Source organism: Paenibacillus sp. SYP-B3998, assembly GCF_010820665.1.
Classification (GTDB): domain Bacteria; phylum Bacillota; class Bacilli; order Paenibacillales; family NBRC-103111; genus Paenibacillus_E.
Window position 1 is genome coordinate 1 of the sequence record NZ_JAAIKC010000024.1, and the last position, 41,733, is coordinate 41,733.

General features: G+C 42.4%; 44 protein-coding genes and 2 pseudogenes. 7 read left to right on the top strand and 39 right to left on the bottom strand.

The genetic code is table 11. From position 1 onward, the window contains the following. The 36 genes and pseudogenes from GK047_RS28020 to GK047_RS28200 form a co-directional block, all read right to left on the bottom strand. A pseudogene (locus GK047_RS28020) lies at window positions 1–427 on the bottom strand (HNH endonuclease); the annotation flags it as partial. A 106-nt stretch (window positions 428–533) separates the two neighbouring features. Further along, entirely contained in the window at window positions 534–776 is a 243-nt protein-coding gene (locus GK047_RS30790; RefSeq protein WP_481856066.1) for an SMI1/KNR4 family protein, read from the bottom strand. A gap of 25 nt (window positions 777–801) precedes the next feature. Continuing rightward, window positions 802–1,269 carry a DUF600 domain-containing protein gene (locus GK047_RS28030; protein ID WP_163953926.1) on the bottom strand — a complete coding sequence of 156 codons (468 nt, stop codon included), beginning with the start codon at window positions 1,267–1,269 and terminating at the stop codon, window positions 802–804. A gap of 66 nt (window positions 1,270–1,335) precedes the next feature. After that, on the bottom strand, window positions 1,336–2,868 hold the full coding sequence (locus tag GK047_RS29355; protein WP_205517019.1) for a DNA/RNA non-specific endonuclease: 1,533 nt from the start codon (window positions 2,866–2,868) through the stop codon (window positions 1,336–1,338). A gap of 172 nt (window positions 2,869–3,040) precedes the next feature. Next, the gene (locus tag GK047_RS28045; RefSeq protein ID WP_163953928.1) at window positions 3,041–3,427 is read right to left on the bottom strand and encodes an immunity 22 family protein; all 387 of its coding nucleotides are present in this window, start codon (window positions 3,425–3,427) and stop codon (window positions 3,041–3,043) included. A 12-nt stretch (window positions 3,428–3,439) separates the two neighbouring features. Further along, window positions 3,440–3,802: a hypothetical protein gene (locus GK047_RS28050; RefSeq protein WP_163953930.1), complete on the bottom strand. Its 363-nt coding sequence runs from the start codon at window positions 3,800–3,802 to the stop codon at window positions 3,440–3,442. Between the two features lie 278 nt (window positions 3,803–4,080). Then, on the bottom strand, window positions 4,081–4,782 hold the full coding sequence (locus GK047_RS28055; protein ID WP_481856065.1) for an endonuclease V: 702 nt from the start codon (window positions 4,780–4,782) through the stop codon (window positions 4,081–4,083). Then, entirely contained in the window at window positions 4,763–5,221 is a 459-nt protein-coding gene (locus tag GK047_RS28060; RefSeq protein WP_163953933.1) for a toxin-antitoxin system YwqK family antitoxin, read from the bottom strand. Before GK047_RS28060 ends, GK047_RS28055 begins: the two co-directional genes overlap by 20 nt. 30 nt (window positions 5,222–5,251) lie before the next feature. Next, on the bottom strand, window positions 5,252–5,710 hold the full coding sequence (locus tag GK047_RS28065) for a YwqJ-related putative deaminase (protein WP_163953935.1): 459 nt from the start codon (window positions 5,708–5,710) through the stop codon (window positions 5,252–5,254). 309 nt (window positions 5,711–6,019) lie between these two features. Beyond that, window positions 6,020–6,442: a hypothetical protein gene (locus GK047_RS28070; protein WP_163953936.1), complete on the bottom strand. Its 423-nt coding sequence runs from the start codon at window positions 6,440–6,442 to the stop codon at window positions 6,020–6,022. Between the two features lie 11 nt (window positions 6,443–6,453). Beyond that, entirely contained in the window at window positions 6,454–6,870 is a 417-nt protein-coding gene (locus tag GK047_RS28075; RefSeq protein WP_163953938.1) for a hypothetical protein, read from the bottom strand. A 20-nt stretch (window positions 6,871–6,890) separates the two neighbouring features. After that, complete coding sequence (locus GK047_RS28080; RefSeq protein WP_205517020.1) at window positions 6,891–7,166, bottom strand: GH-E family nuclease; 276 nt, start codon at window positions 7,164–7,166, stop codon at window positions 6,891–6,893. 429 nt (window positions 7,167–7,595) lie between these two features. Then, window positions 7,596–8,018, bottom strand: coding sequence for an SMI1/KNR4 family protein (locus GK047_RS28085; RefSeq protein WP_163953941.1), 423 nt, complete (start codon window positions 8,016–8,018; stop codon window positions 7,596–7,598). 18 nt (window positions 8,019–8,036) lie between these two features. Further along, window positions 8,037–8,579, bottom strand: coding sequence for an HNH/ENDO VII family nuclease (locus GK047_RS28090; protein ID WP_163953943.1), 543 nt, complete (start codon window positions 8,577–8,579; stop codon window positions 8,037–8,039). Between the two features lie 81 nt (window positions 8,580–8,660). Then, complete coding sequence (locus GK047_RS28095) at window positions 8,661–9,626, bottom strand: suppressor of fused domain protein (protein WP_163953945.1); 966 nt, start codon at window positions 9,624–9,626, stop codon at window positions 8,661–8,663. 18 nt (window positions 9,627–9,644) lie between these two features. After that, window positions 9,645–10,565, bottom strand: coding sequence for a WG repeat-containing protein (locus GK047_RS28100; RefSeq protein WP_163953947.1), 921 nt, complete (start codon window positions 10,563–10,565; stop codon window positions 9,645–9,647). Window positions 10,566–10,589: 24 nt separating this feature from the next. Beyond that, entirely contained in the window at window positions 10,590–13,475 is a 2,886-nt protein-coding gene (locus tag GK047_RS28105) for a hypothetical protein (protein WP_163953949.1), read from the bottom strand. Between the two features lie 23 nt (window positions 13,476–13,498). Further along, complete coding sequence (locus GK047_RS28110) at window positions 13,499–13,894, bottom strand: DUF4280 domain-containing protein (protein WP_163953950.1); 396 nt, start codon at window positions 13,892–13,894, stop codon at window positions 13,499–13,501. Between the two features lie 16 nt (window positions 13,895–13,910). Continuing rightward, complete coding sequence (locus GK047_RS28115) at window positions 13,911–14,435, bottom strand: hypothetical protein (protein ID WP_163953953.1); 525 nt, start codon at window positions 14,433–14,435, stop codon at window positions 13,911–13,913. Window position 14,436: 1 nt separating this feature from the next. Beyond that, window positions 14,437–15,045, bottom strand: coding sequence for a hypothetical protein (locus tag GK047_RS28120; RefSeq protein ID WP_240344340.1), 609 nt, complete (start codon window positions 15,043–15,045; stop codon window positions 14,437–14,439). Continuing rightward, window positions 15,042–16,454 (bottom strand): contractile injection system protein, VgrG/Pvc8 family, encoded by a 1,413-nt coding sequence (locus GK047_RS28125; protein WP_163953954.1) that lies wholly within the window; start codon window positions 16,452–16,454, stop codon window positions 15,042–15,044. Before GK047_RS28125 ends, GK047_RS28120 begins: the two co-directional genes overlap by 4 nt. Next, a complete protein-coding gene (locus tag GK047_RS28130; protein WP_163953956.1) occupies window positions 16,451–17,041 on the bottom strand; it encodes a hypothetical protein in 591 nt (196 codons plus the stop codon). Before GK047_RS28130 ends, GK047_RS28125 begins: the two co-directional genes overlap by 4 nt. 15 nt (window positions 17,042–17,056) lie before the next feature. Continuing rightward, window positions 17,057–17,608: a hypothetical protein gene (locus tag GK047_RS28135; protein WP_163953958.1), complete on the bottom strand. Its 552-nt coding sequence runs from the start codon at window positions 17,606–17,608 to the stop codon at window positions 17,057–17,059. Window positions 17,609–17,648: 40 nt separating this feature from the next. Beyond that, window positions 17,649–18,527: a DUF2167 domain-containing protein gene (locus GK047_RS28140; RefSeq protein ID WP_205517021.1), complete on the bottom strand. Its 879-nt coding sequence runs from the start codon at window positions 18,525–18,527 to the stop codon at window positions 17,649–17,651. An 83-nt stretch (window positions 18,528–18,610) separates the two neighbouring features. Beyond that, complete coding sequence (locus GK047_RS28145) at window positions 18,611–19,087, bottom strand: hypothetical protein (protein WP_163953961.1); 477 nt, start codon at window positions 19,085–19,087, stop codon at window positions 18,611–18,613. A 29-nt stretch (window positions 19,088–19,116) separates the two neighbouring features. Further along, window positions 19,117–19,902: a DNA and RNA helicase gene (locus GK047_RS28150; protein ID WP_346010402.1), complete on the bottom strand. Its 786-nt coding sequence runs from the start codon at window positions 19,900–19,902 to the stop codon at window positions 19,117–19,119. 36 nt (window positions 19,903–19,938) lie between these two features. After that, window positions 19,939–22,593, bottom strand: coding sequence for an acetate and sugar kinases/Hsc70/actin family protein (locus GK047_RS28155; protein ID WP_163953963.1), 2,655 nt, complete (start codon window positions 22,591–22,593; stop codon window positions 19,939–19,941). A 28-nt stretch (window positions 22,594–22,621) separates the two neighbouring features. Further along, entirely contained in the window at window positions 22,622–23,317 is a 696-nt protein-coding gene (locus GK047_RS28160) for an iron-dependent peroxidase (RefSeq protein WP_163953965.1), read from the bottom strand. Beyond that, window positions 23,308–24,585: a normocyte-binding protein gene (locus GK047_RS28165; RefSeq protein WP_163953967.1), complete on the bottom strand. Its 1,278-nt coding sequence runs from the start codon at window positions 24,583–24,585 to the stop codon at window positions 23,308–23,310. The genes GK047_RS28160 and GK047_RS28165 overlap by 10 nt, the downstream gene beginning before the upstream one ends. 5 nt (window positions 24,586–24,590) lie before the next feature. Continuing rightward, window positions 24,591–26,270 carry a PP2C family protein-serine/threonine phosphatase gene (locus GK047_RS28170; protein WP_163953969.1) on the bottom strand — a complete coding sequence of 560 codons (1,680 nt, stop codon included), beginning with the start codon at window positions 26,268–26,270 and terminating at the stop codon, window positions 24,591–24,593. 18 nt (window positions 26,271–26,288) lie between these two features. After that, window positions 26,289–27,137, bottom strand: coding sequence for a PP2C family protein-serine/threonine phosphatase (locus tag GK047_RS28175; protein WP_163953971.1), 849 nt, complete (start codon window positions 27,135–27,137; stop codon window positions 26,289–26,291). Next, a complete protein-coding gene (locus GK047_RS28180; RefSeq protein WP_163954001.1) occupies window positions 27,134–27,664 on the bottom strand; it encodes an FHA domain-containing protein in 531 nt (176 codons plus the stop codon). Before GK047_RS28180 ends, GK047_RS28175 begins: the two co-directional genes overlap by 4 nt. 42 nt (window positions 27,665–27,706) lie before the next feature. Then, window positions 27,707–28,219 carry an FHA domain-containing protein gene (locus GK047_RS28185; protein ID WP_346010403.1) on the bottom strand — a complete coding sequence of 171 codons (513 nt, stop codon included), beginning with the start codon at window positions 28,217–28,219 and terminating at the stop codon, window positions 27,707–27,709. Window positions 28,220–28,326: 107 nt separating this feature from the next. Continuing rightward, the gene (locus GK047_RS28190; protein WP_163953974.1) at window positions 28,327–28,767 is read right to left on the bottom strand and encodes a J domain-containing protein; all 441 of its coding nucleotides are present in this window, start codon (window positions 28,765–28,767) and stop codon (window positions 28,327–28,329) included. A 100-nt stretch (window positions 28,768–28,867) separates the two neighbouring features. After that, on the bottom strand, window positions 28,868–29,293 hold the full coding sequence (locus GK047_RS28195; RefSeq protein WP_163953976.1) for a membrane-associated protease 1: 426 nt from the start codon (window positions 29,291–29,293) through the stop codon (window positions 28,868–28,870). Window positions 29,294–29,395: 102 nt separating this feature from the next. Further along, window positions 29,396–31,564 (bottom strand): transcriptional regulator, encoded by a 2,169-nt coding sequence (locus tag GK047_RS28200; protein WP_163953978.1) that lies wholly within the window; start codon window positions 31,562–31,564, stop codon window positions 29,396–29,398. A 390-nt stretch (window positions 31,565–31,954) separates the two neighbouring features. On the opposite strand from GK047_RS28200, the gene GK047_RS28205 reads away from it, so the two are divergent. Further along, window positions 31,955–33,985, top strand: a complete 2,031-nt coding sequence (locus GK047_RS28205) for a vWA domain-containing protein (protein ID WP_240344341.1) — start codon at window positions 31,955–31,957, stop codon at window positions 33,983–33,985. On the opposite strand, the gene GK047_RS28210 is transcribed toward GK047_RS28205, so the two are convergent. Together GK047_RS28210 and ndk are read right to left on the bottom strand one after the other, a co-directional pair. Further along, window positions 33,980–34,930: a serine/threonine protein kinase gene (locus tag GK047_RS28210; RefSeq protein ID WP_163953980.1), complete on the bottom strand. Its 951-nt coding sequence runs from the start codon at window positions 34,928–34,930 to the stop codon at window positions 33,980–33,982. The two genes, GK047_RS28205 and GK047_RS28210, sit on opposite strands and share 6 nt — an antisense overlap. A 558-nt stretch (window positions 34,931–35,488) precedes the next feature. Beyond that, window positions 35,489–35,896: a nucleoside-diphosphate kinase gene (gene ndk / locus GK047_RS28215; RefSeq protein WP_163953982.1), complete on the bottom strand. Its 408-nt coding sequence runs from the start codon at window positions 35,894–35,896 to the stop codon at window positions 35,489–35,491. Between the two features lie 525 nt (window positions 35,897–36,421). Between ndk and GK047_RS28220 the strand changes: the two genes are divergently transcribed. Then, window positions 36,422–36,871, top strand: coding sequence for a hypothetical protein (locus GK047_RS28220; protein WP_163953984.1), 450 nt, complete (start codon window positions 36,422–36,424; stop codon window positions 36,869–36,871). A 288-nt stretch (window positions 36,872–37,159) separates the two neighbouring features. Here GK047_RS28220 and GK047_RS29360 read toward each other — a convergent pair whose 3' ends face one another. Beyond that, entirely contained in the window at window positions 37,160–37,330 is a 171-nt protein-coding gene (locus GK047_RS29360) for a hypothetical protein (protein ID WP_205517022.1), read from the bottom strand. 347 nt (window positions 37,331–37,677) lie between these two features. Here GK047_RS29360 and yhbH point away from each other — a divergent pair, with 347 nt between their 5' ends. From yhbH to GK047_RS28245, 5 genes and pseudogenes are all read left to right on the top strand, one after another. Continuing rightward, a complete protein-coding gene (gene yhbH, locus GK047_RS28225; protein WP_163953986.1) occupies window positions 37,678–38,835 on the top strand; it encodes a sporulation protein YhbH in 1,158 nt (385 codons plus the stop codon). After that, window positions 38,832–40,262 (top strand): SpoVR family protein, encoded by a 1,431-nt coding sequence (locus GK047_RS28230; RefSeq protein ID WP_163953987.1) that lies wholly within the window; start codon window positions 38,832–38,834, stop codon window positions 40,260–40,262. Before yhbH ends, GK047_RS28230 begins: the two co-directional genes overlap by 4 nt. Before the next feature lie 87 nt (window positions 40,263–40,349). Further along, window positions 40,350–40,556: a hypothetical protein gene (locus GK047_RS28235; RefSeq protein ID WP_205517023.1), complete on the top strand. Its 207-nt coding sequence runs from the start codon at window positions 40,350–40,352 to the stop codon at window positions 40,554–40,556. A 187-nt stretch (window positions 40,557–40,743) separates the two neighbouring features. Next, a pseudogene (locus GK047_RS28240) lies at window positions 40,744–40,854 on the top strand (DNA-binding transcriptional regulator); the annotation flags it as partial. A gap of 75 nt (window positions 40,855–40,929) precedes the next feature. Beyond that, window positions 40,930–41,562, top strand: a complete 633-nt coding sequence (locus GK047_RS28245) for a type 1 glutamine amidotransferase family protein (RefSeq protein WP_163953992.1) — start codon at window positions 40,930–40,932, stop codon at window positions 41,560–41,562. The last annotated feature ends 171 nt before the right edge of the window (window positions 41,563–41,733 follow it).

Genomic DNA, 41,733 nt, shown 5'->3' on the forward strand with positions numbered 1-41,733 from the left:
CATCGGCCGCGTAGTCCCCGAAGTCACTTACCTCTCCTCGATTAATATCCGAGATCGCTTTGCTTCCAACGGCTATCGTTCCTGCTGCTAACGCGCCGGCTACTACAGCTCCAATCACGACCGCTCCTGCTCCTAAAGTAGCCACGGTAACTGCTGCAACTACCGCTACCACGACAACAATCGCCAGAGCACCCAAGACATTGCCTGCTAATTTACCCCAACTGAACTTCTTCTTCTCTGGCGGAGGCGGTGGAGGAGGCGGCGGTGTGCCTTGCTTCGGCTCATCATCATAGGGCGCATAGGTCGTGCGATCCGTACCTGCTGTCTTCACGTTCGCTCCTAGAAAATGATATTCACCTTCTATCGCAAATCCGCTTTGTGCTGCTAATTTCTTCACCATTAGTTGGCTTTGGGCACGAATCACCATGATTGAACGAATGGGTAAAAAAATACCCCCTACGAATTTGAAACTCGTTTGAGGTAATTTCTTTTTTTTATTAAAAGGTTAATTTTCCTAATGATACCTGTTATTATTAGTCTTCCGGTATAAGCAAGTTATTAATAAGATCAGTAAAGTTTTTAGCTACTAAACTCATATGTTTATACGAGGGTAAATACTCGTCTTCATCAATATCTTCCATGTCTAGGCTCCAGTAGTAAACTCTCCCCTTGTCGTTTCCTGAGAGAGAGATAAATATTTTATTTTCTACTGGATCATGTCCTATTGCCAATAAGCTAGATGGAATTCTTTTATTTTCATTAAATTCATTAAAAATACGATCTTATTGTTGGGGTTGTAAACTATAACTTTCCGCCCACTTCTTCGAACCAATCATCAAATATATGACTAGATAATTTTTCAGGATCATTTGTATATTTTATCTCGTAACTGTATTGAGCATCTAATTTGTTCTTAGATACATCATAAGTCAATTTCATCTCTGTAGGCATTTCCCTGTTATTTTTTTTGCACAAATCACTAATTTCACGGAGATTTTTATTTAAAATGTTAAGTAAAGTAACTTGTCTCTCTTTCGAAATATCATAAACAGGTCTTGAATTACTATCAGTGTCTGATACTGCATCATTAACCTTGTGTTTTTTAACAATAATATTGTTAATTTGATAAAATACATCTGTACTAAATTGTCCAAATTCATTAGAACCGTATATATATATCATATCTGCCTTATTATTCACATACTCAAGGCAAATTGACACCATATCTGCTTGTAGTTCTGAAAAATAATCTTCAAATACCTTTGTCATAATCCAATCTCCTTTTAATTTATTAAATCGAAAACTTTTAGCTCACCATCTATTGTGTAGGTTACATTAAAAGCTAGACGGTCGAAGCGAATCCCCATCATATTTTATTTTTACGTCAACAGTAACATGTTTCGGCGGTTTGGCCTGTAAAACTCTTGCCCATTCATTTTCTATTTTCTTATATGTACTTAGATTCACCTTACTTGACTGAGATACAAGGTTATCAATCTCTGGCGAACCGCCAAATCTATCTCCTGCCAAATGACCTGCATGGTCACCTGACTCCTTCCCTGGCGTATTTGCATCATGTGGTAAACGTTCATCTCTTGTCGTTAATTTTAAATCATCCGTACTAAAGTTTTCAATTCTACCCAGATGATCTGTTTCATAATCGTATTGGTGCTCACCAGCTTTATACTTCACATTCGGTTTAAGTTTCCCTGCCTCATCAAATGGATTATCGACAAAAGTCTTATTAGGAGCTTCTGGCGTCCCCTTAGTTTCTGGCGGTTTACTCGGTTTCGGAGCTTTTGTAGTCCCCTTACCAACCTCATCGTCATTTTTTAAAAACTTCAACACACCATCCTTAGCATCCTGCAATGCCTCAGAAAGCGTCTTATTCGGCGTTAACATGCCGCCAACCAATTCTTGTTGCGGTAATAACCTTGGAATCTCAGTATTTCCAATGGTCTTTTTCAGAGCTTCTAACGAATCTCCTATTTCTTTTATTTCCTGTTTCAAGCCCTTTTGAATGTCGGCCGCAGTCCCACGAATCGCTGTAATTGCTGCTGTACCTTTTTCTTTCAAGTAGCTTTTACCTATATTACCCAATTCACTAATTTTACCTACAAATTTACTGAATTTATCTGTTACCGCTCCCATGCCTTTGACTAACCACGGCGCTACTTTATTAGCTCCCTGACCGATATACTCGCCGATCGTTTTTTTGGCGATCTTCGCATCCAGCAGACCTACCGTTCCAAATCCGATTGCTCCACTGAACAGAACCTCTCCCCAACTGAAACCAGGGTCTTTATCCGTCAATTGGCTCGCTATACTCTCGGCTATACCCGATACGCCGCCAACGACCATCTTACCCAATACAGGTGCGCCAACACCTAAGGGGCCGAATATCGCACCGGATACCGCTCCGATCATCGATTCTCGAAAGGCATCGGCCGCGTAGTCCCCGAAGTCACTTACCTCTCCTCGATTAATATCCGAGATCGCTTTGCTTCCAACGGCTATCGTTCCTGCTGCTAACGCGCCGGCTACTACAGCTCCAATCACGACCGCTCCAGCTCCTAAAGTGGCCACGGTAACTGCTGCAACTACCGCTACCACGACAACAATCGCCAGAGCACCCACGACATTGCCTGCTAATTTACCCCAACTGAACTTCTTTTTCTCTGGCGGAGGCGGTGGGGGAGGCGGCGGTGTGCCTTGCTTCGGCTCATCATCATAGGGCGCATAGGTCGTGCGATCCGTACCTGCTGTCTTCACGTTCGCTCCTAGAAAGTGATATTCACCTTCTATCGCAAATCCGCTTTGTGCCGCTAATTTCTTCGCCATTAGTTGGCTTTGGGCACGAATCACCATGAGGCTAAGATTGAACGAATAGGTAAAAAAATACCCCCTACGAATTTGAAACTCGTTTGAGGTAATTTCTTTTTTTATATTAAAAGGATAATTTCCCCATTTATACCTAGTTTACATGGGTTAGATGTGTTATTCGTTGAATGATGGATTCATTCGGCACTGGTAGCCCCCACTATAGATATTCTACCGTACCTAAGAATCTAAAGTAATTGGATTTAATGGTTCCTTCAATAATTTCCCCAGTATATTTAAAATTATATAGTAAAACTACTGCATTAAAAGTATTCGTCAATCCTTCTTTCATGAGAGCAGCAAATCTTGGAACAATTTCATCATCATAAGAGAATCCTTCAAGTAATTGATTCAGGTCATTACTTTCTTCTTCATAATATTCTACTTCTCTTACAGCATCATCATATCTACGAATCTCAAATTGTTTAGCAAATATAGATGGAATAAAATCTCCTTCATCTGAATAAGAAACAGCAAGTAATCTATCCAATTCCTCGGAAGATTGAATACTCCCTACCCACAGAGATACGAATCCTTCCTTTTCCATGTTAAGCCTCCTCTAAGGTTTTAATCCATCAGGCAGAGCATCTACCCCACCTTCAAATCTACAATTCGCCCAATTTTGTAATCTTCTTTTAAACATATCATAATCAGTAGACGAATCAATAATTTCTAATAATTCATTATGTGCTTTTGTTGAGCCTTTCCCACTATGTTTGCCAGTGGGATTTACGAACTTTGTCTCGCTTATAAGTGTCCGCATATCGGCAATTTGTTCGCTCGTTACTCCCCATCTTTTGAAAACATCTGCTCTTGATACCAAATGCCACTCATGTAATCCACCGGGATGTCTGAGTCGGTCTTTTATGGTATCTCTTAGTTTAGGGTCTGCCCATACTTTGTCAAATTCATCAGGAGTCAAAGAATTGAACCACTTATTGCACTCGCCGTTTCTTACTGATGGTACAGAATCAAGAACATCACCCGTCCCCTAAGTAGTAATCTTAAAATCTCCTAAAGGAAAGGCGATAACTATTTTACCAATTACGACCATTATGTCAGCTTGCTAGACGCTCTGTCAGAGTTTCTAATGCTATAAAAAATACCACAATACGAGTAGATAGCTCATATTGTGGTATTCGGTATGATTATTAAGTAATATTCAAACACTACAATGTTTACACAAACTATTTTACAGACTCATCTAAATCTTTCCCTCATTTTTTTTGTTTCTAAATCTGCTTGTCTGACTGGTATAGGGAGTCTACTTTCCTTATTAATTAACGCTAATGTAAAGTCTGTGGCAGTATCGATATTTATCCAATTACCACAAGAGACGAAAATGGGCTTCACACTTTTATGTGTTCGTAATGCTCTCCCATAGATTTTGTTATTTATCACAATATCAGTGAAAGCCCCTTCTTCTTCATCAGGCATAATAAAATCAACCCCGTCAATTTTCAAGTAGCTTTTTGCAACGCCTATTGTTGGTTTATTTAAATAAAAGGAAGCATGCGTTGCGATCCCCATATTCCTGGGGTGTAAGTACCCATTCCCATCAAACATAATGATATCTGGTTCATTAATTAAGGTGCTAAATGTTTTTATAATTAATGGTAATTCTCTGAAAGATAAATATCCTGGAATATACAGGATCGTAATTTCACCTGTCATAGATTTCGTCTCTATAACCGTTTTCGTCAAGAAATCCACGACACACATGCAACAAACTGCAATTGTCGTTTCATTTTCCTCCCAATATGCTAGGTCAATACCTGCAATCAGCCGAATATTTTCTTTGTGAAATTTATCTTCTAACTTTATTTTTTGAGTTAAATCATACTGAATTTTATCAAATTCACCTGTTATTTTATTCATTAACTTATTTTGCCCGCGCATCATATTTATCAATCATTTTCTTTTCAAATTCACTTGGCTCTAATTTGTCATTAATTAGTACCCCTTCTATATTCCACTCTCTGTATGTTATGGCAAATCCATATTTGTAATTCGCGATTGATTTAAGATTACCATTATCAAACCAAGAAATAAATTCTCCTGTTATTACACCTTTGCTCATTTTCTGGAAGCTCGTAATCCTGCCAGATTCATAATAGTTCACATAGTCTCCATCAGCCAAACCATTCTTATAATAAGAGTAATATGCCAAATTCCCATTATCGTATCTTTCATATAAAAGACCAGATATAGGTTTCCCTCCATCTTCTATGGGTTTATCAAAAACTTCTTGCCCACTATTTCCAGAAAAACAAACATCATCAGTAAATTCTATACCTGTTAACAATACGTCTTCCATTGGCAAAATATTAACATCAATCATTTAATATCATCCACTCCATTGATAGTTAGATTATTTGGGCAAATCAGATTCTATTCTAAAATCCCGTAAAATATAATTACAGTGCGGACATGTTTGGAATGGTATATCGATGACTGGCTTTGATGAGCCTCCAGGTCTTATCACATATATTAAAATATCATCAATAGTAGCACTCGGATTATCCAATAATGCCTTATTAGCTGCATACACCTCAGCATGCGATCCTGAACCATGTGTATACAAACTATAAGAATCATAAATGTCGTCTGGCATATTGTCTATTCTTTCTTTAATAATTGGATTTAATTCTCTTGGTATTTTTCCATCAACGTTATTTATTGCAGTGTAAATTTTCCCTGTCGTTCTATCATATGCTCCCGCGACAGCTGGACCAATTGTTTTATTTTTCAATCCAATATCTTTTAACATTTGTGCTTCTTCAATAACATGGTTTTTAAGATTAGCAATTTCTTCTGCTGTAAAATCCACCTTGCCTATAGTCGGAGTACCTTTACCCGTCCCCTAAGTAGTAAAGCTAGCAACCGTTAAAAAGATCGTGGCAGCCACAAATACAACCATTCCATCAAATGTATATGCAAACAAAATGGCGAAACCTTTATACGGGTCTTACAAGGGTTAAGTCTGCTTGGGCTTAGCCGCCCGATTCATTCCGAACTGGATGGGGTCTATACATCAAGCGCTGAGACAGTGGCGAATAAAAAAGTAACCACAACACGGGCAGCTAACTCGCATTGTGGCATTGTTTATTGTATCGTACAATCTTCTATTACTACATCCTTAACCTTTGAAAAATTTGAGATATTTAGTATTCTTCGGACTTCCAAAACATCTACCTTCTGATTTTCTATTGGCAATGCTGAAAAATTCTTTCGCTGTTTCTAAATCGCCTAGTTCAAAAGCAACTTTACCTGAAATAAATTCCTTATCACCCGAATCTATACGATCAAATCCAGTTAAAAATATTTTATCCGCCCATACCTTGGCCTTCTTAAGATCATTTATTATTAAACAAGTAGCCACAACATCCTTCACCAAATGGTAACTTTCCTCACAATAAATACCTTTTGGATCAGGTATTAATTCCCAAGCTTCTTCTAACAACAAAATAGAATCTTCATAGTTACTATTATTAAATTGTTCATTACTTTCATTCACAAGACTTTCGAACTTTTCTTTGATAGGTGATTGTAAAGTGGCCATATCTATCCTCCTCAAATCATATCTTTAATCAATTCAAAATACTTATCATCTTCACTAAAAAAGATCTTATAGCCTTCTAACATGAAAGCTCTTAACAGATATTCCTTAGCTTTATCAAGCTCCTCACACTCGAACAAGCTCTGTCCAAGTCTCAGTAAAATAAATGGATTTGAAACTCCATCTGGACAGTTTAAAGCATTATAAAAATTGCTCTTTGCCATTTCATAGTCATCATTATGAAAATAAGTATCACCTAGTGCTGTATATATCCATGTACTGGTATCCCAATCATTCTTCGGGAACGGAACCAATTCCAGAGCGGCTGTATAGCTCTCGATAGCTTTAATAAATTGTCCTTTTTCAGTTAAAGCATTTCCCTCTTTACATAGTTGTGAAATTCGCACATATAATTTATCATCTAGCTCCAATATTCAATCCCTCCAAAAGATTATTCTGGTGGCAAGTAGTTTTCATTTAACTTCGCACCTGCGGATCGGTTCAAACTATAATGATCTAACACATAATTTTTAGAGTCAAGCATCCATTCCCTGACCTCTGGGGACTTTGCACCATAATATCTCCCTGTACTGTTCCACCATGAGACAGCATCAGTTAGATGAGCCATATCTGCTTGATCTAAAGGATACCACTTTCCATCGCTCGCCATAAATTTCGTTTCCCCATCACGATTCGTTCGAATTTTTGGTGGAACCTCATTTTTCATTCTCTCTTGCACTTCTTTACCTGTTCTGGAATTTTTTCCGGGTGTATCGCCCATATACTCTAAACGTCTTGTGAGGCCACTTGATTCAGGTAACCCCACCTCTTTATTACTGGCATACTCCCCGTCAGGACGGTGCCATCTTCCGCTTGCATCTTGATAATAACCCTCAGGAACTTCACCCGTCCCCTAAGTAGTAATCTTAGATTTAGAAAAAAAACAGGAAAATCATGATCGTATCTGACCATAACAACCTGTTCAATGTATCGTATTAGCGTTATTTGGGTTATAAAGTTCAAGCATTTATGTGCGTACGAACGAAATGACGACATCCTTATTCGGGTATTAAATGGGTTGGAGCGTTATTGGTTCAATTATAAGTTTATTTGGCAATACATAACCTTCAAACTTGAAAGAAATATAAAAACTAATCTATAAATTATCTATACCTTCTTGAAACACATCAATTAAATATTCATCAAAAGACTTATAATGAATTAAAGGTTTTTGACCACTTCTATCACCACAAAACACGTTTTCTTCTTCATTATCAGTTGACATACACATAAAGTATTCTCCCCCGTCATTTATTACTACCCAGTATTTTTCTAGTCCAAATGCTCGATATCTCTCAGTAGCTTTTAAAACAGAAGCCCCTTGACTTCCCTCAACCCCTGCTATTTCTACTCCACAAATTCCGCCCGAGCCAAATTTCTTGACAAATTCACGATAACTTTTTGGGAATTTGAATTCGAGTAACGCTTCAACTCTAGAAATATCTTCCTCAGATACCTCTCCATAGAAATCCTTATTATCTCCATATTCTTCAATCATTTCGGATATTATTTTGTCCATCTAAATCACCTTTCATAATTAATCTTGTGAACGCATTTTCCAGTAATTATTTCTGAAATTGTCGTATTGCTTTCTCAGTTCTGGGTTATTTCTGAAACTCTGACCATCTTCAATCAAACCATGTAAAGGACCTGAATATTTATCATGTGTTACTTCAGCAATTTCAACCATTCCGCTAGGTTCTTTTTGTATCAAGTGATGCAACTCGATCTTACTTTCAACACCATCTTTTATAACATATGGAGACTTCCCTTTTGCCATTAGTTGTTGATTTGTCAATCCATTCGCTTCAGGGTCTTTTGGTATATAGTTTTTATCTATATCAATTTGATAAACCCTTCTTGATACATCTACATCTTTTCCAGCCACTTTAACCGTCCCTTTAACTTCTACGGCAGTGTATTTTTCAGGTAACCAATCTAGCTCTATTTCTTGTGAAGAAAGTTTTGTAGACTTTAACTTAGTAAATGGAGAAGTCGCACCATCACCCGTCCCCTTATTCCTTTGTACGTTCCTCCTATTCTTTTCGTAAGCATCAAATAGCCCTCGCCTTGATATCAAGACGGGGGCTATTTGACGATTACATTTTTACATCCTCTAATGAATTTACACATGCTACTTCAAAAAATCGAATAACATAACTCATACTACCGAATCTCTTTGAACTGGTGTGTAATTAATATATCCTTTTTCAAAAAATAGATCTGCAATTACGTATATGTCATCCTCTTTTTTCACAACGTTGAGTTCTTTAGCTGTAACCCCTATGAATAATAGAAATGTTCCGTATCCCACTCCCACTGGAAAAAGGTGAGGAAGATCAATAGGTGGTACAATGATAAAACCACTTATATCTGTTCCAGATATTGCTCCTTCTTGATATTCTAGATACTGTCCAGGATAAATATGCTTGCCAGTATCATCGACATATTTGACCCAGTTGATTAACTCTCTACATAGAACGGTATCATCAGGTTTTGAAAATATCATAAGCTCATATCCATATCCTGATGCTGGACCTTCATTAAAAGCTAATAACGACTTTCCTATTCCTGGATTTGTAAAACCTGATGATACAAATACGTCATATCCATCATAACCTTTTTCATATTTTAGTACGATTAGATCACTTTTACTGCTACTCCACACAATTTTTGGTTCATTATATCCAAGTAATCCACCGTAAATTAATTCAATTCTATCCGATACTAGAAACTGCCCATCTTTAGGAGGCATGAAAATCCTATTTATTATTTTTTCTATCTGGGGTAAAATTTGAACCTTCCCGTTACTTGATGAAATACTCATTTTCGTTATTGGTATACCTTTTTCAGCATACAGCACTAGATCTGATTCATCGATTTCGATTAACAAATCTAGTGTTTTTTCATCAATTAATTTAACAGTTTGTATGTCAACAATTCCATATTTCGGCGATGTTAAATCTAACATATTAGCGAATTGCAAAGTTTCATTGTTTCCAGTGAGAGAAACTATATCATAATCATCTTTAAATTTAAATCCGATTAATGATACGTAGCGACATAAATATTCAAAATAAGGTGATTTTTCAAGAACACTCTCCAATACTTCGTCTCTTGTTTGCATATTTATCAGACTCCTTTATCACCAAAGGTCAAAACTTTTCGGCTTATATACCCACTGACCTTGTTTATTTACATAACCCCATTCGCCGTTATAATTTACACGACCTAGTCCATTTTGAAAATCCGTTGTTGAAGATAGTACATTTTTCACCACATATTTTCCTTGTTTATTGATATATCCACCTCTATCTCGGTTCTCAACAACTGCTAGTCCTTCTTGAAAGGGTCCTACAAATTGGAATTTATTTTTAATAACGACCTCTCCAGAAGTATTTATATACCCCCATTTCCCTCCTGTTTTCAATCTAAATCCTGCTAATCCTTCTTTGTACTCTTTTACTTGATAATAAGTAGGTTCGATTACGAATTTACCTGAGTAATCAATAAATCCATAATACTCTCCATCGAGCGATGCTTCTGCCATACCTTCTGAAAAGCAAAATGCATCTGAAAATTGAGAATCAATTACAATGTTACCTTGTTCATTAATAAACCCAACTTTATTTTTTTGTCTGATTAAAGCAAGTCCTTCGGTGAAAGTGTGTAGATAATCCCATTCAGGTTCAATTACGAATTTTCCATCTAAATTCATTAATCCCATCTTACCATTTTGCTTTACTACAATCGTTCTATCAGGATTTACTCCGTTTACTCTTTCGAATTGTGGATTAAGAACAACCTGACCTTTCATATCGATACAACCATCTAAACCATTTAAAGTAACTCTAGCAAGTCCATATTTGAAAGCACCATAATATTCAGCATTCAATTGAATAATCATCTCGTTAGCAAGATTAATATAACCTTTCACATCATCGAAGGTTTGTACATATGCTAATCCTTCATTAAAATCCCTTGCATTTTTATACATTGGTTCAATTACCATTTCGCCTTGAGCATTTATGTAGCCATATCTATCTGCAACTTTGATTAAATACATTACTATTCCACCTCCCGTGAATGATTAGTCAAAAGGTCCTGTCTCAGTGAACCAGTCATTAGGCCAATCTCTTGCTTTTGTCGAACTAGGATTGTAGGTTACATCTATATTTTTTCCAGGTAATCTGACTCTTACATACCCCGGTGGGTTATCAAGAATATCTGTAATCACCGTTTCACCCTGACATTCATCACCTCTATACTTTTCAAATGCTTTCACTTTAGGATCGTTCACTGGACGCGTTTGTGGAATAATGTTTAGCGGACTATCTTCAACTGCGTTATCTAGAGACCCTTCATAGACTGACTTTATGTGTCCCTTCTCATGACCTTCAACTTTTGGTGCTCGACTATATCCAGATCCTCGTTTCCCTGGTGGCCCCACAGTCCAATTCATGCTAACTGTTTTTCCATATTCGTCCAAATATACAGTCGTTGTGGGTTTACCATCCGCTCCCAATACATCGATCTTGTATCGGGCTCTTCCTTCTGAAATTTTTTCAATTGCAAATAATCCCTTATCACATCCTTCTTTAATTTCTTTGATCATGTCTCTCGATAGATTTCTTCCTTTTAATAACGTGACGAGTTCCTGGAACTCTTCATGAGAAAGCTTTGAAACTTTACCCGTCCCCTTAACAGCCTTCTCGGCGGCCTCCTTCTCAACCCGCTCCATTTCCTTTATGTAGTTTTTCTGCACAGACGTTTTAGGGAGAGGTTTCGTTTCTATACGATTTCCCATACTAAATTTAATCCCCTGCGGCGTGGCAAGCGCAGGGGTTACCCGAACACTCGGTCTCCATTGTTGACCTTCGTTCGTTTTCGGAGGCTTAGGAGGCGAGCCTTTTTCCCCTTTTCCGCTGCCTGTTCTATTCTTATCTGGAGGCAATATTTGCTTCACACCAAATGCTTTTAACAACCATGGCGTCGCAGCCGCGAATATACCGCCAAACAATGCCCCATTTTTAAAGGCTTCGACCGCTCGACCTCCATCTGGCGTTCGGCCATCCCATACTTCATTCAGTACATAATCCGTGTAATTCGCCGCACCTCCCGAGAACATCGCAGTTCCTATTCCCTGCACCAGCTGCCTGGTTGTCTGGGCTACAAGCGAACTTGTTACCGCACCTCCGCCTGGGCCGAATATTGCTCCGCATACGGCTCCGATTAGGGCACCTTTACCCGCGTTTATTAGATACGTCGACAAGCTACTCTGCGTATTATTCGCTTTGTCAGACGCCATCGTTCCTGCAATGCCCCCGATTGCTCCGAAAGCCGCTCCCAATAGCGCTGCTCCAATCACGGCTCCTGCTCCGAACGTGGCTACAGACACCGCAACGACCGCCACCACTACCACAACTACGGCTACAACCGCCACAGCAGCTAACAGCAATTTCCCCCAACCAAATTTGGATTTTTTCTCCGTGGTTTCTTCCTGTTTGACCTCTGCTTTCGGTGCTTGTCCTACCTGCGGCTCGTCATTATAGACCGTATAAGAAGTCTTTGTCGTCCCTGCCACCCGTACATTTCCACCCAGAAAGTGATACTCGCCTTCGACAGAGAATCCGCTTAATGCACCCATTTTCTTTGCCATGAGCTGGCTCTGTGCCTGTATCACGATTCGCTTCGGTGTATACAGCGAGATTCCCTCTCCTGCATTTAATACTAGCTTTTTATGGCTCGTCATCGTAACGCCAATTGCATCATCAAAACTCAACTTTAACGGCTGCTTGCTTCCTCCCACAATGTTGATCGCGGTTGGTGCTAGCTCCAGCTCACTTCCGTGTTCAGTTCCAAAATAGCGCTTGCTTGGATCACCCGTCTTGGCATTGCTGCTTCCGTTCTTACGCACTGCCCCTACAACCATTGCCTTGTCTCCCGTAGCATCAGGGAAGTACAGACTAGCATGCGTACCTACTTGCGGCATACAATACATCATATTACCCGTTGGCGGCGAAAACGGAAACCAATGTGCTTTCGATTTCGGCTGTTCACTATCTATATCCAAGTGCAGCCTAACCTTTTCTCCCTTAACCTCCAGTACCTTTCCTTCCAACGAAATCCCCTTGAGCCGAGAATTCGGGAGAGGCTCCTGCCGAATTCCCTCTAACCGTGACAGTCGGTACGTATATCGAAGTAAACCACCCTCCATGGCTGCTTTCATGGAGCTCACATACAGCCGTTTATTCCTAAACCCTATCTCATCTCCCAATTCATATTTCAAAGCACTCTCTATGTCATAATAAAAAAAATCCGTATCGTGAAATCCTGCCGCGTAGCCCCCTGCCCGGTGAAAGGCAGACAAATTTTTACTCGCTGTGTAGGGCTGATCCTCCGGGATCGTATGGCTTGTCCCTTGAGGAAGTCCAAAATAAAATCGGGGACTACTTTCCAATATATCACAGACTATCACGGATTGTAATTCACTGGCCAAACGCTTGATTAGCTCCCAATCCGTCTCCTTATATTGAAAAGTAGCCCTCTCCACTTTAATTCCAGCGCCCACACTCTCCACTACGTTATAGCTAGGGTACTCCTTAATAATTTCTTTAAGCAATGCGGAATAGGTCAAGCCACCATTCTGAAAAGAGCGGCTTTTTTCTTCTGCATCCAGCCTGAAGCTGCCGGATAAGCCTTCCACCTCGATGGTATAGGTTCCCCCGCTGTTCCTTGTCTGGATTCCTGTAACTAAACCCTTGAAAAGGGTGTTCTCCTGCTGCCCGTCAGTCTCATACAACTCAATTTCATCCTCACCAGTCGCCACCAGCACCGATTGAAACTGTATGCTGTCGTCCACGATTCCCTTTACATACAGTCGCCCATGGTCATTTAACTGACACGACATCCGAATATCCTCAATCGTCTTTATTGGATAAGGCGACCTTATCCTCAGATTATGAAAGCCTGTCATTCTCCTGCTCACCTCCCCTTGGATTATTCACCATTCTGACCGTTATCTTTGAACGTAATGCACCCTCCGTAAGCACATATTAATTGCGAGTCCGTGATCAGTGCGCCCTTTTCTTCCACTCTCGCATCCGATTTGGTCAATTCCCATTGACCATAAAATTTCGGGCAACATCGTTTCCCCGATTCTGGTTGCCCCTGTTCACCAATCAAATAGATTGTCTCGTTATTGGGATTGCTCCCGCTCTTGCAGGTGCCAAAGAAAGGAATGTTATCCACGGAGCTGCAGTCCGCTTGATTCATCATCGGTTGGCCATTCACATACACGCCATGACTTAACGGTAAATTAATCTTTCGGTGATGGCTTCCACTTGTGCACCACATGGATGCCCCTCTTACAATATAACTGGATTCTTCCCCCATCCTTTTACCCTCCCGTTCATTCCACAGGTATCCGCACCAGTCGTATGCCTGCTAAATTTCGCCTTATCATGCTTTCCGCAACATCAAGACGTACCACGATCAACGGTTTTTCACTTTCTTTTATACGAAAAATCTTGTTTCCTTTTATTTTGTCTGCTTGCAAGATCGACTTTTTGAGTACACTTCTGTTTGTATTCCACTCACTGCTTAGACTTAACGCATCGATTTCCCTAAAAATCGGAAGCACATAATTCACCTGGCGTTGCTGCTTTAGATCGATTAACGAAATTCGTTTGAACAATGTCTCCGGTTCGTACAGTTCCACGACCTTTTGCATGTTCTCGGATAGAAGGAACAATTGTCCATCCAGAATATCCAGAAACCGACTCTCTGCGTCCGCCTCCACTTGCAAAACAACCGTACTCGCAATGTGATGAGCATTCAGCAGGTTAAGCTGTCTGCTATCGATGTGTTCCTTCACGTTCAAAAGATGTGGGGTATTCGTATATCGCTCGTCTTGCTTTAAGATAAAATAGTCCATGCTATGCATCCGCTCCACTTTCTCCATAGAGAATTTCGCTTCGATCTTTGTATTCTCCGGAAAAGATACATAAATTGGGGTGCTTACTCATTTCTTGATAAGCATGACTTTGGATAAGCTCCCCCACCCTGCTTCTCATAAAAGCTAAAGCGAGCATATGGTAGAGCTCCGCCTCTTCCAGAAGCATCTGTTCGATATCCATCGAGGTGACCTTTCTCGCATAGTCTGTTTTCTGGGTTTCCAACGCTGCCCTGCGGTCGAAAAGCGGATGGAAGATAAAATCGGCTTCCCACAGGGAAAAGCATTCCTCTTGATCCAAAAACCAGTTGTTGTCATACACATCGATCCGATAGCATGCTGTATTCTCCATAAAGCTTGTCCGCAATAAGGATATATATATATATTGTGTATGTCCCTTCAGCCCTTGCTCCTGCAGCTCGCTCGCTAGTCTGCAGGCGTTGTCGAATGCCAAAATGAACGAACTGTCTATCTGCTCTTTTTGCTGCTTGTAGGTTTCATCGATCAGCAGAATATCGTTCTGCCACCGCCCCGATACATAGCTGTCAAAAAAATCTTGGAGAGCCGCTTGTTTATCCATCATCGGACTCATTTCATGTTCACCTTGCCTCCGCTAATGGTGACATCATCTACAATGCTAATCGTTGCATTGGCTTGTTTGAAATCAATACCCTCATCTCCCTGAATCAAGATCTTGGCACCTCCATTCATTTCAATATCGCCCTCAGCAGATAAAATAATTTTCTTGTCGCTGTTAATTTCAATGCCTCCATCATCGGTTAAACGCATCAAGAGCTTACCGCTGCCCATGATTTCAACCGAACCCGGTTGGAACACAATTTGTTTGCCATATTTGGTGCTAATGCTTTTGACCGAAGGATCGCTGCGCTTGGAAGTATCTGAAGAAGTCGTATCCACAGAGCTTGCTGCAAATGCATGTCTTTCCTGCTCATCGGGAAAGTAGAGACGAATATGATCTCCGACTTCGGGCATGCAGTACCAACCGCTTCCGTCTGGGGATGAATAGATCGTCGAATAGGCAAACCACAGACTTCCGCCTGTACCCTGCCCCTTGTCTATATCTAATTTCACCTTGACCTTATCCTTGGAAACATCAAGTATTTTCCCAAATAAAGAGGCTCCTACCAAGGATGGATTGTAGCTTTTTCTACAGCTTAATCCGCTCTTCTCTCTTAAGATGTAGGTATGAATCAGTTCACCGTCTACCATCGCTGTCTCAGCACGAAATACATACAGTTTTCGATCCTTGAATTCAACCGTACTGCCCAACTCTAACAGGCGCGTACTCGTGATTTCATAGCTAATCAGGTCCTGCTCATCTAGATTAGGAAGATCATTAGCTGCTAAAATCCGATAGCCTTTCAAATCTTTTTTAATGGCATAGTTAAACTCTTCCAGCTTATGCCTTGCAGGAAAATCCTGTACGCCTACATAAAATTTGGTTCCCTTCAATCCGCATATCGGTGCAAGCTGAGCATGGAAATGAGAGGCTAACCGCTTTAGAAACGTCCAATCCGTTTCCTTGTACTGGACTAGCAGTCCCCCCGTAGTTGCTCCTTGTGTTGCTTGATCCACGACATCAGAATCCGCATATTCCCCCGTAATCTGGGCAAATAATTCTTGGTAAGCCATGCTCGCATTTTGAAAGGACCGGCTTCTCTTGTGGATATCCATAAAGAAAGTTGAACTATAGGCTTCAATAGCCATGATTCTTGCATTACGGGTAGTCTGCACCGTCATATTGGTGACGACACCTTGAAAAAGAGAGCGTGTACCTTCTCCTTCTTTCAAGGTGACCTCCAACCATTCGTCACCATCTGCGCCTTCGACGTATTGATCCATTTTTTCTTCTGGAACGATGCCCCGAATGTAAAGCTTGGCATGATCGTTGAGCTCTTTTGTCAGGATAAACTCAAGTATGCTTTCAAATTGATAGGGCGCTATGACAATATCCCCATAACTATAGCTAGATAGGCTCATTCTTGCTCCTCCCCCTTGACTATGCTCACGGTTCGTATGACTTGGAATGCAATTTCTCTCCAATTACCGTACTCCCGATACGGACAACAAAATGTTCCCAAGATGGTTTCACCTTCAAATTCAAACATAAACATGATCGTATAAAGAAACTCATCTAATGCTGAGCTTTTAAATTCAAAGAATCCAATAGGTTTATCATTTACCTGTTCTATCCCATCGGTGTAAAACACGTGCAATGGATTTGCTCTCTTGATCAGAGCCTTCATCCCATCCGTCAATTCCTTAACCGATTCATCATCCAACTCCTGATCGATCAGGCTGAGCGTAATATTGATGGCCCCCGTCTCATCGCTCTTAATGATCTGCGGACGCTGCTCATACGGATATTTCAGCTTTCTTTGCTGCTCTGGCATGTCGTCAAAATCTTTCGGCATGTACACCTTCAGCTTCTCGTCAAAAAAAGCCTGCTCCTCAAACTCGTAGTACCGTTGTCCCACGCGTACAGGCCCTGCACAAATGTCCTTAGGCTCTTGGCTTTTCTCCGCCTCGTTGATAAAGGCCAATATCTTCTCGTCCGCGTACTCCATCGCTTACACGCCTCCTTAGGTTGACTTCCATCCCAAACCCATCAACTGCAGCTTCCGCTGTTGCAGAAAAACCTCCGCTTGCGCGCACAGCTCTTGACCCAACTGCTCCTGCAACTGCTCAATCAACTCCACCGTACCTACCAAATCTACGGGCACATACACCCGCTTTTCCGCACTTTTTAGAATGAAACGTCCGCCGAAGAAGCGGCTGTAGCCTACTTCCGTAATCTCGCTGAGCTTCATCATTTTCACCCCATACCAGCGATGGGTGTACAGCAACTGCTCGCTGACTACAACTTTCATGAATGTTAAGGTTACAGACAAGAAGGCGAACAGCGTAGTTGACAGGAGCCCCACCAGCCAGAGCAGCGCCGCGTCCTCGGCATTCGCTTCCATAAATAGTTGCATCAGCAGCACGCTAATTCCTAAGAGTAGGGCCAGATAGGAACCCGCTCGGAAACCACGATTCACCCTAAGTTCCATCTCCCCCCTCTCGTTTCTACGCGCTTTTCGAAAAGCCTGTCCCGCTACATAGACCGAAGCCTTGCGTATGAGATGTACATTCATCTTTTCGTTCCTCCTGTTCCTTATCTTCTCCCGCTATAAGTTAAAGATTTTCTTGCTCAGCACTTCGCTCATCAGCTTCCGCCCGCTTCTTTCTGCTGAACAGTTTTTTAATGAAGGTTCCTAATGCGCCCAGGGCAACCAGAATCACTAGCCCGAACTTTTTACCTACGAGCAGAAGAGTGGCGATCAGCCCAACTTTCTTAGCGATAACAAGTCCCGCTCCGCCTAGAATCAGGCCTGTCAGACCGTATTGGGATACTTTATCTGTAGATGCGTTAAATTCCTCGTATTTCTCACCCGCATTAACCGTCAACTTCGGTAAAATCTTCTCGATCAACTGCTTCTTATCCGTTTCCCGATTTTTCGGATCCGAGATTAGAATGGCGGAAATGTAGCCTTCGCGCGTGAGCATACGCACGTTATAGTTCACCAATTGTTCCTTGTCGTCGTACTCGGCCAGCATGGACCACGTCAAATTGTGGGTAGCCTTATCGTAGAAAGGCTCTACATCCCAGCCAGTGACATGAATCCGTGTGCCCTCCGTTCGTTCCTTATTCGCCTCTTCGGTTCCTTCCTTATAGCTCTTCAAAATGGCTTTAGGATCGATTTTTTCTTTGTCTGCATCCTTGATATAACCGGTGTCCTCATAGCGGAAAATGACGCTCCATTGCTCTTTCTCATCGGCCGAGAAAATACTTCCAAGCTCATTGCCCCTTGGCTTTTGGTTATTATCACGACTCATTTTCATCGTATTTTCAGCATCTAGAAACACGAGAGAGGGGTCAAGATCAACCGTTGCCACCTGCTTCAAGCTTACCTTTGTCCCACCCTCGATCCAGTTGTAGTTTTGTTCTGCTGATACCGTGCTGCCTCCAAGCAAGCAAAGAACCAAGCTTAGATGAATCCAATGTTTTTTCAAACGAATTACCCCTTTTTCTACATTCCTATTTATTTATTCCGTTGTCTATATACGCCAATACGTCATGAGCATTTCCTTGATTGTTATAAAGATCGAATGAACGAAGAGAACACAGTACCGATGATTAAAAATGCTACATAGACTGCAGCAGTAAGCCCTAATGAGAGCAATAGCTTAACGAATACTGGCATTTTGGACCTGAACATGCGCATAGAGGTGGCCATCGCCAAGATTCCCAGCAAAGCTCCAAGAACCCCTCCAACAAAAACCATCGCTATAGGCAGCACACTGAATACCCATTCGTATGCTTTTAATTTGCGAGCAAGCTCAATTAGGGTACCGTCAAGACGAAGCTGCGGCACATAATCAAATCCTCGTTTTAACGAAAGATGTCTCGTTCCATTGGTTCCAGGGATGGCATAGTTGTTACCCTTCTCCATGCCTTTCCCTTTTAGCTTATCCAGCTTATTTCCATTAACGAATACGGTAGGTTTCCCGTATAGCCCTGCGGTTGTAACTGTAAGCTGCGTTTCTTGATCCAATGCTAATTCATATTTCATTCTGATTCTCCTTCGTGTCTAAGTTGAGCTTAATCCACAATCATCCGGCGTGGCGCTCCAGGTCTCAGATCGGGCTTCGCCCGAGTGCCTCCCTGCGTCTCCTCCAGGATACGGGTCAAATATTTGTGAATGTGGACATTATCGTAAGCTTTGTAACCTGTACCTAAGCGACTGCCAATATAATGAAGAATCAGGTCGCGATTCACGGTTCCTTGATTCAGACACTGCATCGCAAAAGCGATGTCATAGGCATTCGAGCTGCCTGCGCTTAGCAGCTGGGCACCAAAATATCGCGTCAACGCTGGGCTCAGACTACTTTGGCCAAGCGCTGAATAGGCCGTGTAAATGCTATTCCATGTGTTGTACTCCGTGGCACAATCCGCGAAGCTCTGGTAGTCGGAGCGCAGCTTCGCTCCTTCCTTGAGCTTGAACCTCCCCAGCTCCAACTCGTTGCCACGAAGAGAGATATCATCATCGAGCACAATATCCGTGTTGTATAGGGTGAAATCCAGCTGAGCTACCGCTTCCCTGAAGCGAATTTTCAACACAGTCTCTCTGCCAGTCGCGCTATACGAGAGCGAATAATCTTGCTCCAACGCGTAGATTCTGCTGCCGAACTTGACGAGACCACTAGACACAATAAGGTTTTCGGCTGTAATCCGCACCTCGGCTCCTGCCAAGATCCCATCCGAGTATGCCTGATAGGATAACTCAGTGAAGCGCCTCGGATCATCCCGCAAGCTCTCTAGCATATCCCGCTTGAGAATACGTCCCTTCGTAAAATTCGGATAAACGTTAGTGAACAGTCCGCTCACCCTCCTTCTCGTGCCTACCTTCGTAATTTCTAGCCTCTATTTCCAACCGTCAAAGAAATCCAGCTCCGATAAATCATTCTCAAAGGCGAAAAATTGCTTTGTCCCCCTGTATAACTGTTCATCTCGCCTTGTAATTGGCAGCACGTGGAAGCCCCACGCATTCGCCTCGGCGAACACAAACAACTTCACTTCGCCGTTGATAATAGAGTCCGTATCATCCTGCGGAATTTTGGTACCATAAGCTTCCTTAATATCTTCATAGCGGATAGGCGTGTAGCTGCTTGCATCACTGGTGTACACATATTTGTGCCTGACTTCTCCGTCTCCGCCCTTCAAATAAAATTCCACCTCGACGGCGCTGAATGGACGGGATACGGAACCTTGCACGTGACTCAGTCTTTCCTGCATACTGATAAGCAGCTTTTCTTGTCGGCTGTGCGTAAAAGCAACGACCGAGTAAGGAACGATCGGCGCATCATTCGTAATGCTCGCTTCGATAATGCCTGCCTTGCGGTCGTTCAAATACCGAATGGCGCCTCGCAAGCAAGCCAATTTCAAGTCTGGAACTTGTCCTGGATGCTCTGTCTTTTGGCGAAACTCAATACTGCGACCTGCTACAAATTCCTTTAAAGCTTCTCGAAATACATCAATCGTACAGGATTGCCCTGTCAGCTTAATAATGGAATAATCCTGAAGCTTTCCTTCCTGGTAATAATCCTCCAGAAACTTGCGCACGATGTCATAGATATCCGCTTTAATCAACTGATTGATTTCCTTGATGTTGAACACTACATTTGGGAAATCATAGACATCCTTCATGACATCGTGATCTGTCAGCGACAAGCACCAGCGATCGACAGCTGTAATTTTCAAATCATTTTCCTGACGGTTGCCGCTGTCTGAATCAAACCGATTGCGGACAATGCCTGTTTTACGGAAAAATTCTTTCTTCATGTTGTCAGCAATTTCCCAAAGGAAATAAAAGTTGCTTCGCACACGCAGGTACTCTTCCCTTGTCCGGTTTTCATACGTTTTGAAGCGAGTCGGGATCAGCTTCTCCGCTTCGCGATAAGCGGCTTCGAAGCCCTCGTACACCGAGCTTACCCCGTATTCATCCACATGCCGATACAGATCAGTTCCCGGAATATCGATCAAATGATCAATATCGGTCACACGCCTGCGGCTGCTGTAATAATCAGCAAACACAATTTTCATAAATTGCATAATTCGGTACGTAATATTGTTCCCGCCATAATTGGTATCGCCGTTCTCATAGGCGGTGTGGATATCGAGCTTGTAGGAAAGGTGACCATCTTCGATCCGAAACCGACAGGAGGAAAGGTCCGTTGTGCCACCTCCACAATCAATAACGAGCGCATTGTACGACTCTCCATCCATGAAGCTGCGCTTTTCTATCTGATCAGCTATCGTATTGTAGAGCACAGCCATGCCTTCATCTAAACCATGCTCAGTCTCAATGTCGTATTCAGGCAAAATAGTGGCAAACATGTCACTGAACTGCGTTCTCAGTTTAACTGGACTGGAAATATGTAAATGCTTAAAGCGACATTTGAACTGGTGCTCCGCCATCTCCACTACATGAGTGATATAAGCTCTCAGAATATCGCTCCTAACAACAGACAAAGCATTCCCCTGCGGGTCCATCAGCTCTTCTGTTTGCTTGTAGTTATTCACCCAGCGTTTAATGCCGTGAAACACGGTAGCATGGCCCGTATAGCCGCTCTTTTTCATCGATTTCAAAGCTTCATAGCCAAAATGATACCGAATCTTTGAAGCATCCGAGCAATCTGCCACGCTCACAACGGTTGGCAGCACCTCAATCCATTCTTCTGTTTTGCGAGTCATATTGGGAAAGGATACGTAGTTGATCCGACCTAACCCGATTCTCCCGTTTAACTGATCGTGAGCAGAAGGGGTGGAGATATACGAGCTGTCAAGGAAAGCACCCGCTGTTGTATTCGAGGTGCCAAAGTCGATGGCAAGCACCACTTCTGTCTCTTCTAGCTCCCTGATATCCAAATCGGCGATTGGAATACGACAGTAGTGGAGATTAACTGGAGGGAGCGGCTTGTCCTGCTGATAGGACTTGTAAATATATTCCGAATCTTGTTTACGAAAAAACAAGAAGCTATAGTTTTTATTGCCGGTTTGATAGAAAGGAATCTCTTTGGACACTCCCAGATAATAAACACCTGACTCCGCTGCATCTCTAATCAGATAGGCAATCCCGCATAACTCCTGATGATCGTTCACGATAAGCACATTCGATTCCGTAAACGTGCTGGGTACCTCGATCCGATACTTATCCCGACTGTCTACCTGAAGACCCGAGTAAAGGGTAAGCCTGGCTGGTACCTTGAGACTGCCATTATCCCGAATGGGCGTATTCAGATAGCGCTTCAGATGAGCTTCGACCCGCTCATGTCCGCCATGCTTAAAGCTTGTGATCAGCAAGCTCTGCTCCGCATTTCGGTATTTCAACACCGTTCGCATGAGCGCCTCTCTATCAAGTGAACCTGACAGCCCTTCGACCAATTTCTCTTTATGGCAAATGCTTCGTAATTGAAGGGTCGTCATCTCCGACAACTCATCACGTGTATAGGTCGCTATATTGCGCTCTTCCCTTTCCATGCTTTTTGGCGAATTCAGCTTGTAGGTATACCCCTTCATGTCACTTTCATCCTCTCTTACTCCCCGTTCAATGCATCGCCATGCGATCGATCCGCATCGTTTCCTCGACATCAATGATGCCAAAATGATGCTCCCAATACGTTTGCGTATGAAAACGCACGGGCAAAAAAATCGCTTTGACCAGTTCCAGCTTAGCGCGTGCGGTTACAGTCTCTTCCTGACCTACATAGAACAGCAGCTCATCCTTCTCTTCGCAGTTCGCATAAATCGTGGAATTCTTGAACAGCTTACGCATCGTATCCTTCAACAGATAAACCGCTTCCCCGGTCTCATACAAGCTGAGAATATTACCCGCCACAACTTCCTGCTCTTCTTTATTCAGCAGCTTCATCTTCTCCCAGATATGACTTCCGAATATCCCTGCCTCCAAATCCCGCAGCACAAACTTGATATAAAACTCACGCTTGTTCATTCCCTGCTGTAAATCCATATCGGCCAGAAAGTGAATGAGAATATCGAACAACGTATGCCGCAGCTCATCTTCTTCCGTGTTGTTAATGTCGAATAAATCCCGAAATATATCATAGAAACGATAGTACGGATTAATTTCCACCGATGGTTCCACCGTTGTCGCGTTCAGTGTTTCATGGCTAAGCTCCATGTAGGGTGAATACACTTTTGCCGGAGAAAAATACAGATCGCGCTTGGCCATCTTGCTGTTTCTAGCCTTGATGACCAAATCCCAAATATAATTCACGTCCATTCTCCTTCGCATTTATATTCAGGGAAGTACATTTGAACCTCAGACACTAGAAAACTCATCAAGTCTTCCACGATAAAGCTTCCACTCCCGCGGTTACCAAAGCGTAATCGCATGACCTTCTTGTCACTTTCCACGCGGACATGATCACTGATGAAAGAATTCATCCCGTAAGTTGCTTGTTTCCCATCCGATCTGTCTATAATATCTATCTGCTCCAGGTCAAGAAACTCGCAAGCTTCGAAGGAATTGACGATTCGGTTAATTTCCCCTTTGGCCCGTACGGTCAACGCTTGCTTGCGGGCAAATCCGCCAGTGAAGCTGTCTTTTCGCTTATTGGACACAAGTCCGTAAGGCAATCTTCCAATTTTGGTAGCGATTGGCTTCGTAATTTTGAACACATTCCATATGCCTGATTTCTCCTGCGGTGATACAACAGTCAATTCTTCTGGCATGCGCTTGATATAGCGGATCAGCTCCGCATCGCCATCAACCAGGTAGCCGTGCTCCGCTCCCGTCTTACGCAAGGACAATACATGTTCGAAATTAACCCGATCTGTCGCCGGAATAGGGAAGCCGACATTTTTGAGCGCTAGTCTTTCTATGTTCCACATGGGCACTATATCTAGCTTCTTGAAGGCTTCAAACTCCTCCAGGTCAACTCGTATTTCCAGAATTTCCTCTTCTGTGCCTACTGCTCCCCTACTACCTGTCCACACCACATTAAAAAACTTGTTCGCATAGGGATGATTAATTGTTTTCCAAGGTGTATTATTTTTTTGAAATACATGATAAAGCTTTTCCAGCTCGCCGATATACGTGCGGTTCTGCTGCAAACGCACTTCGATAGCATAGCTACCAAGCGAAGTAATGAGCTCTCCTTGAAACACTCTTTTCCCTTCCAGCAGCTCTTGAATCTTCCGGTATTGGCATTGCAAAAATACCGTCATGAGCGTGGCTTCTCCTTCAAGGTTCTTCTCATGCAGCAGATGCTTCAAGTCGCAGATTGGCTTATCCCTATCCGCCTCTAGCATCGGATACAGAAACTCGTGAATAGGATCAATGTCTTCCCTTTGGCAAATCGTGACATAAATATCCTGACCTTCCTCACGTTCTTCCACTTCCTTGAATACACGCTCTTCCAGCTGCCTGTTCAGGTCTTCCTGATAGTCTACCAAGTTTAAAAAAACACCCGTCATGATGTTCTTCAAAAGTTTGCGCTGCTCCAGATCATCCATCCTGCTTAACCTATCCAGAATAATATCCTTCATTCGGGTTACTTCCCTCCTTCCTCCTTGTGATCGCTCTTCCCGGCTGGAACCGCCGAATCGCTGGCTGCGTTTGACGGTTTGACCGCTCCGGCCGCTGCCTCAGTGCCAGCGCCCTGAACAGGTGGCGGGGTTATTGGCGGAGTTATCGGCGGGTTTAACTTTTCTTGGGCTTTCGTTAGTTTCCGTTCGACACCCAGCACTTTTTCCAACATGCCGATTTCCTGATACACCTCTTGTGCCATCGCATAGGAAGTAACGGATTGCTCAAAATCTTGAGCGGCGTAGCTCTGGTCGCCTTTCTTCTCCAATTTATCAGCGTCCAGCTGCCTCTTTTCCTTTTGTACCCCAGCCATCTTGGCATTAACGGCATCTAGCTTTCCTGCAAGTTCTTTTTCCCCGTTGTTGAAAGCAGCCTCTGCCGCTTCTTTCTTCGCCTTGGCATAGATTTCTTTGGCACCTTCGTAATCCTGCCCCTGAAACTTCTGGTCGCCTTGTTTCATGAGTGTCGCGACTTCCATGAATGCCCTCGTTTTGCTAATTTGCGCTTCCAAATCCTTGATGTCATAGTCATCCTGAGATCGAGCTTCCTTCAGCGCCTTCTCATAGCTGGTTAACGCCTTCGTATAATCTCCCTCTTTGAAAGAAGTATCTCCATCCACAACAAGCTGTGCCGTTCGCTGCTTTTTCGTCAGCAATTGCGTATGTAGTTTATCTTGTACCTTAATGGAAGCATTCCGTGCTTCACTGTATTCCTTGAGCGCGTTCGGATAGTTACCATCCTGCACGGCGGTATCCCCGTTCTTCTCATGATCAAAAATAGCAGCAACCGCTTCTGCTTTTGCCTTAACAGTACGCGCTTTATAATAGAGGGCTACTCCCCCAAGCAATATTACAGGGATTAGCACCATTGCGATCGTTTTTACAAGTTTCCATCTGTTCTTTGGAGGCTCCTGATACACTTTGTTCGCATAAATAGCTGCGACAGTATAGTTTGGAACAACTCTTTCCTGTTTACTCAGCAGAACATCTTCTAACGTATCGACGAAATCAGACGGCTCTTTGGCTTCTTCTAGAGCATCTAGCATCTCCGCCCCATTCACGCGTTCCCAGATCCCACGGGTACATAACATAAGCACATCTCCGTCGGATACCTTCACCTTACGGGATATACTCGGATTAAATTCCCCTCGTTTCCCCAAATACCACAGCAAATTATTTCTTTCCTCATGCCGCTCCAGCGCATCCTGCGGAATTTTTTCCGCATTAATCATCGTTTGTGTTAAGCTTTGGTCTTTACTTTTCTCCAATAATCTTCCATTTCTAAAATGATACATTCTGGTATGACCCGCAACTGCCCAAATCATTGTCGTATAATTCGTTACGATCATGGTCAGGCTCACTTTACGCCTAACTCTTCTACTTTCGGCATGCAGCATATCATGGGCTTCGCGCAAATAACTTTCGATTGCTCTTCTAGTGAGCTTCGGTCTATGCATAAAATGACCAATAACGGCTTTAACCGCCATTTCGGCGCTTTCCATTTCCGTATCGGAGTCTAGCCCTTGAGCCATGACCCAACAAGCCAGATCGTCATGTTCCGTAAAAGCAAAGTACTCCTTATTTCGGACAAACGTCCCCTCTTCAGACAAAAAGCTCGTTTTGAAATTGCTGTTATCCTTTCTCATCGCTGCCCCCCACTACTTTTACCAGCCTTTTTCCAGGATCACTACAGTCGCATTGTCTTGATGCTTTAACTCTTTTCGTTCAACGGCCTCTATGATTGCCTGGGCAGCATCGTAAGCGGTTATTGGGAGAGACAACAACTGCTCCAATTCCACTTCCGTGAGCGTATTTGTTACGCCATCACTACATAGCAGCACTCTATCTCGCTTCTGTAAATGAATGGGTTCCTTACAAATTTCAATGTTCTTGAATGCTTCATAGCCCAAATAATTGACCAGTTGGTTCTTCTTCGGACTGTCTAGCGCCTCAGCTTTCGTGATCTCACCTGACACATAGCGTTCCTCGAGTACAGATTCCAGAATATCCTTATGGTTGACATCTATAAACTCCCCGTTCCGGAAAATCTTGATTAGACTATCTCCCACAGCTCCCCAGTAAAGTAGCCCGTCAGTAATGATGACTGCCACAAGCGTAGTCCCCCCCTGAACCCCTTTAAGGCTGTGCATAATTTCTGTATTGCTAACGCGCGCTGCTTTGGTGAAATAGCCGGAAATGTCGGAGAGATTGTCCAGCTTCAAAAACTCTTTGACGAACGTGGTTACGGCCTGCGTGCTCGCGATTCGTCCACCAGAAAGTCCGCTAATCCCATCAGCAAGTACAGAAATCGTGCCATGCGGATTCATAATGGTAGAAAAATAATCATCCTGTTCCACACGTTGACCAATGGTTTGCCCATTGCCGATTTCCATCTGCGGATTCGGTTTCCTGCGCATAAGGCATTCCCGGATGACTAGTAATACGAACAAAACAAACGCGAAACTCAATAAAATTCTGTAGGGCGTCGCCCCCATCTGCACAAGTATGCTCATCCTTCTTTACTCGCTTCGTTATCCCATTCAAAATGAACGCCGCATAATGGAATAAACAAAAACTTGCTCTTACCCAGCTGAATCACATCGTACCCCGTCATCTCTACAGGTGTGTACACCGCTTCATTATTATGATAGGCAAGCCCTGAAGCGTCTCCAGGAAGCAGGTAAAAGTTTCTTTTCTTCGGATCGTATACGATAACTGCATGATTACGACGGGAAATCGTATTATCCCCGATAATGCGAATATGCATATCCTCTGAACGGCCGATGAAATTTTTTTCCGCCATAATGCGATAATCTTGCCCAAGCTGTGCGCCTTCAATACAAACCAACCAGCCGGTAACCGCCTCGATCCCTTCGGACTCCCCCAAATATGGCATCGTTTTATCATTTTCAGGAGCTCTTGCCGCTTTAGCATTTTCCGATTTAGATGCCTGTTCCACTACCAAGCTGCAATAGGGGCATACGCTGCCATGCTTTCTCATACTGAACATGTGTCCGTTGGCACACCTAGTCAAACTCATTGTATTCATTCCCCCGTATTCTTCTTCTCTAACTGACTGTTTCTACTGCACAAGCAGCCTCGTATTGGCGATATAGATCATATCTCCCGCTTCGATTCTATGTGGTGTCTCATTCTCTAACACCTGCTTGGTGCCTGCACCTTTTCTTTTAATCCCAACTCCGTTGCGGGAATCCAGATCTTCCAAGTACCAGTTGTTCGATGCAAAGTTCAACACAGCATGCTGCTTACTGATCAAGGATGCATACTCCGCATCCGCTAAATCCACTTCAACCTCATTGTCCACTGCGCTTTTCCCAATTAATAATGAAGTTTCCCCATGAATGTACCATTCCTTGATTTTCTCCCCGTCCTCACTGAGCATAGCCAGTTTGGTAATACCCTCCACTTTTTCTTTCACTTTAAGCAATCGCGTTGGAGGGGCTGGGGATGTCTTGTTCTTTTTCATCAAGAACCTCAAAGCACCAACTACTGCAACTACACCGACAATCCATTTCAGAATGACGATAGAATTCCATATATACGTGTACATTAGCGCTGAAATTGTTACGATCACGATTAAAAAGTCTATTACACTTACCCATGTATTTTTTTTATCTTTTACCCTCAAGGATTCGGCTGCGTCCTGCATATCCAATACCCCCGTTTCCTCATAATGCGGCACTATTTTCTCTGTATGCCAAAATAAGATTCAAATACCTTTGTCGTATCCATTTTATTTGCTTGCTGATTAGACTTCATTCCGCTATCTTGCGATTTCGGATGAAAGCCAAAAAAACGATCGAACGTTTTTTCCATCTCGGTCCGATTGAATTGGGAACTTGCTTTCTCTGCCTGTTCCCCTCGCGCCTTAGAGCCGGAAGCAGAATTAGGGTGAGCCTGTTGTTCCCGCCTCGCCGCCATTCGAGCATCATAGGCTGCTCTAGCCGCAGCATCAGACAGCGTATGGTAAGCTTCATTCACCAGCTTGAACATCATTTCTGATTGTTTGCTACCTGCGTTCGCATCTGGATGATGCTTCTTTGCCATACGTTTGTAGGCTTTCTTAATTTCATCTGGAGTGGCTACAGGATCAATCTCCAACATTTCATAATAAGTTCTCATACCATACCTCCTTACTGATAAAGTAATTACAAAAAATAGGTAAGGGGCTTACGCCCCTTAACCTACTTTTCGTTGTCCATTATAGGCTGTAAGGCATGTCCTAAACGGCGTATCCGCCTTCGATTGTCGTGAATTCGGTTTTGTCTTTCTTTTGCTTAATGAAAATCGTGAAAGAACCTACGCCTTCTGTATCTCCGAAACGCTCGCTGTAATCAACAACAAATGCGTTAGGGAAATAAATTTTTCTGATCACTTGATCAGCAGCGATAACTTCCAAGGTAACTTTTCTGTAGCAATCCGCTTTCTCTGCTGGTACAAGGGACCATAGAGCTAACTTCATCGTATCGTCAGCGCTATCGCCGTCTGTAGCCGTAATGATTTTGCCTGTAATTTTCAGAAAAGCACCTACATCTGTTGATCTTGCGTTAGAATCATCGGGCGTATCTGTGTCGTAAGACACGGTTTGAATGTTGTCCATGCCCAATTCGATTGTTTCTGCACCTTCTACTTTAAGTCTGAATCCCATTGATAAATCCTCCTAGTAATTAATAATTTTTTTAATGCTATGTGAAAGGATGGGGGATGAAGCCCACCATTGACACCTAACTGATTGCAGCTGTTTGGTTCATTATGCTTTGACAGGGGTAGTCCCTTTGGTGATCATGACTTCTAGATTTTTCACGTTGCCATTGAACACCAAATCAATTTGACACATATTGCTCTTATCATCGATCATGAAGCTCATATCATCCCCATCTTGAATGATGGAGTTCGTAAATCCGCGTGTGCCTAACCACTTGCTCTTCTGGCTATTCGGATTGTTACTGAAAAACTTTACAATATTATCATGTTTGAAATCTCCAGTTTGGAAGCGCAGAATACGTTCGATATAGGTACTGACCAATGTTTTGTAAAGAGGGTCAAACCCGTCATCGGCTGAAGCTAAGCTTCTAGCTTTATATACCGTGATTCGCTTAATGTCTTTACCTTGCAGCTGCGCATTCTCAGATGAGAACACGAAACCGAAGTTTTTTCGATTAATCGAATCTTTAATATTGTTCGTGAAGCCTGAGATTTCCTTCGCCATCGTTGTAACCGCTCTAAGCCCATTGTCGCCGGCTTCGATATCGAAACGAACACCCGGAAACTCCCTGCTGACGCTTTTGAAGGATTCCTTCAAATATTCGCTGCATTGGTAAGCAGCGACGATACCGGCACCTACATAAGAAGCACCGATATAAACACCTTCGATCCACAGCTTCAGGATATCTTCCTTCTCTTGCGAGAGCTTGACCCCGTCCTCGGTCTGCAGCATTTTGCTGTCAATGACGACACCAGACTTATCCTTCGGAATAACTGTGAAGTTGGGAATGCAGGGCACTGCGTATTCGCTGTATTCTTTCCTAACCAGTACGCCGCACTTATCCATGTATTTATCAATACCGGAGGTAGCCATACTGTTGAAGGTTGTCTCCTCTCCGGTCTCGAAGCTGAAGAATACCTGCACTTTGTAGTCCTTAACGACTTGAAGTAGCATGGAAAGAGACTCCATCGTGTTGCCATCCTGCTTCGCTACTTTCTCATTCCCTCTGAACCGTTCACGGCTAACCGTCGACGAACCGGAGGACTCTAGTTGTACAGAAGGCACGATGCCGAACCAAATCGTATCTGAGAAATCATTTTTGGAATTGACCGTATTCAAGAATGTTTCCAATCTTGGAATATTGCTGCTTTTTACCATCATGTCCAGCTTAGCGTTCGTAATGATTAACGAAGGCTGCATGCCTTTGTTCTTGGTGGAATACTGATCAAAATACATTTTTACACCTAATATTTTTTCCACCAACGGTTTGACTGTTTTTACGAATTCATCCTTGGCATTTTTGTAAAATTCAAGATAGGTGTTGTAGTTCTGAACTTCGATTTCGGTATTGATGTTACTTTGCAGTGCAGGCAGCGGACAGAATGTCCGAACAACAAGATCCTTGACATAGGATGAAGGCGTATCCGATACGGAATCATAATCATCCTCGAATACGTTGATCAATCCGCTTCCGCTATTGTCATCCATGACAAGCAATTGTGTGCTGTCGCTTTTGGGAGCTTCAATAATCTTCAGCTCACCTGTTTCACCAATGGTCAATTGACCAATCTGAATCGCCTCGGATTGGCTTTCTTCTTGAGAGCCCCCAAGGAGAAGCCTCGTTTTGATATCTTCAATAGCCAGCGGAAGCATCGCCATCACATTGTTGTAGTTTTTACTAGCGTCCTCGAACATGATGTTCAGCTTATCTCCGAGATCCAACTTCTTCGGATCGCCCTCATCCAATTTGTCGTGTTGAGCATACAGATAATGTATCTCTTTGCGCACTTGACGGATATCATCCATAACTTTCTTCGGTGAGATCATATCAAGCAAGTTTTCAAACTTGAAATCCACATTTGTAATGCCTTGGCTTCGTTTCGTATCGATCAATGTAAATAGCATTTTCAAAAAATCGTTGCTCTGATCAATCTTGATTTCAGACACGCTATCATCGGATATTCCCTCTGGCTTTTTCAGCGTATACATAACCTTTTGATTGGCTGCATTAAAAAATGAGTATACGCTAGGCGAGAATTTGTCCAAAAATTCATCAAAACTTTTCACAAGCAAATGTTGATTGATTTCCTTGATCTTGTCATCGCTCAGGCTGTCAATGCCTCTGACATCTCCTACGATGGTCATAAGATCCAATTTTTCTGGATTCATTTCTTCAAAGAGCATAGTTCGATTGGTCTGATTAATTATGTCCATAGTCTGATGTGTCAGCTATAAGATATCGTTAGCTAATTTAGCTTATGAATCTTGTAGCCTACTCCCTTCCAAAGTGTATTTGTGTTGAAAACCAAATATTGGGTACATCATAGATTTTTTTGTTTCATTTTGTCAAATAAAGAAAATTTAATATTATTTAGGTACTTAATACCTATTTAAATGACCTATATTCATGCTATATGCTGTAATAACTTGTATGTTGCAACATACAAGAGAACCCTCCCCTCCCTTCACTATCTCAGAAAAAGAAATATTTGTTGATAATTGTATGAATTTGTATTTTACATATGTTAAAGCATTTCAAATAGTTATTCTGTATGCTTTTTCACATTTCCAAAGAAATTTATGAACGAAAGGGGAATTTTTGCTTTGAGCATTAAAAAAATTAGTTCGTTTCGGATAGCGCCGATGCTTTTATCGTTCGCTGTCTTCTTCGGCGTCTTCTTCTCTTTGCCGGCTGGGTTCTCTCTGGCCAAAGAGGAGACAGAGCCAGGCGTTGATGCTGTTTTCGTGATGGATAGCAGCTATTCGATGAACGCCACAGACAGAGATCGAATCGCTTCGGAAGTGGTTAAAATGTTTATGGATATGAGTGAGGCCGCTCATACCCGAATTGGTTTTGCTGCCTACAACCACAAGATTGTTGAATCACAAGAATTGACTTCATTGGCTACGGAAGAACAAAAGACAATTCTTAAGAAAAAAATCGAGAATTTAAGATTTTCGGGGTATACGGATCTTGGTTTGGGGCTCCGTAAAGGTGCCAATTTAATTCAAACCGGTAAAAATAGTACTTCCCGCCCAATCATGATCCTTTTATCCGATGGGGGTACTGACTTTGGACCTATTTCTACGGGGAGAAACGTCGAGGATTCCAACAAGGATGTAGAAAGCGTTATCAGTGTGGCTCAAAAAGAAGGGTACCCGATTTATACCGTAGGGCTGAACCACGATGGTTCTGTCAACGCTGCCCAACTAGACAAAATTGCCGCGCAAACAGGCGGTGTATCGTTCATTACCGAAAGCGCTGCGGATTTACCGGATATTTTCAATAAAATATTCGCTAAACAAATCCGCTCCGTGCTCGTTCCAGTAGCCACAATCACCGCAACAGGAGACTTACAGGAAGTAACCGTGACGATTCCCAATGGGAGCATCAATGAAGCAAACATCATCTTACTGTCTCAGCATCCCATTACAGAGACGCATCTGTATACAAACGCTAACCATGTTCGATTTTATAAATCCGAGAAATACTCGCTTATGAAAATGCCCCAGCCACAGAAGGGTACTTATCTGCTGAAATTCAAGGGGAGTCCTGGCGATCTTGTGAAAATTAATGCCCTTCATAACTACAACGTACGTGCAGGTCTTGAACTGCCTCAAGTCGTCAAAGGAATTCCCGCTGCCATATCTGCCTTTCTCCTTAACGAGACTGACGGAAAAAAACTAACGGATGCTGATATCTACCAAACTTTAAAAGCAGAGCTTATTATCAAGGATTTAAGCACGAATCAAGAGCAGCGACTGCCGATGTCGCTTAAAGATAACGGCTTTTCTGTAGAAACTACCTTTCTCCATTCTGGAAAATATCAGGCCAGCCTATTACTCAGCGGCCCCGATTTCTATCGGGAAGCTAGCTTGCAAGAATTTGAACTAACCAACACGTCGCCGGAGGCCGTTGGAGACGGGAACATCTTGTTAACCAGAGAAGACGGGATCGCTACCCTTGATCTTTCGTCCTATTTTCGAGATGTGAATAAGGATAAGCTTAGCTACACGATCGACTCGATTGGCAATGAAAAGCCTGCTAACTATTCGATCAATAACGACGGGTTTCTTCTTATTTCACCCGCTCGCACAGGGGAATCGATTTTAAAGCTAACGATAAAGGACCCTGAGGGAGGTACCATTACTTCTAGCCTACACGTTACCATTCGCTCCATCTGGACTCGCTACATCATTATCGGGACTATTGTACTAGGCATACTGCTTATTGCCTTCCTCATCTGGTTGATGCTTCGCCCTAAGCCCAAATTTGTCGGACGACTTGAGGGCTACTTCTTAAATACAGCAAGCGGAAACGATGTTCCCGTTAAGTATTGGCCTTTGCCCTCCTTTGAAAAACAAAGGACGATCCGTCTTAGCGATCTATTCGCCAGCCTGGACATTAATGAACCTCTACCCGAAACAGAACGTATTACCATCCAAGCCGGAAAACAGGGTACTCTCTTGTTCAAGCACAATACGCGATGTTCCGTGGAAAAAGGAAAACTACCAATTCCTAAAAATAAAGTAGAAATCCTCCGTTATAACGATAAAATTTACATTACCTTCGAAGACCATATCACGGAAGTAGAACTTCGTTATAAAGAAATAAAACCCAGCACCCTGTCATAGACGGGGGTTGGGTTTTTCCTTTTTATTAGACTTGCCTATTCGTAATTCAAGGCATTTTAAACGATAATACTCCACATACAGTGCCGCCTTCATTAACCTGAGGGAAGGGCATCTTTGGGCAGATTTCACAGCCAATCCCCACATAATTATTGAAGATAACACGAAACCCACTCTTTTGTTAAGCGCTCTCACAGAGGGGATGTCATCTTGAAATAGTCTTTGGGATACATCCATGGGCGCGTGACCCGTCAGAACCTTGTAGATAATTGCTGCAAAACTAAATATGTCCGATATTTTCCCTTGGGCGGATTTTTCAGAATACAACTCAAGCGGTGAAAATCCTACCGATGTCATAATTGGATACTTGGAACCTTTGTCCGGAATGAGGGCAGAACCGAAATCTATCAATTGTGGGCTTCCGTCCTCAAGCATGATTACATTTCCCGGTTTGAGATCACGATGTATAATTCCATGTCCATGCATGTATTCAATAGCTTCTAATAAGGGGATTAGCGTGTCTTTCAATCTATCTGACATTGCCATCGGATTATCTGCAAGGATACTGCTCTCCAGGGTCTGCCCCTTGCAATAAGAGGTTACAAGATAGTTGGTTCCATTTTGCTCAAAATCGTTGATATATCCTACAATGTTCTTGTGCCGTAATTGTTGTAGGATCAGAGCCTCTTTACGGAAAGCATCTCGCAGCTTATCAAACTTTGCTTTACTCGATTGCATTTTGTAAATAACTGTCCTATTATCCATATCCCTCATCGCTAGGGCTTGGGGATAATACTCCTTGATGACTACAACCTCTCCGCTTTCAATATGACAACCGAGATAAACGATAGACAATTCGCTTGACGCCATATATCCAGTAAGTTTGTAAGTATCGTTCAGTAAACTGTTTATCTGCAGATGATTACCACAGTGGTTTTCTTGATTCATGAAAATGACTCCTTCGTTTGATGCTGGTTCGTTTTGCAAGTAATGCACAAATCTGATTTTCATGCCCACTGTAAATTAACCAAAAGAAGATACCTCAGGTGAATTTGACGAATCGAAACATACCAAGCTCAAGAAATGATTGCTTTTTATCTTCATTCAACCACGTTATTGGGGAACTATGCAATACCTCCAACTGTTAAGACAGTAAGTACTCGACTGAAACCACAAGCTTTAGCCCTCATTTACAAGGGTCCGTCGCAATTTTCAGTGGCACAGATCAGCAACCAACCCAGGGTGCGGGCAAGGGCCAAGGTGCAGGTGATCAAGCGGTGAGGATTACTATGAAGCCAAGGTCGAAACCTCACTTCAATGCGCTAATTATCTGATGGACACCTCCGGGTCCATGGGTATTTCAGAAATAACTAAAAAGTCTGCTTGATCTCCGATGCTTGGTCGCAGGAGGCTAGGCAGACTTTTTGATTACGTTTTACTTTGTGCAAACATGTCGTTCACATGCAATGGGCCTTGGATGTAGAGTTCGGGAAACACACACACCGTTTACTTACTGCTAAAAAATAATTGAATTTCTCGACTCGCGTTATCCGGTGAATCGGAGCCATGGATAATATTAAATGCGACATCGAGCCCATAGTCTCCCCGGATCGTTCCAGGCAGTGCTTCCGCCGGATTCGTGGCTCCAATTAAGGAACGTGAATTCTGAACAGCGCCCTTCCCCTCAACAATCATGGCAAACACTGGACCTGAAGTAATATAGTCAACCAGCTCGCCAAAAAATGCTTTTGCTTTAAGATGGCCATAATGGGTTTCAGCGGTTTCTCTCGAAATATTCATCAACTCGGCTTTAACTAGCCGCAGACTTTTTTTCTCAAATCGGGTAACAATCTCCCCAATTAGTCCCCGCTCCACCCCGTCAGGCTTAATCATGATAAATGCTTTCTCACTCATCTGCTTCGTCTCCTCACATTTTTTGTTTGATCTGCACCCTCAATATTCAACAATTATGTTTTTTTTCTTACTGTTAAACTACGAAAGATCTCAATGCTCAATCATAGGTTTCTCTTATCTTAACCACAACTATTGAAACTCGCTGTAATTTATCTCACACTTTGATGATTTGGAACCCTTACATGGACTTTTTTCATTTCACATCCCGAGGAAACATTCTATTTGGAGCCTTCAACATTTCTCAACACGCTTTCCCTTTGTCACATAATGGACAAACGAAAAGCATGTGTCTAGCATTGATCAAATCGCAAGGTTTATTCGTACTAATTGATTCATATCAAGGGTTTTTGCGGTTAGTATATACGACAGATACGCTCAAACCCAAACAAGAAGCGGAAGATTCTGCGTGTTGAATCCTCCCAAAGAACCTTTTTTACCAAATATTTACGTGTAAATGATTTACTAATATACCAAACCGATATACTATTAGACATGAAATACATAACTATTTGGGAGGCTATTAGAATGAAAACACTAGTCAGGAATACCGCCGTTATCGTGGCATTAGGTGCCTTAATCGTATCCGCACTGCCAGTTGTAGCAATGGCCGCGTCCAGCACAGCCCCAAGTTATTCTTTAATAACAACTCAATCTTATGGCGATATCAAAAGAGTGCCTGTCAGTGATAATTCTAATGTAGGTTGGGTCGCTTATGTCCTCGATGGCAACACCCATAAATACATTGTTAATTTGAACGGCGCACCTTACGGTGCACGCAAAACCATCCTTACCAATCAAGCCGTTCCGTATGGCTGGGCATTTACGACCTATGACGGAAAAACGCAAAATATTTTAAATCTCAACGGCGCTCCCATTGGCAGCATTGATAGTGTTTTAGACAGCTCTCCGATTCCTAGCGGCTGGGTTGTAATTGCCAGAAACAATGGAATCAAATCGATTAAAAAAGTTTCGTAATCAATCGTATTTTCAAAGTAAACATTGTGTATCAATTGAGCAAGCAAACAAAGGACGAAAGAGACGGCTTTGGCTGTCTCTTTTTTTATTTCCGCATTAACTCCCAATAGAGCTTCCGAAAATTCATATAAAATTATAGCTTTGCAGTGCTGCTGAACCGAGTAAAAATAGAAAAGTACCTACGTCCTACTGAGATGTTATCAAACCAATTTTGATTGATTAGGACTCCAAAATAAAAAGCTGCTCAAGCTCATCATTTAGCGACGAGAAGAGCAGCCCCCCAGTTGCTTAAACTTGATTTTTAGGGATACCATTTAAGCTAGGGACGTAATCAGCGGCATTGTCACTCGTTAGTGTTTGCGCTTCTTCGGTGAAATTAGCGTTATTCTGCTGATTATCTTTCTTATCTGCTCGGTTATCTTCGCGATCATATTTGGGATCTGCGTCATTTTTGGGCATAGTATTCACCTCCATCGTCTCACACTTAGTATGAGACGATTTCTTGCATTTTATCCCAGTTTTCGAACTACGAAGCCCTTAATCCATCGTTAAACGTCCAGAATTCCTCATTCCTGCCTTTATCCATTAGTGAACATATGTTTGGTATTCAAATTAATAAAACGCCTCAGAAACGATTGCAAACGAGCAAATGGTCGATGGGCAATAAAAAAAACAACCCGTTTTACATAAAAAGCAACTCGTTCACATAACCTTCCTTCACTTGAATATAGTTAGTAATAAGCTCATATCAACGAAAACTAATGTCTATCTGGCTTGGATTTTAATATTTCCAGGAGGTGTCCCGCATGACAGAACCCTTATTTATCGTTTCCCGCGAGGATTGGTCGCTGCACCGCAAAGGATACCAGGATCAGAATCGTCATCAAGAAAAGGTGCGAGAAGCAATCAAGCAGAATCTGCCTGATTTGGTGACTGACGAGAGTATTGTCATGTCCAATGGCAAACAAGTCGTGAAGGTCCCTATAAAAAGCCTTGATGAATACCGTTTTCGCTACAATTACAGTAAAGGAAAACACGTCGGCCAGGGTGACGGCGACTCGCAGGTTGGCGATGTGCTTGGCACAGATCCGCAACCAGCCCAAGGCGCGGGCAAGGGCCAAGGGGCCGGTGATCAAGCCGGAGAGGACTACTACGAAGCCGAAGTTAGTATGGAAGAGCTTCAGAATATGCTGTTTGCGGAGCTTGAGCTGCCTAACCTACAGCAGAAAGAAAAACGCAATATGACGACAACCGAAGTGATTTTCAACGATATTCGCAAAAAAGGCATCATGTCGAATATCGACAAAAAACGTACCATTATAGAAAATCTGCGCCGAAACGCCAGGACCAGCGATCCTGGTATTCATCATATTTCTCCCGATGACCTTCGCTTCAAAACCTGGGAAGAGGTCGAGAAGCCGCACTCCAATGCGCTGATTATTGCCATGATGGACACCTCTGGCTCCATGGGCTCCTTTGAGAAATACATCGCCCGCAGCTTCTTTTTTTGGATGACCCGCTTCCTTCGGACGAAATATGAGAACGTCGAGATCGTCTTCATTGCCCATCATACGGAGGCCAAAGAGGTTACGGAGGAAGAATTTTTCACAAAAGGGGAAAGTGGAGGCACGATCTGCTCTTCCGCCTATCAAGTAGCGATCGATATCATCGATAAACGCTACCCGCCATCGCAATTTAATATTTATCCTTTCCACTTCTCAGATGGAGATAATTTGACCTCGGACAACGAACGTTGTGTGAAGCTCATCTCCCAATTATTGGAGCGCTCTAACATGTTCGGTTACGGGGAAGTCAATCAGTACAATCGGAGCAGCACGTTGATGTCAGCTTTTCGCAACATTCATGACCCTAGATTTCTTCATTATATAATCCGTGAAAAAGGTGAAGTGTATAAAGCGCTCAAAACCTTTTTTACCAATCAGGAAGGAGTGACGGCTCCATGAGCAAGTCCGAGATCCAACAGCTTGAATATGCCATTGCAGAAATTACAGAAATCGCTGATGGCTTTGGTTTGGACTATTTTCCGATGCGCTATGAAATATGTCCAGCCGAGGTCATTTACACCTTCGGCGCTTACGGGATGCCGACCCGCTACAGTCACTGGAGCTTCGGTAAAAATTTCCATCGCATGAAGACCCAATATGATCTAGGACTTAGCAAAATTTATGAATTAGTTATAAACTCCGATCCCTGTTATGCTTTTCTGCTTGATGGGAATTCTCTCATCCAGAATAAGCTCATTGTTGCGCATGTTCTTGCACATTGCGATTTTTTCAAAAATAACATTCGCTTTTCTAAAACCAACCGCAATATGGTGGAAAGCATGTCTGCAACAGCGGAACGCATTCGTCAGTATGAAATCGAACATGGCACCGATGAAGTCGAGCAATTCATCGATGCGGTACTGGCCATTCAGGAGCATGTCGATCCGGTGCTTACTCTCTCTTACGACCAATCTAGAAAACGCCAAGAAACGCATAAAGCGACTACCCCAACTGCTCGCTCCGAGGCTACTTATGGCTATGAAGATTTATGGGGACTTGATGAAAAAGAACAATCAGCGGACACGGATAAAGAAGATGCAAAACGTTTTCCAGTAAGGCCAGAAAAAGATATTTTGCTCTTCATCGAAGAGAATGCGCCTTACATGGAGGAATGGCAGCGTGATATTTTGACGATGCTACGCGATGAGATGCTCTATTTCTGGCCGCAGCTAGAGACGAAAATCATGAACGAAGGCTGGGCTTCGTACTGGCATCAGCGCATTCTGCGTGAGCTCGACCTGAACGAAGAAGAAACCATTGAGTACTCCAAACTAAATTCATCGGTCGTTGTACCGTCTCGGCACACGCTGAACCCTTACTATCTGGGACTTAAGATATTTGAGGATATAGAGAAACGTTGGGACAATCCAACGGAAGAGGAAATCCGTAGGGACGGCCGTAAGCCAGGCGAAGGTCGCCGCAAAATGTTCGAAGTACGAGAATACGAATCTGACACTTCATTTATCCGTAATTACATGAACAAACCGCTTGTGGAGGAGCTCGATCTGTACGTTTTCGAGAAAAAAGGACCTGAGTGGAAAATTACTGATAAAACTTGGGAGAACATTCGCGATCAACTCGTGTACTCTCGCGTTAATGGAGGTTTTCCTTACATCGTCGTTGAAGACGGCGACTATCAACGCACTGGGGAACTGTACCTCTCCCACGCTTTCGAAGGGGTTGAACTTGACCTGAAATACGTGGAACGAACGCTTCCTTATATTTACAAGCTCTGGGGTAAACCCATTCATATGCATACAATCGTGGAGGATAAACCAGTGTTGTTCAGCTATGACGGAAAAAAACATCATCGCCGTTTCTTATAAAAGCCTTTCTTAAACAAGTGGAAATTCGACAACGCTAATCGACGGACTTAGATGAAAATACTTTGTAGGAGCTGACACAAGTTGATAATGAATATATTATTCAATATGAAGCCGATTACTGTTCATTTCATTGGTACCGATCACAAACTAATTCCTTCCCTCATTCATGCCCTGCGTAATAACAAATTCACCATTATGAATCTCGTCCATTCGTTGGAACGAGTAGATTTATTCAGTTCGGAAGCGATACTGTATTCCAAAGATGGGAATAAAGCAAGAATTCCGATTTTTTAGGCAAAGCTGTACATAAGTGAACAAAAGGCTATTTTTGTAAGTTAACCACTTACAGGGCAGCCTTTTTTCTTCGTTCATTTCTATTCATATCCTACGAATATTCCGAGAAACGGCTCCTCATTTTGAGCGAGCCTTCTGACTATGTACACCATAAATAAAAAAAGAGCGCAGGAGATTTTTCCCCGGTGTGCAAAAAGATTTGATGCATACATATATACCTTATTTACTTTTACCGTACGGTAAATCTATTCAAGTTATTGAAGTTCTGTCGGAATTAATAAAATTTCATCAAATATAATAACTTCCCTGACGTTAGCTGTCAGGGAAGTTATATTATGATAGGCTATATCAATTGTGATTGGAGTGTTATTGGATGCAAACAAAAAAAGTTTATCTTTATGTATTTAATACAATGTCAGACTGGGAATATGGATATTTAATTGCTGAACTAAACTCTGGAAGATATTTCAAAAAAGATTTAGCACCTTTAAAAGTAGTTACAGTAGGAGCTAATAAAGAAATTATTACTACGATGGGAGGACTGAGCATAAAACCAGATATTACCCTTGAAGAGTGTACTCTTGAGATTAAAGATCTTTTAGTTTTACCTGGAGGGAATACTTGGGGAGAAGATATTCATCAACCTATCTTGATAAAAATTGGCGAAGCTTTAAAGCTTGGCACTATTGTTGCTGCAATTTGTGGTGCAACTGTGGGACTAGCGAATATTGGATACCTAGATTCTAGAAAGCATACAAGCAATAATTTAGAGTATACTAAAATGGTCTGTCCTAATTATAAAGGAGAAAAATTTCATGAGATAGGACCTGCAGTATCTGGTGAGAATTTGGTTACTGCATCAGGAGTAGCTCCTCTGGAATTTGCGATGGAAGTACTGAAAAAATTAGATGTATTTGCACCAGATACATTGCATTCATGGTATAACCTAAATAAGACTCATAAACCTGAATACTTCTTCCAGTTAATGAATTCAATAAATAGATGAGCTAAATAAATCAACTTAGCAGCTTTATATTAGTTAAAATAATTGAGCTTGTCCCAAAAGTAACAATTAAAGATGTGCGGGACAAATCCAAGCGTTAAAAAAGTTAATAGTTAAACGGAAAAGGAGCTAAGCGGCTTGTATGTGCTTAGCTCCTTTGTTTTTGGCGTCCAC

Excerpts from the sequence above, each read along its gene's own strand:
- GK047_RS28030 (WP_163953926.1), bottom strand. The coding sequence starts at position 1,269 with ATGACAAAGGTATTTGAAGATTATTTTTCAGAACTACAAGCAGATATG.
- GK047_RS29355 (WP_205517019.1), bottom strand. The coding sequence starts at position 2,868 with ATGGTGATTCGTGCCCAAAGCCAACTAATGGCGAAGAAATTAGCGGCA.
- GK047_RS28045 (WP_163953928.1), bottom strand. The coding sequence starts at position 3,427 with ATGGAAAAGGAAGGATTCGTATCTCTGTGGGTAGGGAGTATTCAATCT.
- GK047_RS28055 (WP_481856065.1), bottom strand. The coding sequence starts at position 4,782 with ATGATGCGCGGGCAAAATAAGTTAATGAATAAAATAACAGGTGAATTT.
- GK047_RS28060 (WP_163953933.1), bottom strand. The coding sequence starts at position 5,221 with ATGATTGATGTTAATATTTTGCCAATGGAAGACGTATTGTTAACAGGT.
- GK047_RS28070 (WP_163953936.1), bottom strand. The coding sequence starts at position 6,442 with ATGGCCACTTTACAATCACCTATCAAAGAAAAGTTCGAAAGTCTTGTG.
- GK047_RS28080 (WP_205517020.1), bottom strand. The coding sequence starts at position 7,166 with ATGAAAAATGAGGTTCCACCAAAAATTCGAACGAATCGTGATGGGGAA.
- GK047_RS28085 (WP_163953941.1), bottom strand. The coding sequence starts at position 8,018 with ATGGACAAAATAATATCCGAAATGATTGAAGAATATGGAGATAATAAG.
- GK047_RS28095 (WP_163953945.1), bottom strand. The coding sequence starts at position 9,626 with ATGCAAACAAGAGACGAAGTATTGGAGAGTGTTCTTGAAAAATCACCT.
- GK047_RS28100 (WP_163953947.1), bottom strand. The coding sequence starts at position 10,565 with ATGTATTTAATCAAAGTTGCAGATAGATATGGCTACATAAATGCTCAA.
- GK047_RS28105 (WP_163953949.1), bottom strand. The coding sequence starts at position 13,475 with ATGACAGGCTTTCATAATCTGAGGATAAGGTCGCCTTATCCAATAAAG.
- GK047_RS28110 (WP_163953950.1), bottom strand. The coding sequence starts at position 13,894 with ATGGGGGAAGAATCCAGTTATATTGTAAGAGGGGCATCCATGTGGTGC.
- GK047_RS28115 (WP_163953953.1), bottom strand. The coding sequence starts at position 14,435 with ATGGACTATTTTATCTTAAAGCAAGACGAGCGATATACGAATACCCCA.
- GK047_RS28120 (WP_240344340.1), bottom strand. The coding sequence starts at position 15,045 with ATGAGTCCGATGATGGATAAACAAGCGGCTCTCCAAGATTTTTTTGAC.
- GK047_RS28125 (WP_163953954.1), bottom strand. The coding sequence starts at position 16,454 with ATGAGCCTATCTAGCTATAGTTATGGGGATATTGTCATAGCGCCCTAT.
- GK047_RS28130 (WP_163953956.1), bottom strand. The coding sequence starts at position 17,041 with ATGGAGTACGCGGACGAGAAGATATTGGCCTTTATCAACGAGGCGGAG.
- GK047_RS28135 (WP_163953958.1), bottom strand. The coding sequence starts at position 17,608 with ATGAATGTACATCTCATACGCAAGGCTTCGGTCTATGTAGCGGGACAG.
- GK047_RS28145 (WP_163953961.1), bottom strand. The coding sequence starts at position 19,087 with ATGAAATATGAATTAGCATTGGATCAAGAAACGCAGCTTACAGTTACA.
- GK047_RS28155 (WP_163953963.1), bottom strand. The coding sequence starts at position 22,593 with ATGAAGGGGTATACCTACAAGCTGAATTCGCCAAAAAGCATGGAAAGG.
- GK047_RS28160 (WP_163953965.1), bottom strand. The coding sequence starts at position 23,317 with ATGGACGTGAATTATATTTGGGATTTGGTCATCAAGGCTAGAAACAGC.
- GK047_RS28165 (WP_163953967.1), bottom strand. The coding sequence starts at position 24,585 with ATGAAGGATATTATTCTGGATAGGTTAAGCAGGATGGATGATCTGGAG.
- GK047_RS28170 (WP_163953969.1), bottom strand. The coding sequence starts at position 26,270 with ATGAGAAAGGATAACAGCAATTTCAAAACGAGCTTTTTGTCTGAAGAG.
- GK047_RS28175 (WP_163953971.1), bottom strand. The coding sequence starts at position 27,137 with ATGAGCATACTTGTGCAGATGGGGGCGACGCCCTACAGAATTTTATTG.
- GK047_RS28180 (WP_163954001.1), bottom strand. The coding sequence starts at position 27,664 with ATGAGTTTGACTAGGTGTGCCAACGGACACATGTTCAGTATGAGAAAG.
- GK047_RS28190 (WP_163953974.1), bottom strand. The coding sequence starts at position 28,767 with ATGAGAACTTATTATGAAATGTTGGAGATTGATCCTGTAGCCACTCCA.
- GK047_RS28195 (WP_163953976.1), bottom strand. The coding sequence starts at position 29,293 with ATGGGATTCAGACTTAAAGTAGAAGGTGCAGAAACAATCGAATTGGGC.
- GK047_RS28200 (WP_163953978.1), bottom strand. The coding sequence starts at position 31,564 with ATGGACATAATTAATCAGACCAATCGAACTATGCTCTTTGAAGAAATG.
- GK047_RS28210 (WP_163953980.1), bottom strand. The coding sequence starts at position 34,930 with ATGAATCAAGAAAACCACTGTGGTAATCATCTGCAGATAAACAGTTTA.
- ndk (WP_163953982.1), bottom strand. The coding sequence starts at position 35,896 with ATGAGTGAGAAAGCATTTATCATGATTAAGCCTGACGGGGTGGAGCGG.
- GK047_RS28220 (WP_163953984.1), top strand. The coding sequence starts at position 36,422 with ATGAAAACACTAGTCAGGAATACCGCCGTTATCGTGGCATTAGGTGCC.
- GK047_RS29360 (WP_205517022.1), bottom strand. The coding sequence starts at position 37,330 with ATGCCCAAAAATGACGCAGATCCCAAATATGATCGCGAAGATAACCGA.
- yhbH (WP_163953986.1), top strand. The coding sequence starts at position 37,678 with ATGACAGAACCCTTATTTATCGTTTCCCGCGAGGATTGGTCGCTGCAC.
- GK047_RS28230 (WP_163953987.1), top strand. The coding sequence starts at position 38,832 with ATGAGCAAGTCCGAGATCCAACAGCTTGAATATGCCATTGCAGAAATT.
- GK047_RS28235 (WP_205517023.1), top strand. The coding sequence starts at position 40,350 with ATGAATATATTATTCAATATGAAGCCGATTACTGTTCATTTCATTGGT.
- GK047_RS28245 (WP_163953992.1), top strand. The coding sequence starts at position 40,930 with ATGCAAACAAAAAAAGTTTATCTTTATGTATTTAATACAATGTCAGAC.